Here is a 56,841-nt window from a genome sequence, read left to right as displayed (position 1 = left end):
CCCCGCGAGGGCCATCATCGACTGGATCCGGCGCTGTACGGTACGCCTGCTCAGGCCCAGCTGGCTGGCTATCGCCTTGTCGGCGACCCCCGCGACGAGCAGGGACAGCAACTGGCGGTCCGTCGGGGGCAGTACGCCTCCGCCGGCCGACGCGTCCGTACCACTGACCGTGCCCGACTCGCTGACGTGCAGCGGTACGGCGTCCTCCCAGTAGCGCTCGAACAGGGCGACCAGCGCGTCGAGGAGGCTGCTGCCCCGTACCAGCGCCGTGGTCGGTTCCTCGGAACTCCCGCTCGGGCCGCCGGGGACGAGAGGGAAGATCGCGATGGCCCGGTCGGCGACCGCAAGGCGCAGCGGGAGGTGCGGCACGGCCCGGGCCATCTCCCCCGCGCGTACGCCCTCGACGACGTTGTCGACGGCGCCCGAGTCGTCGAAGAAGGCCTGCTCGTACAGGACGCGGTAGCGCACCCCGCGCGCGAGCGCGTCGAACTCGGCGCTGTTGCTCCCCGACGGCATGGCCACGTGCCCCGCCTTGCAGAACCACAGCATCTCGTGCCGCGTACTGTCCTGGATCTGCCGCAGGTGCTGGCGCAGCGCCTCCGCGCCGGTGATCACTTCGATGAGCTGGTCGGGGTCGCGGCGGCGCCGGGTGCTCCGGTACGTCTCCAGGAGGTCGGTGACGGCCGCGCGGGCCTGCTCCAGGGAGTCCGACTGCCGCTGGAGGTGCGGCAGCAGGGCCACGTCGGGAGGAGTGGCGGCGAAGCTCCGCGGCTCCCGGTCCTGCGGCGCCCGGTCCGTTCCGCTGGCCAGCCCCTTGGCGGCGAGTGCCGTGAGCACCCGCTCCGCCTCTCCCGGGGTCAGTCCGGCGGGCCCGGCGAGCTCGTCCGCCGACGCGGCGGACATCGTGACGAGCAGCCGGTAGACGGTTTCCTCACCGGTGGTGAGACCCGCTGCCTCCAGCATCATGTTCCTCCCGAAGAACGGGGCCGACTCTGGGCAAGCGCACTCTACGCCCAGGTCACGGCCGGTTCCCCGGCGGGAAAAGAGCGGCGGGTACGGAGGCGTCGACCACCTCCGTACCCGCCGTGAATCATGCCCGCCGCTACTTCTCCAGCAGGTACGCCCGGTGCACGGTCTGGGTGACCGTGTCGCCCGCGCGGTCGGCGGCCGTCACCCGCAGGGTCACGAACGCGTCCGCCCGCATCCGGTCCGGCCGTTCGACGGTGGCCGTGAAGCGGTTGCCGCCCCGGTCCTTGACCCGGGAGGCCTTCGTCCAGGTCCGGCCGTCGTCGTAGGAGACGTCGGCCTTCACCGACACCCCGCGCGGCGCCGGCAGGCCGTCCTGGGCGCGGACCGTCAGCCCGATGTCGTGCGTACGCCCGGTGCCGACCGTGCCGCGCGCGTCGACGGGAACGTCGTAGTCGAGCTGGAGGAGCGGGAGGGCGGTTGCGGCAGTGGTGGTGTCCGAGCGGAACTCCCAGGACGTACGGGTGCTCGTGCCGAAGGCCCACTCGCCGGAGACCCGGGAGGTCGTCAGGTCGAGCCGGTAGCCGGCCTTCCCCGGCGCCACCTGGATGTCGCCCCAGGCGTCGGCGCGTTCGGCGACCTTCTTGCCGTCGCGGTAGAGGGTGGCGGCGGCCGAGTCCCCCTGCGGGGCCGGTGTCCTCGTACCGATACCGCCGTCCTCGCCGCCCGCGGACAGCCGTGACCAGTGGCCCGCGGAGTCGGTGAACTCCGGCACGCGCAGGGCGAGTACGTCACCGGTGCGGACGGACGGCGTGTCCGTGCCGCGCGGGATCGAGGGCCGTACGACGGGACCGAACCACGACTCGTCGGAGCGATGGCCGGCGGCGTACGTACGGACCGTGTCCCGCATGCCGGCGTTGAGGGGGGTGTCGATGTCGACGACGGGTGTGTGGTTCACGACGTGCTGCCACGACGTCGTCCCCGAACTGACGTACTCGGTGCGCTCGGTGCCGGTGGGCACGTCGCGGGTGTACTGGTTCCAGGAGGTGTCCTGGTACGGGCGCCAGCCGAAGCGCTGTTCGCCGGCCCACGCCTGGCCGCCGTTGTCGGCGTACGTGGTGTGTATCCGCGCGCTGTTGCGGTCCGAGACGGTGTGGACCACCTGGGCCGGGACCTGCTGTTCCGACACCTGCATCACGTCGTAGAGGTACGGGCTCTTCGCCGTGCCGGAGAATTCGACCGTGGTGGTGTGCCGCTTGAGCCGCTCCAACAGGGCCGCGCCCTGGGCCGCGTTGACGCGCAGTGTGGGTACGGCCGTCCGGTCGCCGTTGGGCGTCCAGCGGGTCCAGGCGTACATGTCGGAGGGGAAGACGAGCAGGAGTCCGGCGGCTCCGGCCTTCGCGGCCTCGGCCGGAAGGTCCAGTTCACCCGACGCGTTGTCCCGTACGACCGCGAGTTTGCCGCGTGCCTTGCGGAAGTCGGGCGCCGCGGTGCTGCCCGCGTCCACCGCCGTGAGCTTGGCGCCCCTGGGGTCGAACAGCGCCGACACGTGCGTGTAGTAGGGGTCGAGGCCGAGTGGGGTGCCCGGGACCTTCGCCCTGAGGAGCGGCGCCACGAGCTGCCAGCGTGAGGCGAACTCGAACGCCCCGTCGGTGACCCGCGCGGTGGGGCTGACATAGAGCCGCTTGGCGATGTCGAAGTACATCACTCCCTGGATCAGCCCGTTGCCCTCGATCTGACGGTACGTCTGGAAGCTGATGACGCCGCGCTGTTCGGCCGGGCGCGGGGTCCGGATCTCCACCTGGGTGGCCTTGCGGGCGTCCAGGGTGACGGTCATGTCCTTGGTGACCTTCACCTCGGGCAGGACGAGTTGGCGCAGCTCCTCACCGTCGGCGGCGCCGTTCACCGAGGCCGAGCTGATCTGGTACGTGCCCTCCTCGACCTGGGCGACGGCGGGTTCGTAGCTGTCGTAGCCGACAAATCCGTCGGCGCCCCAGATGGTCGGCGCGCCGGGGACGCGCTTTCCGTCGCGGTCGATACTGACGACGGTGAGGCGGTGGACCGGGCCGTGGACGCCCATGCTCACCGTGGTGTGCGCGACCGCTTTGCCCTCGGCGGTGGTGGCGGTGACGTAGCCGTAGTAGTCGCCGCGCTCCGCGGCGGACGGCTCCGCGCGCAGCGGGACGCCGACGGTGGCCCCTGCGGGGACCCGCACGGATCCCGAGCCCAACCGCAGCGCACCGGCGGGCAGTTCACGGCCGCCGGAGGTGGCCAGACGCGCCGCGAGAGTGAGGGTGACGTCCGTCTTGGCGGTGTTGGTGTAGCGGATCGTGGCGTCCTGGGAGGGGCCCGGGGTGTCGCCCGTCCGGAAGGGGCCCAGCGCGAGGGTGCCGGTCGCCGTGAGAGTGCCGAGCGCGGCGGCGGCGACGTCGATGCGGCCGCCGCCCTGCTCGGTGACCTTCTGGCCGGGGACGGTACGGGCGGTGCTGATCAGGGCGTCCTTGAGGCGGCCCGCGTCCCAGTCGGGGTGCTCCTGGGCGAGGAGCGCGGCGGCGCCCGCGACATGCGGGGTGGCCATCGAGGTGCCGGACGCGGCGACGTAGTACTGGTCGACGATGTCGCCCATGGTCGTCCCGGCCGCGCGGGCGGCGACGATGCCGACGCCGGGCGCGGTGACGTCGGGCTTGACCGTCTTGTCACCGAGGCGGGGGCCCCGGCTGGAGAAGGAGGCGAGGGAGTCGTCGCGGTCCACTGCGCCCACGGTCAGGGCGGCGTCGGCGGAGCCGGGGGAACCGACGGTCTGGGCGCCCTGCTCGCCCGCGTTGCCCGCGGCGACCACGAACAGCGCGCCGCTGTCCTTCGTGAGGCTGTTGACCGCGAGGCTCATCGGGTCGGTCCCGTCGCTGGGCGCGTCCGACCCGAGGCTCATGCTGACGACGCGGGCGCCCTCGGCGGCGGCCCACTCCATGCCCTCGATGACGGCCGACTCGCTGCCGTAGCCGTCGTCGCCGAGCACCTTGCCGATCAGCAGGTCCGACCGGGGTGCGACGCCCTTGCGGAGTCCGGCGGAGGCCGCTCCCGTACCTCCGACGGTGGAGGCGACGTGGGTGCCGTGGCCGAAGACGTCGTTCGTCCCGCCGCTGCCGGAGAAGTCCTTGGTCTCGGTGGCCCGGCCTGCCAGGTCGGGGTGGGTGAGGTCGGCGCCGGTGTCCAGGACGGCGACCTTGACGCCCTGGCCCTGGTAGCCGGCCTGCCACGCCGCCGGGGCGTTGATCTGGGCCGTACTGCGGTCGAGGGTGGGGCTGACCCGCCCGTCGAGCCACACGGTGGGGGCGGCGGCTGAGGTGGTGAAGCTGTCCCCGGCGGGGGTGAGCTGCTTCCAGAAGCGGCCGAGGTCGGCGTCGGTGACGCGCAGCGACCTGGCGTTGATGCTGCCCAGCTGGTGCGAGGGCGCGGTGGTGTCGTTGAAGGCGGTGAGCGCGTCGAGGGAGGAGACCCGCGCGCCGGGCGCACCGGCGACGATCAGCGGGAGCGCGTCGGTGCGCGCGTCGTCGTATCCCTGCGCGAGCAGGGCCGTCACGTCGAACAGCCGGCGGTCGAGCCGGCCCGCGGCGAGCGCCGCCTCCGCGTCGGAGGGGACCACACTCAGGGCGCCGTCCTGCTCCGCCGTACGGAAGAGGATGCCCTCGCGGCCGGGGCCGGGTGTCACCGACGCGACACGCTTGCCGTCCGTTCCCGTGCCGACCGTGACCCGGTCGCCGGTGACCAGGCGGACGGTGGCGGCGGGTGCCGCGGGGTGGTCGGTGGCGGCCGGCGCCGCCGCTTCCGCCGGTCCTGACCGCGCCGAGACCGGCGTCACGATCCCCCCGGTCACCAGCAAAGCAGTCGACACAGCCGCCGACAGGCGGATCCATCTCATCATCAGGGCCCTTTCGTTCCAGTCGTTCCAGCTCGCCCGACTCCGCTGTCACGCGCTGAACGACAGACTCCGGTAGAGCGGAAAGGGCTGTCACTGCTTCCCGGTGTCGCTGTTGCGACATGTCTCAACAGCGACACCGAGGCGGCCTCCGGCCGTCCACGTGCCGACGGGAGGGTGCGGGCGGCGTGGGGGCGCGTCAGTCTGTGGTGTCCTCCGGCGCGAGATCGGGGCGCAGCCGGTGCCACGACGGTTGGCGCAGGAGGCCGGCCCGGGTGCGGACGCTGTACGTGACCTCGCCGACGAGGCGCGGCAGGACCCAGCGCGCGCCGGCGACGCGGGGCTCCCGGTCGAAGGGGCAGTAATCGATCTGCGCGGTGTGCAACAGCTGGGCGAGGGTGGTCCGTTCGCGGTCGCTCCACCCGGTCCCGACACTCCCCATGTACCGCAGGGCGCCTTCCTCCCGGCGTCCCACGAGCACGGCCCCCGGGAGCCCGCCGAGCTGGCCGCGGCCCGGGACCCAGCCGCCGACGATCGCGTCCACGGTCCGCACGTTACGGATCTTGATCCACGCGCGGGAGCGCACGCCGGGCTCGTACACGGAGGTGAGGCGCTTGCGGATGATGCCCTCCAGGCCGTGCTCGCGCGTCGTTTCCAGCGCCTGGGCGCTGTGTCCGACGATCGCGGCCGGCGTCGACCAGGAGGGACCGAGGAGCCGCAGCCCTTCCAACTCCTGGCGGCGGTCGGCGTACGGGACGTGGGTGAGCGGACGCCCGCCCAGGTGGAGCGCGTCGAAGAGCATGAGGTGGGCGGGGACGGTACGGGCCAGGCTCACGGCCCTCGCGGGTGATCCGGCCAGTCCCATCCGGGCCTGGAGGCGTTCGAAGTCCGGGCGCCCTGCGTCGTCCAGCGCGACGATCTCCCCGTCCAGCACCGCCGCCACCCCGGTGGGGAGAGCGGTGCCCAGCACCCGCAGCTCGGGGTAGGCGGGCGTGATGTCGGCGCCCGACCTGGAACGCAGCACCACGGAACCGTCGCCCGGCAGGTAGACCAGCGCGCGCTGGCCGTCGTGCTTGGTCTCCGCGGACCACAACCGTTCCTCGGCCGCCGGGGGCAGGCCGCCCGGCGTCGCGAGCATGGGGGCAAATCGGGGCAGGGTCATGGCCCTACCCTCGACAGGCCCCCGGGCGTCCACACGCGGGTCGCGGCGATCTCCCCCGAACGGTGGCGCCCCCGCCCCCGCCTCACCGCCGGGCGGCCCTGCCGTCCGCCTTTTCGCTGGTCAGCGGCGTACGCCGATACCCCAGGCCCGTTCCGGCCTCCGGACTACACTGGACAAACCGGAGGTCACATGGAACACGACAGCAACCCGACGCCGGGCCATGCGTCGTCCGACGAACTCGAAGCCGACCTGCGGGCGGAATTGTCGATCGCGCTGGAATTGAACGGCATCGGCGGATTCGCTTGGGACCTCGATTCCGGCCGGATCCTTCTCGATTCCAGTGCGCTTTCCATATTCGGCCTGAAGGCGAATGAGTTCGACGGACTCATGACCACCCTCTACGAACGGATCATGCCGGAAGAACTGGACGAGATAAGGGAGCGGGCGGCCGAGGTCTTCGCGGACTCGCGGCATTCCATGAGCTACGGCAGCTACTTCCGCGTCCGCCACCCGGACGGCACCGTCCGATGGGTCCACACGCAGGCCGCCATCCGGCGCGATCACGCCGGGAAGGCGATCCGCGCGGTCGGTGTGATCCGCACCGAGCTGCAATACGCGGAGCGTAAGGCGATTCTGGAGTCCGACCGGCGGCACCAGGCCGGTGTGGTCCAGGCGACGACAGCCGCGCTGTCCCAGGCGCTCAGCGTGCAGGACGTGCTGGGGGCCCTGACGAGCAACGAAATCCTCGGTCCGGTGGGTGCCGTGGGAATATCACTCACGGTCATGGAACAGAACAGGCTGCGCCGGCTCGCCGCCGCCGGGATGCCCCCCGATTACATCCGCGATCTGGAATTCGGCCGCCTCGACGACGAGCGGCCCATCGCCGCGGTGTTCCAGCACCAGAATCCGCTGTTCATCACGCGGGCGGAGATCGAGTCCTCGTACCCGATGCTGTGGCCGTACATCAAGACCACGGATTTCACCGCGTCCGCGGTTCTGCCTCTCATGGCGCAGGCCAGGCTCACCGGCGTACTGGCGATCCTGTACGAGGGAAAGGAAAGCTTCTCCCCCGAGGAGCAGTATCTGCTGCTGGCCCTGTCGGCCACCGTCGCCCAGTCGCTCCAGCGGGCCCTCCTCTACGACGAGGAGCACGCGATGGCGGTCGGCCTCCAGGAGGCGATGCTTCCCGCCAGGATCGAGGACGTGGCGGGGCTGCGGGTCGCCGCGCGCTACCGCCCGGCGCGCGCCGGTCACCAGGTGGGGGGCGACTGGTACGACGTCCTGCCGCTCCCCGGCGGAAAGGTCGGGCTCGTGGTGGGTGACGTGCAGGGGCACGACATCCAGGCCGCCGCCGTCATGGGGCAGCTGCGGACGGTGTTCCGCGCCTACGCCGCCGAGGGGCACGCGCCGGCGGCGCTGATGTCCCGGACGTCGACGTTCCTGCACGGCCTCGACACCGAGCGCCTCGCCACGTGTCTGTATGTCAGCCTCGACCCCGCGACCGGGGAGGCGGAGGTCGTCCGCGCCGGCCACCCGTCCCCCCACCTCAGGACCGCCCGGGAGAGCACGCGCCTCGACGTGCCGGGCGGACTGCCCCTGGGGCTGTCGGACCTGAGCGACGGGCCGTACCCCACCAGCCGCTTCCGGCTCGGTCCCGAGGAGACGCTCCTGCTCTGCACCGACGGGCTGCTGGAGTTCCACGACACCGACATGGAGTCAGGGGAGCGCCAGATCCAGGCACTTCTGGACACCGGGCCCCTCGACCTGGACGCCATGGCGGAGCACATCGTCGCGAGCATCGAGGACCGCCAGGGCCAGGAGGACGACGTCGCCCTCCTCCTGGCCACGCGGTCAGGCGCGGGACCCGTTCAGTAGGGCAGCGGGCGGCCCGAGGGGGTCCGCAGGTCGAGGGGCGGGGGCTGCTGAGGGCGCGGGGCACGGGGGGTGATTCTGATCCGCGTCATCGGTCGTCTCCTCGTCCGGGAAAGCCTGATGGCGTCCGCACCGCCGGGTGGCGGGGCGTGCCGGTCCACGCTTATTACCCAACGGGCGGACGGACAACCGTCGGAGAGTCCCGCAACAGAGCGTCCCGCCAACCCTCAGAGCGTCCCGCGGCTCCACTCGGGAGCGATACGGTCCCACTCCCGCGACCATCGCAGCATCCGCCGCCGGTACAGCCGGTGCCGGGCCAGGGCGCCGAAGCCCAGGACCGTACCGCCGCTCGCGAGGCCCGCCAGCCCGCCGAGGATCACCGCGTGGAAGGCCGCCTCGTCCCGCGTGGCGGGCGGCGGCGCGGGCCTGCCCCCGGCGTCGACCCAGATCCGTACCGTACTTCCGGCCGGCCGCCCGCCGGGCACGGAGATCCGGCCCGTACGCGCGGCGCCGTCAGGAGCCTTCCACCGGACGGGAGCCAGGACCGCGCCGTTCGGCCGGCCCGCCGACGCGGGCGCGACAGGGGTGTCGGCGAGGAGCACGGCCGGGGTACTGTGCCGCAGCGCCCGGTGCCCGTCGGCCGCCGACCGTACCCCCTGGCCCGCCAGCAGCCCGGCCACCACGGCCACGGTCAGGGCCAGCGCCCACACCGTCGGCAGCATCCACGCCTCCACGGCGTCACTGCGCCGCCGGAGCGGATTGCGTCTCCAGCGCCACCACAGTCCCGGCCGGGGGCGAAGGACTCTCATCATCCGCGCGTACCCACCTCTCCCCATCCCATGGCTCGGCCCGCCGGGGCGTGTTGCCCCGACGCGCGGCGGACCAGGCACGTACGGGCCGTGGGTCCCCCCTCCTTCGTAACACGCGAATGTTGCGCGCACGATCCACCGGGCGGGGGCTTGAAGCAATCTCAATGAACGACATCGGGCACGCCGGCGCGCGATCCGCGCCCCGGGGGCGGTCGGCGCGCGCTCAGCGCAGGAACGCCGCCGTGGTCGCGACAAACCCTTCGGCGTCGTCGAGCCACGGATAGTGGCCCGCCCCCGGCTGCGCGACGTAGGTCGCGTCGGGGAACAGTCCGGCGTACTCCGCCACCGCCGAAGGGGGCGTGTTCAGGTCGAACTCCCCGGCCAGCAGCAGGACGGGGCCCTCATGGGCGGCGATCGCCGTACGCGTGGCCTCCGGGGTGAACGCGCCCTCCGCCCCGAAGAGGGCGACCGCCTCCTGGTTGGCCGGCCTGCTCTCGGCCTGGTGGCGCCGCGCCTCGGCGTCCCACCGGCCGGTGAAGAAGGGAGCGATGGCGTCCCAGTCGCCGCCGGTGCCTCCGGTGATCGCCTCCAGGGCGGCGAACGCCGGGGGGAACCACGGTTCGTCCTTGCGGAGCAGCGCGAGCGCGCGCCGCGTCTCACCCGTGACGGTGATGCCGACAGCGGCGGGGCCGGGGGTGATCAGGGCCAGCCTGCCGGTGTTCTCCGGGTGGCGGGCCGCGTACTGCACCGCGATGTTGGCGCCCGCGGAGTGGCCCAGCAGGTCGGGCCTGGCAAGTCCGAGGTGGTCGCGCAGGGCTTCGACGTCGTCCACGAGGCGGTCGCAGCGGTACGAGGAGGTGTCCTCGGGGACCGCGGACCCGCCGGTGCCCCGGAGGTCAAGGACGATCAGCCGGCGGTGGGCGGCCAGACCGCCGAGGTCGCCGAGGTAGGCGGAGTCCGCGGGGCCTCCCGGGACGCAGACGACCGGGTCGCCTTCTCCGATCGTGCGGTAGGCGAGCTGAGTTCCGTCGGGCGCGGAGAAGGTAGGCATGGCGGGGATCCTGTCAACGAAGTCCGGGCCGGAACAACCGGAATTACGGGGACGGGGAGGCGGGGAGACCGGGGGACGCGCAGACGGCGGGGGCGCCCACGTGCCGCCCCGGCACCGTCACCCCGGGACGGACAGCGGGCGGTGCTCGCGCAGCCAGCTCTCGGCGTAGGCCACCGCGTCCGCCAGCGGGAACAGCCGCACCTCCGCCGCGCCCACCCGGCCCCGTACCACCGCGCGCTCCTCCTCGAAGGCCGCGCCCAGCTCCGCGAAGCCGTCACTGGTGATCGCGACGTCGCGCACGGTGCTCCAGCGGCGGCCACCGGGGGTCATGACCGCGAAGGAGTTGTCGACCCGCGCGGCCGGAACGCGGTATTCGGCGAGGTGGAACGCCGTACAGGTGTCGAAGCCCGAGCCCAGCAGAAGGATCCGCGCCCCGGCGTCCTCCAGCCGCGCGAGCGGGCTGTGCTCGCCCAGTTGGCAGTCCAGGGCGTGGCCGTCCACGATCTCGGGGGCGCGCGGGCCCAGGGCCGCGAACGAGGTCTGCGGGTGGGCGCTGCGGAGGGCGCCGGGCCAGTTCCGTACGGTCTCCGGGATCACCCCGACGCCCCGCGTGGGCGTGACGCGGGGGTCGTACGGGGGCATGCACGCGCGGATCGCCGCCCACCAGGCCTCGGGCACCGGGGGGTTGTGCCAGTCGGCGGGTTCCGAGTTGCCGCCGGAGTGCGCCGGCACCACCAGGGTCCCGCCGTCGCCCAGGGTGTCCAGCAGCGCCCGCACGACCGTCTCCGCGCCGCCGCAGACCCAGCCCAGCGAGCTGAGGGAGGAGTGGACGAGAACGGTCTCGCCGGGGCGAAGACCCAGGTCACGCAGTGCGGCGGTGAGCGAGCCGCGCGTGCACAGGGGACCGGCCTGAGGCGGTGGGGACATAACCCTGAGTGTGCCCCGGCCCACGATCCCGCACCACCTGTTTACCTTTTCAGCACCGGGTCCGTACGGAGCCGGGGGACGCGGCGGCCACGGGTCAGCCGCTCATCATGTCCCGCACCAGCGGCGCCACGCGCGTACCGAAGAGTTCGATGGCGTTCATCAGCCGACCGTGGGGCAGGCCGTTCATCCCGTACTTGAGGTCGAAGCGCGAGGCGTCGAGCACCTTCAGCGTGGCGGTGATCTTGCGCGCCACCGTCTCGGGTGATCCGACATAGAGCGCCCCGCCGGGGCCGACATCCCGTGTGAAGTGCTCGAACGTCGGGGCGCGGAAGCCGCGCTGCTCGGCGACCATCGCCATGGTCGCCCGGTAGTAGGGCCAGAACTCCTCCACGGCCTGCTCGTCCGTCACGGCCACATGCCCGGGCGAGTGCACGCCCACCGGGCGGTCGGGGTGGCCGAACGCGGCGAGTTCGTGACGGAAGAGCCGCGAGAACGGGGCGAACCGCGCCGTCTCCCCGCCGATGATCGCGAGCATCAGGGAGAACCCGTGGCGTGCGGTCCGTACCACCGACTCGGGGCTGCCACCCACCCCGATCCAGGTGGGGATCGCGCCCGACTCGCTGTGCGGATGGACCGGCATCTCCTTGAGCGCCGGGCGCACCGTGCCGGACCAGGTGACCGGCTCCTCCTTGAGCAGCTCGGCGAACAGTTCGACCTTCTCCTCGAACAACCGCTCGTAGTCGGCGAGGTCGTAGCCGAAGAGCGGGAAGGACTCCACGCTCGAACCGCGTCCCAGGATGATCTCGGCACGGCCGCCGGAGAGGCCGTCCAGGGTCGCGAACCGCTGGAAGACCCGGACGGGATCGTCGGAGCTGATGACCGTCACGCCTGATCCCAGGCGGATACGGGACGTACGCGCCGCGATCGCGGCCAGCACCACGTCGGCCGCGGACAACGGCATCCAGTCGGTGTGATGCTCCCCGATCGCGAAGTGGTCGACGCCCGTCCGGTCCGCGAGGACCCCCTCCTCGACCAGTCCGCGGATCGTACGCGCGTGCGACAGCGGTTTCCCCGCGTCGTCGTTCGTCACATCGCCGAACGTGTCGAGACCGAGTGTGACCGGGTGTCCGCCGGTGGGGTTCGCTGAGGTGTCCGCTGAGGTGTTCGCCATGATCGTGCTCCTCGTTTCCTTGCGCTTCGGGACGCTCGCCGCGCCCCCGGGCCACCAGAAGGACCGGTGTCAGGCCGAGGGGGCGATGGCCCGCAGCGCGGCGGTCAGCCGGGTGATGTCGGCACTCTCCAGGTGGTCCAGGACGTGGCGCCGCACGCTGGCCAGGTGGGCCGGCCACGCCTCCTCCAGCCGGGCGAAACCGGCGTCCGTGAGGACGGCGTTCCATCCGCGGGCGTCTCCGTCGCACCTGACCCGCCTGACCAGGTCACGCCCTTCGAGGCGCCCGACCACCCGGGTCATCCCGCTGACCGAGAGGGTGCAGGCCGCCGCCAGCTCGCTCATCCGCAGCAGCCGGTTCGGCGCCTCGGACAGATGCATCAGAGCCGTGTACTCGCTCACAGGCAGCTGACGCTCACGCACCATGTCGGCGTCGACGGCGCGGGGCAGGACCGACATCACCCGGCCCAGCTCTCTGATCAGGGCTTCTTCATCGGCACTCAGGGGCCGGGGCGAGGGTCTCGTCTGGGCGGTCATGTCCCCATCATAGTTGCTTGACGAAGCAAGTATCGAGGTGTTTGCTTGACGAAGCAAGGATCGGTCCCGCACGCCGGAGACCGAGTGGCGCGTTGCCACCCACCGAACGAAGAAGGCAGAGGAACAGCAATGACCAGGATCGGGATCATCCTCGGCAGCACCCGCCCCGGACGTAACGGGGAGGCCGTGGCCCGCTGGGTGCACGAAGTGGCCGCACAGCGCTCCGACGCGGAGTTCGAGCTGGTGGACCTGCTCGACTTCCGGCTCCCCCACCTGGACGAGGCGTATCCGCCGGCGATGGGCCAGTACTCCCAGCCGCACACCCTGGCCTGGGCGGACAAGATCGCTTCGTTCGACGGCTACGTGATGGTGACACCGGAGTACAACCACTCCACGTCCGGCGCCCTGAAGAACGCCATCGACTTCCTCTACCGGGAGTGGAACAACAAGGCGGTCGGCTTCGTCAGCTACGGCTCCGCCGGCGGCACCCGCGCCGTGGAGCACCTGCGTCTGATAGCCGGCGAACTCCAGATGGCCGACGTACGGAGTCAGGTGGCGTTGTCCCTGTTCACCGACTTCGAGAACTTCAGCGTGTTCAAGCCCACCGACCCCCAGCGCGGCGTTCTCACCACCACGCTCGACCAGGTCGTCGCCTGGAGCGAGGCGCTCGCGCCCCTGCGCAAGAGCTGAACGCGGCGGTATCGGCGGGCCGCCGGGCACAGGCGGGAGACATGGTTACGATGCGGCCATGGCTGTCCTCGGACTGGGTTTGGCGGCGCTGGGGCGCCCGGAGTACCTGACGCTCGGTCATGGTGCCTCCCTCGGCGCCGACCGCTCGGTCGACGCGCTCCGCGCGCGCTGCGAGCAGGTCTGCGACGCGGCGTGGGCGGGCGGGATCCGGTGGTTCGACGCCGCCCGCTCGTACGGCCTGGCCGAGCAGTTCCTGTCCGGGTGGCTGACCGGGCGTGACGTGGCCCCCGACGACGTCACCGTGTCGTCCAAGTGGGGCTACACCTACACCGCCAACTGGCAGGCGCACGCCGAGGTCCAGGAGGTCAAGGACCACTCCGCCGCCGCCCTGGCCCGCCAGTGGCCGCAGACGGAGGCGCTGCTCGGGCCCTGGCTGCGGCTCTACCAGGTCCACTCGGCGACGCTGGACACGGGGATTCTCGACGACGACGCCGCGCTGCGGGACCTCGCCGCGCTCGGCGTCCCCGTCGGCCTCAGCCTCAGCGGTCCGGGCCAGACCGACACCCTGCGCCGTGCCCTGGCGGTCCAGGTCGACGGGGCGCCGCTGTTCTCCGCCGTACAGGCCACCTGGAACCTGCTGGAGCCCTCCGCCGGCACCGCGCTCGGTGAGGCCAAGGCCGCGGGGTGGACCGTGATCGTCAAGGAGCCGCTGGCCAACGGCCTGCTCGCGGTGGAGGGGCCGGCGACCCAAGCGCTCGGGGACCACCCGGACGTCACCGCGCTGGCCGCCGCCCTGGCCCAGCCCTGGGCCGACGTCGTCCTCTCCGGCGCCACGACGGTCGGTCAGCTGCGCTCGAACCTGACGGCGACCACCGCCCCGGCCCCCGACCCCGACCGCTTCACGGCGCTCGCGGTCGATCCGGGGACGTACTGGAACCGGCGCTCGGCGCTGCCCTGGACGTAGGCAAACGCTCCTCCCCCACCGGTACGCACAGGGACCACCTGCCACAATTGGCGCAGCGCTGGTGTGTGACAGAGCATGCCGCGGACCACGGAGGATCCTGTGCCGCTGACTTCGGAGCCGCTGCGGAAGCTGGGTTTCCTGACCATCGGGCTCTTCGACGACGCCGATCCCCGCCGGGGCCACGAGTCGACCCTGGAGATCATCGAACTGGGTGAGCGGCTCGGTTTCGACAGCGCGTGGATGCGGCACCGCCACCTCCAGTACGGCATCTCCTCCCCCGTCGCGGTCCTGGCGGCCGCCTCGCAGCGCACCAGCCGTATCGAGCTGGGCACCGCCGTCATCCCCCTGGGCTGGGAGAATCCGCTGCGTCTGGCCGAGGACCTGGCGACGGTCGACATCCTGTCAGGGGGCCGGCTCAACCCGGGTATCAGCGTCGGTCCGCCGATGCACTACGACCAGGTGAAAGAGGCGCTCTACCCGGACACCGCGGACGTCGAGGACTTCAGCTACGCGCGGGTGGAACGGCTCCTGGGCTTCGTACGGGGCGAACCGGCCACCCGTTTCAGCGGCACCGAGGGCTTCGAGGTGTTCTCCGACCGCGTCCAGCCGCACGCCGCCGGTCTGGGCAGCCGTATGTGGTACGGCGGGGGGAGCCTGCGGTCCGCCCGGTGGGCCGGCGAGCACGGGATGAACTACCTGACCAGCAGCGTCGTGAAGGCGGAGGAGTCCGAGGACTTCGCCGAGATCCAGCTGTCGCACGTCCGGGCCTTCCGCGCCCACCACCCCGACGGCGACCGCGCCCGTGTCTCGCAGGGGCTCGTCGTGATCCCCACCGACAGCGCGTCGCCCGGACAGCGGGCGAAGTACGAGGAGTTCGTCGCGAAGCGGACGCCGCGCACGGCCTCACCGCAGGGCCCCGCGCGCCTGCTGTTCGCGCGCGATCTGGTCGGCACCTCGGCGGAGATCGCCGAACAGCTGTACTCCGACGTCGCGTTCCGGGAAATCGACGAGGTCGCGTTCGCGCTCCCCTTCACCTTCGGCCACGAGGACTACGTACAGATCCTCACCGACATCGCCACGAAGCTCGGCCCGGCGCTGGGCTGGCGGGCACCGGACAAGGACTAGAGGGCCAAGGGACCAGAGGGGAAGCAGGATCTTGGGGTCGAAAGAGACAACAGCCGTGTCCCGCCGCCTGATGCTGGCGGCGGGCGCCGGGACCGCGCTGGCGGGCATCGTGCCCCTGGGGACGGCGGCGTACGCCTCCGGTCCGCGCGACCACACACTCACCCGGCAACTGCGCGGCCTCGAAAAGGAACGGTCCACGCGGCTCGGGGTGTTCGCCCAGGACGTGGCGACGGGCCGGACCGTCCTCCACCGGGCGGACGAACGCTTCCCGGTCTGCTCGGTGTTCAAGACGCTCGCCGTCGCGGCCGTGCTGCGGGACCTGGACAGGGAAGGTGAATACCTGTCCAGGCGCGTGCGGTACACCGAGCAGGATGTCGTACGGTCCGGATACGCCCCGATCACCGGCCTGCCGGCCAACCTCGCCGAGGGCATGACGGTCGAGGGCCTGTGCGCCGCGAGCATCACCCACAGCGACAACACCGCGGCGAACCTCCTGCTCGGAAGGCTCGGCGGACCGACGTCGGTCACCCGCTTCTGCCGCTCCCTGGGGGACACCGTGACCCGGCTCGACCGGTGGGAGCCGGAGCTGAACTCGGCGGAACCGGACCGGGCGACCGACACCACCGGCCCGCACGCCGTCGGCCGGACCTACGCCCGGCTGATCCTTGGTCACGCCCTCGACTCCGGGGACCGCGAACGGCTGACCGGCTGGCTGCTGGCCAACACGACGGGCGGCGCGCGGCTGCGCGCGGGGCTCCCCAACGACTGGACCGTCGCCGAGAAGACCGGGACCGGCGACTACGGCACCACGAACGACGTGGGAGTCGCGTGGCCACCCGGCCGGGGTCCCGTCGTCCTGGCCGTCCTGTCCACCAAGCGGGACCCCGACGCACCCGCCGACGACCAACTGATCGCCAGGACGGCCGCGTTGGTGACAGCGGCCCTTTCCTGACGCCCCCTCACCACCCCCGGTCCGGGCCGGGGCCGCGGGCGAGGTCCACCTGGACCCCGCGCTCGTCGAAAGGCATCCAGTCGATACCGCGGTCGCGCAGTCAAGCGCGGACGGCCGGGATGCCGCTTATTCGGCACATGGTTTCCGTGGAGACATTTTCTTTACTTGCAACTTGCCCCGGCCCGGGCTAATTTTACGCCGCGTCACATGGGAGACGCCTCTCCCCACCCCCACATTCGATCGTTAAGGCTGGTATGCGCAGCATGCTGTTTTTTGCGAAGAACTCCGAGAAAACGGCGCCCCACCCGAAACGTTCGAGGAGGCTCCGCCGCCGCTCCGCGCTCGTGAGCGGCCTCAGCGCCGTGGCGCTCGTCGTGGCGCTGCCGGGCAGCGCGAGCGCCGACGTCCTCACGCTTCTCCCGCAGAACGCCAACGGGTTGGAGCAGACGTTCTCCCCCGCGTACGACTACGACAAGGACGGCTGCTACGCCACCGCGGCCATCGGGAGCGACGGCACCCTCAACCCCGGCCTCGCCCTCGGCGGGGACGTGAACGGCCGCTGCCACGACCCCGCGCAGCTGAACAACGCCAACACGTATTCCCGTACGAAGTGCGACAACGGCTGGTGCGCCGTCATGTACGCCAGCTACTTCGAGAAGGACCAGGCCACCCTGGGCCCCGCGGCCATCGGGCACCGCCACGACTGGGAGCACGTCGTGGTGTGGGTCAAGGACAACCAGGCCGAGTACGTCTCGGTGTCGCAGCACTCCAGCTACCAGGTGGCCGCCAGGTCGTCCATACGCTTCGACGGGACCCACCCCAAGATCGTCTACCACAAGGACGGCGCCTCCACCCACGCCTTCCGCTTCGCCGGCACCAACGACGAGCCGGCGGAGAACGCCACCGGCGGCTGGTTCTTCCCGCGCCTCGTCGGCTGGGACGGCTACCCGGCGGGATTCCGCGACAAGCTCCTGAGTGCGAATTTCGGCTCCGCCACGATCAAAATCAAGGACGGCGACTTCAACTACGCCCTTGAGCATTCCATGCCGGCCGGAATTCCCTTCAATCCCAACGCCTGACACCAAAGGCGGCAATTGTTCTCCTGGAATCCCTGAGGGGCCGGTGCGCGCACCGGCCCCTCAGCCCCGCGCCGTTGAGGAAGCACGTCGTGGGAGTCAGGCTCCGGTGGTCGAGCCCGGGCGGACGATCATCAGGATCGTGACCGTCGCCCAGAGCAGATTGAAGATGCCGGTCAGCATCGCCAAGCGGGCGGTCGTGGCGCGCCCGACCGTCAACCGGCCCGTGTCCGCGCCCGTGTCCGCTCCCGCGAGAGTGTCGAGGACAGCCTCCTGGCGGGGCAGGATCAGCAGCCCCAGCACCCCCGCGGCCAGCGCGGTCAGCACGATCGACGTGATCAGCCAGGGACTGCCCAGGACATGCATGGAACGGGCCGTCGCGAACCCGAACACCGGTACGGCGAGGCCCAGTCCCGCGTAGACGCGGCACACGCGGTGCAGCACCCGTACCGTCGCCAGGTCATCCACCGCGTCCGGGGTGGCGGCCGCGCGACGGGCGGCGGCGGGGAACATGCTGGCCGCGACGGTCACCGGACCGATGGCGACGATGGCGGCCAGCACATGGACGATGAGCAGGAACTTGGTCATCGGGAGAGAGTCTCTTTCTGTGGTGTGGTCCGTGATCGTCCGGGCCACCGCGCTCACGCTAGGGTCGTGCGATCGCCTCTCCCATGGGCTGGAACGACAGATGTCAACGGATTCTCGCCACACGCCTGAGCTGGGGCGACGAGAGCTTCGGGCAGGACACCCCTGGTGTCCCGCACGGCGGGAACCCGTCTATCGTCTGTTTCGTGCATACGGTGGCGGTGCTGGCGCTGGACCATGTGGTGGCCTTCGACATGGCCGTCCCGATCGACGTCTTCGGGCGGGTCCGCCTGCCCGACACCCGCCGCCCGTACCGGGTGCGGGTGTGCGGGGTGACCCCGGAGGTGGCGGGCGACGCGTTCTCCCTCAGCGTGCCGTGGGGCCTGGAGGCGCTGGCCGACGCCGACACGATCATCGTCCCGGGCTGCTCCGAGCACGCGGGATCGCCCCCCGAGGAGGCCTTGGAGGCACTGCGGAGCGCGGCCGCCCGGGGCACCCGTATCGCCTCGATCTGCACCGGTACGTTCATCCTCGCCGCGGCCGGACTCCTGGACGGCCTGGGCGCCACCACCCACTGGGTCGCCACCGAGGCGTTGGCGCGCCTGTATCCGGAGGTGGACGTGCGCCCCGACGTGCTCTACGTCGACAACGGGCAGCTGCTGACCTCGGCCGGAGCGGCGGCCGGGCTCGACCTGTGCCTCCATCTGATCCGCCGCGACCTCGGCTCCGCCGTGGCGGCCGACGCCGCGCGGCTGTCGGTGATGCCGCTGGAACGCGAGGGCGGCCAGGCGCAGTTCATCGTCCACGAGCAGCCGCCGGTACCACGGGGGTCGGTGCTCGAACCGGTCCTGTCCTGGATCGAGGACAACCTCGGCCACGACCTCACGCTGGACACGATGGCCGCCCGGTGCGGGATGAGCGAACGGACGTTCAGCCGGCGTTTCCGCGAGCAGACCGGCACCACGCCCCTGCAATGGCTGCTGCGCGCCCGCGTCCGCCGGGCGCAGTACCTGCTGGAGACCACCGACCATTCCGTCGAACGTGTCGCGGACCAGGCCGGTTTCGGCTCGCCCACCGCCTTCCGTGAGCGCTTCAAACGCGTCGCCGGCACCACACCGCAGGCCTACCGCACCTCCTTCCGCAGCCCCGTACGGTCATGATCCGACGGACACGACCTCCGGCGGCAGCGTCACGACGTGGCGGTGGAAGCCGCTGGTCGTCCAGGTGGAGCCGTCGGCGGTGACCGCGAAACCCTCCGTGTCCGGCAGGGCCTCCAGCCAGTCACGGGCCCGGTCGCCCATGGCGTACGCGGCGGTCGCCCGTACGTCCGCGGTGGTCAGCCCGGCCGGGCAGACCACCGTGATCGACGCGAGTCCCCCGGCCGGCGCCTCGCCCGTACGGGGGTCGATGATGTGGCAGCCGCGCTCGGCGGGCCCCGAGGTGGCCACCCCCAGGTCGTCCCCGGCCTCGACCACCGTGGCGAGCACGCCCGGCCGCAGCGGGTCGGCGATGCCCACCCGCCAGGGTCCGCCCAGCAGTTGGACGTCGCCCCCGCCGTTGAGACAGACCGCGCCCGCGCCGGCCTCGGCGACCGTCCTGGCGGCCCGCTCCACCGCCCATCCCTTCACCAGCCCGGTCGGATCGAGCCCGCCCGCGTAGCCGGTCGTGAACCATCCCCCGCTCTCCCGCTCGGCCGCCGCGCACAGGGCCAGCACCTCGGGAACGTCGGCGTCGCAGTCGGCCTCCGCCAGTTCGCCCCGGGCGAAGCGCATGATCTCGCTGTCCTGGCGGTACGTCGAGAAGACCGCGTCGGCGCGGTGGAGCGAGGCGACGGCGGCGCGCAGCCCGGCGCGGACCCGGGTCTCGTCGTGCACGCCCCGGAGGTCGAACGAGAAGACCGTACCCATCGACTCCTCGACGTGACGCAGGCGTTCGCCTTCGGCGGCCATCAGACCCCGGCCTTGTCGAGGGCGCTCTGGAGCGAGTCCTGGTAGCCCTTGCTGGTGTAACTGGCGCCCGAGACGGCGTCGATCCCCGCGCTCTGCGCCGTAAGGGCGGCCTGGTTGAGCTTGGGGACGGCGTTGGCGGTGACCGACTTGCTCTGCGCGTCGGAACCGGGCGCCTGAACTGCCGCCGCCTTGACGATCTTTGTGCCGCTGAGAGTCAACTGCACCTGAACGGGGCCGTACTGGGTGTCGACCGCGTCGCCCAGCACCGTCCGCACGCGCGGCGGCGCGGGCCGGGCCGGCCGGCTCGCGACGGGGGCCTTCGGAGCCGGGGCCCCCGCGTCCTCGGCACCGGCGTCCTGGGCGCCCGCCGACGGAGCACCGGCGGCCGGGGCGTCGGCGGCCGGGGCGCCCGCCGACGGGGCGTCGCCCGCCGCCTGCGGGGCCCCGGCCGGCGGGGCGGCCACGCCGCCCGGCGGCACGGTGGCCACCGCCACCGACGACCCGCCGGGCTGCTTCAGCGCGAGCAGCAGGACAAGGCCCGACGCGGTCGCGGCGACACCGATCATGATCCGCCGCAGCGGATGTCTCCTCTTCACGGGTGTGCCTCACATCTCGAAGGATTCGTGGTGGATGCGGCGGGCGGGCACGCCCGCCGCGCGCAGGGCCTCGTAGGACTGGCGGGCCAGTCCGGTGGGACCGCAGACGTACACGTCGTGGTCGTCGATGTCCGGGAGCAGTTCGCGCAACCGCTGCGGTGTGATCTCGGGCCTGACGCCGTCAGGCCCGTTGACCGCGTACAGGAGTCGCGCGCCGCGTGCGGACGCGATCCGCCGCAACTCACCCCAGAGCGCCAGGTCTTCGGTCTTGCTGGCCCGGTAGAGCAGGGTCAGGTCGCCCGGTTCGCCGGGCAGCGTCTCGAACAGCGCCCGCATCGGGGTGATCCCGGCGCCGCCCGCGATCATCAGCACCTTCTCCTGACTGCGCCGGGCCGCCGTCATCGCTCCGTACGGACCCTCCGCCCAGACCCGGGTCCCGGGCCGCAGCCCGGCCACGGCCTCGCTGTGCTCGCCGTTCGCCTTGACGGTGATGCGCAGCAGGTCGGGACGCGGTGGCGCGGACAGGGAGTACGGGTTGGAGCTCCAGCGCAGTCCGTCCGTGAGGAACCGCCAGCGGAAGAACTGTCCGGGCTGCGCGCCGAGCCGGTGCAGCCGCCGCCCGGTGATCAGTACGGAGACCACGCCGGGTGACTCGTACACGGTCTTCTCGACCCGCATGCGGTGCCGCCGGTTGAGCCGGATCGGCGCGAGGACGCGGTACCAGAGCAGCAGGAGGCCGGCCGCGCCGTACAGCGCGTACCAGGCGGTGCGGGCCATCGGGTTCGCCACGAACTCGGCCCCGGCGGCCAGTTGGTGCCAGAAGGTCAGGTAGACCGCGACATAGGTGAGGAGGTGCAGGTAGTACCAGGTCTCGTAGCGCATCCTGCGCCGTACCGCCCGCGCCGAGACAAAGCCGATCAGCAGGAGGATCGCGGTGCCGATGGTCGCCTCGATCATGCGCGGGAAGTCGAGGACGAGGACGACGGTCTGCTCCACGAAGCCCGTGTTGGCCTGGACGGAGTAGCCGCCGATGGTCAGCAGGAGGTGGGCGAGCACCAGACTGACCGCGTACCGGCCGCTCATCGCGTGCCAGCGGGTCACCCGGTCGGAGCCCACCCGCCGTTCCAGCGCGGGGACCCGGGCCATCAGCAGGATGACGATCGCGATCGTGTAGCCGCCGAGGAGTCCGGTGAGGCGGCCCCCTCCGATCAGCCACTCGGCCATGTCCACATGGACGACCGGGGTGTTCTGCCACCACAGCGCCATGACGGCCACGGCGCCGGCCCAGCACGCCGCCAACAGGGTTCGCGCGCCCGACCGTTGAGGGCGTATCGCGCGCATGGTCTGCCGTCGCGCGGCCCGGCCGTTGTGCATCATCGCCAAGGGAATGCTCCTCGATTCGCCCATGTGCCCGGCCATACGGATTTCGGCGGCGGCGGGTTCAATCGGAGAGCGGTCCGGAGCGGCGACTTCGTACTTTGGTGGTTCCTCCCGGACCACCTGTACGGATTTACGGCTGTACGTTCCCGCCCGGCCGGCGCGCGCCGGCGTCCAGCAACTTCCCGAGGAGGGAGGAGAGTTGCTCGCGCTCCCCGGCGGTGAGGCCGTCGAACGTCTCGTCCAGGAACGCGGGGGTCGCCTCCTCGGCCCGGGCGAGGAGCGCCCGGCCCGACTCGGTGAGGGTGACGGCGTAGGCGCGCCGGTCGCCGGGGGCGGGTTCACGGCGTACGTGCCCGGCGCGCTCCAGGCTGTCGCAGACGCCGACCATCACGGAGCGGTCGATGCGCAGCTCCTCGCCGAGGAGCCGCTGTGAGCTGGGGCCGACGGCCGCCAGCATCTTCAGCACCAGGTGCTGGCCGACACCGATCCCCAGCTCGGCCGCGCGAGTGTCCGCGGCCCGCGCGACGGCGGCCGACGCCCGGCACAGCGCGATGTCGAGTCGCTCCGCCGCGAGCTGCGGGAAGTAGGCCGCGCCCTGGCGGCTCGTGGTGGTCCTGGCCGCCATGGGGCCTCCTTCGTCTCGCCGCGACCGTACCAGAATCGTCTTGGCCCAGATTGTTTGACCGCAAACAGAAGCTCATCGTACGCTCGCCGACAATCTGTCCGCAGATTATCTGTGGACACCCGCCCGCGAGGAGTGCCCCGTGACCCCGAGGACCACCCTGTGACCCTGTCCCTGACCCCGGACGAGCTGCTGTCCACCACCCGGGCGGTACGCAAACGCCTCGACCTGACCCGCCCCGTCCCCCGCACCCTGATCGAGGAGTGCGTGGACCTGGCCACGCAGGCGCCGACCGGGCGCAACCGGCAGCGCTGGCACTTCCTCGTCGTCACCGAGCCGGCGCCGAGGCGGACGGTGGCCGACGTCTACCGCCGGGCGGTGACCACCGGGGGCGGGCGGGCGCCCACCGAGCGGGACATGCGGCGCATGTACACCCACCCGGGCTCCATGGAACGGATCTCCGACGGCTTCCGGCACCTGTACGAGAACATCGACCGCGTCCCCGCCTTTGTCATCCCCGCCGTGGAGGGGCGCACGGACGGGGCCTCCGCGCTCGATCAGTCCATGACCTGGGGGTCGATCCTGCCGGCGGTGTGGAGTTTCATGCTCGCCGCCCGCGCCCGCGGCCTGGGAACGGTGTGGACCACGGCCCACGGCCCCCTCGAACGCGAGCTAGCCGACGTGCTGGGTGTCCCGTACGAGGAGGTGATGCTCGCCGCGTTCCTGCCGCTCGCCTTCACCCTCGGCACGGACTTCGGGCCCGCCCACCGGATCCCTCGCGAGGAGGTCCTGCACTGGGAAGGCTGGTAGGCCGGAGCCGGCGTCCGGCATTCCGGGCGGCGAAAAGCCCCGGACTCGGTGAACGAGTCCGGGGCTTCCCCGCGGAGCGCTGGGCAGGCCTTGCACCTGCATTTCCCCGCAGGAAGCGGGGCGTCTTTCCTTGGACCACCAACGCCGGGCCCGGCAACCGGAGTTCCGGTCGCGAACACATGATCAATACTAGCGTACGAATCGAGCGCGCCATGCCCCGGTCACCCGGGCCGGTGAATACGAAACGGCGGACACGAGACGGCGAGAAGGCCCGCCACCGGCGGTTCCGGAGTTGAGGGCGGGACGCCGAGGCAGCACCCTGGGCGTATGGAGCATGCCGGCGCCGCTGCGATCATCGATCCCCAGGGCACCTTGACCGGGTGGAGCGAGGGGGCGCGGCTGCTGACGGGCTACACCGCCGAGGAGGCGGTGGGGCGGCCCGGCCGGGAGCTGCTCGCCGAGGACGCCCCGGCCGCCGCGGTGGCCGCGCTGACCGGCCAGGTCGTGCTCCGCCACCGCGCCGGCCACGCGCTGCGGCTGACCCTCACCGCGTCCCGGGTGACGGGCGCCGCCGGGGAGCCGCTGGGATACCTGGTCGGAGGTATGCCGGCGGACACCCCGGAGCCCCCGCTGGCCGCGTCCGCCTTCCGGCAGGCGTCGGTCGCGATGTGTGTGTTCGACACCGACCAGCGGTTCCTCCTGGCGAACCGCGCGGCCTGCGAGGTACTGGGCGTCGCCGAGGACGAGGTGGTGGGGCACCTCTCCGCGGACGCCGTACCGGACGACGAGGGCGGCAAGAACCTGCGGGACAACCTCGTCAAGGTCACCCGTACCGGAGTCTCCCTCCGTTACGACGTCGACGCCCCCGCGCCGTCCGACGGCCGGGAACGGGCCTGGAGCGTCGACATGTGGCCGGTCCTGGACCCGGCCGGTGAGGTGTCCGCGGTGGCCATGGTCGCGTTCGACCGCACCGAGCAGCGCGGACTCCGCCGCCGGCTGGCCCTGCTGAACGAGGCGGCGACCCGGATCGGCACCACCCTGGACGTGGTCCGCACCGCCGAGGAGCTGACCGCACTGGTGGTGCCCCGGTTCGCGGACTTCGCCAGCGTCGACCTGCTCGACTGGGTGCTGGGACCGGGCGAGCCGTCGGCCCCGACGGCCGAAGGTGTCACCCTGCGCCGCGCCGCGTACACCTCCGGCGTCAAGGACGCGCCCCCGCCGGGCCTCAAGCTGGGTGCGACGAGCGTGCATCCGCCCTTCTCCCCGACGGCCAGGGCGCTCGCGGAGGGACGGGTGACGCGGGCGAACGCGGGGGATCCGGACTTCGTACGGTGGATCGAGTACAACGACAGGCGTCATCCGGCCGGGCGCACCTTCCGCAACAGGATCAGCTCACTCCTGGTCGTGCCCCTGCGGGCCCGCGGCACCACGCTGGGCGTCGCGATCTTCTCCCGCCTCACCCACCCCGACGCGTACACCGAAGACGACATGGAACTGGCGGAGGAGCTGACCAGCCGGGCGGCGGTGTGCGTGGACAACGCCCGCCGCTACACCCGTGAGCGCTCGACCGCGCTGACCCTCCAGCAGAGCCTGCTCCCCAAGGCCTCGGGCGGTCAGGCGGCGGTCACGGTGGCGCACCGCTATCTGCCCTCCCGGTCGGCGGCCGGCATCGGCGGCGACTGGTTCGACGTCATCCCGCTCTCCGGCAGCCGGGTCGCCCTGGTCGTCGGCGACGTCGTCGGCCACGGCATCCAGTCCTCCGCCACCATGGGACGCCTGCGCACCGCCGTACGGACCCTCGCGGACGTCGATCTGCCACCGGACGAACTGCTCACCCACCTCGACGACCTCGTCACCCACCTGGCCGCCGACGAACACAGCGCCGAGATCGCCGAACTGGGAGCGACCTGCCTGTACGCCGTCTACGACCCCGTCGCCCGCCGTCTGACCCTGGCCTCGGCCGGGCATCCACCGCCCGTCCTCGTACGGCCCGGCCGCGCCGCCCGCCTCGTCCAGGTCACGACGGGCCCGCCCCTCGGCATCGGCGGCCTGCCCTTCGAGTCGACCGAAGTCCTCCTCCCCGAGAACTCGGTCCTCGCCCTGTACACGAACGGGCTCATCGAGGGCCCCGACCGTGACCTCGACGAGGCGACCGCCCAGCTGAGCGCGACGCTGTCGGCCCCCGCCGGCGACCTCGACACTCTCTGCGACACCGTCCTGCGCGAGGTGCTTCCCGAGCAGCCCGGCGACGACGTGGTCCTGCTGCTCGCCAGGACCCAGGTGCTCGGCACCGACCGGGTCGCCACCTGGGAGATCCCCGCCGACCCCGCCAGCGTGGCCACCGCGCGGCAGGCCGCGACCGACCAGCTGGCCGCCTGGGGCCTGACCGCGATCTCCTTCATCACCGAACTGGTCGTCAGCGAACTGGTCACCAACGCCATCCGCTACGGCGAACCCCCCATCCGGCTCCGCCTCATCCGCGACCACGCCCTCATCTGCGAGGTGTCCGACGCCAGTTCCACCTCGCCCCACCTGCGACGCGCCCACGCCTACGACGAGGGGGGCCGCGGGCTGCTGCTCGTCGCGCAGCTGACGCGGCGCTGGGGCAGCCGGCAGACCGGCGGCGGCAAGACGATCTGGGCGGAGCAGACCCTGCCGCCCGACTGACACCGGCTCACCGAGCCATCAACTGACGGCCTCACCCCACCGCCCTCGGGACCGTCAGCGGCCGAGCGGCCGCGTCGAGCCGCGTACCACCAGTTCCGGCTGGAGCACCACGGACCGGTGTGTGTGGTGCTCCCGGTCCGGCTCGGTCTCGTCCAGCAGCATCTCCGCCGCCGTACGGCCCATCCGCTCCGCCGGCTGCCGTACGGAGGTGAGCGGGACCACCGCCGCCGCCGCGAACTCGATGTCGTCGTACCCCACGATCGAGATGTCGCCCGGGACGTTCACACCGGCCCCGTACATCGCCTGGAGCACCCCCAGCGCCAACAGGTCGTTGGCGCAGAACACGGCGGTCGGCCGCACCGCGAGCCCCAGCAGCCTGGCCCCCGCGTCGATCCCCGACGCCACGTCGAGCCGGGCCGTCTCCAAATGGCCCAGGGCGTCCCCGGGGAGGCCCGCCTCGCGCAGGGCCGCCAGCGCGCCGGTGCGGCGGTCCCGGCACTGCGGGAGGTCCATGGGTCCGCTGACGTACGTCACCGAGCGGTGTCCCGCCGCCAGCAGATGGCGGACCGCGAGCGCCCCGCCGGTCACGTCGTCCACGGAGACGGAACAGCCCTCCGCCGTGGGTACGGCACGGTCGACGTGCACGAAGGGGATGTTCTGGCGGGCGAACTCACGCACGTTGCGCCCGGTGGCGTCGGCCGGGGTCAGCAGCACCCCGCGCACCCGCTGCTCGGCGAAGAGCGACAGGTACTCCGCCTCCTCGGAGGCGCTGCCCGCGCTGTTGCAGAGCATCACGCCGAGCCCCGCCTCGCGCGCGGCGCGCTCCGCGCCCCTGGCCATGGCGACAAAGAAGGGGTTGGTCATGTCGAGTACGAGAATCGCCAGTATCCGGCTGGTGCCGACCCTGAGCTGCCGGGCGGACTCGCTGCGGACGAAGCCGAGTTCGCTGATGACGGCCCGTACCCGCACCCGCGTCGGCTCCGACACCTTCTCGGGGCGGTTGAGGACGTTCGACACCGTACCGACCGAGACTCCGGCCCGCCGGGCCACGTCCTTGATACCTACGGTCTGGGCCACGTGTCCTGTCCTGGGTGTCTCGGCGGAACCTCGGCGGAACCTCGGCGGGGCCTCGCATCCTATGTCGAGGGAATGGGCGGCGCCGTGGCGAGGAAGCGCCGTGCGGCGTCCTCCCAGGCCGCCCGGTCGCCGGACGGCTCGTACCGGCGCAGATCCAGGGCGCCGCGCAGCAGGGCGCGCAGGTCGGTGAGGCCGCCGCGCACGGCACCGGCGGCACGGGCCTGCACGAGTACGTTGCCGAGGGCGGCGGCCTCCGCGGGGCCCGCGACGACCGGCAGTCCGCAGGCGTCCGCGGTGAGTTGGCACAGCAGTGTGTTGTGGGCGCCGCCCCCGACGAGGTGCGCCGTGTCCACCGTACGGCCCGAGAGCCGCTGGGCGTCGTCGAGGGCGCGCCGGTGGGCGTAGGCCAGGGAGTCCAGCACGCAGCGGGTGGTCTCGGCCGGGGTCAGGGGCACCGGCGCGCCCGTACGGCGGCAGGCGTCGGCGATACGGCGGGGCATGTCACCGGGGGCGAGGAACGCCGGGTCGCCGGCGTCCACCAGCGTGCGCAGACCGGGGACGTCGGCCGCCTCGCGCAGGAGGCGGTCCAGCCGCTGTGGTGTTCCCTGCGCCTCCCACGCGCGGAGACATTCCTGGAGCAGCCACAGTCCCATGATGTTGCGGAGGTAGCGCACCGTGCCGTCGACGCCCAACTCGTTGGTGAAGTTGGCCTGCCGGCTCTCCTCGGTGAGCACCGGGGCACGCAGCTCCAGGCCCGCCAGCGACCAGGTGCCGGTGGCGAGGTAGGCGAACCGTTCGCCGGACGCCGGGACGGCGACGACGGCGGAGGCGGTGTCGTGCGAGCCGACGGCGGTCACCGGTACGGGCCCCGGCAGGCCGGTCTCGGCCAGGACGTGCGGCAGCAACTCCCCGGCCGGGTCTCCGGGTTCGCGCAGGGGGGCGAAGAGCGTCAGGTCGATCCCGGCCGCGTCGGCGACCTGCCGGGACCAGTCCCGGGTGCGGGGGTCGATGAGCTGGGTGGTGGAGGCGTTGGTGAGTTCGGTGCCGGCCAGGCCGGTGAGCCAGTAGGCGATGAGGTCGGGGACGAGCAGCAGCCGGTGCGCGGCTCCGAGTGCGAAACTGCCCCGGGCGGCGGTGAGTTGGTAAACGGTGTTGAAGGGCAGGTGCTGGAGGCCGGTCGCCGCGTACAGGTCGCGGGGAGGGAGGACGGCCGCGAGCCTGTCCGCCTCGCCTTCCGTACGTGGGTCGCGGTAGTGGACGGGATTGCCGAGCAGCGCGCCCGACGGGTCGAGCAGGCCGTAGTCGACGGCCCAGGAGTCGATGCCGACACTCGCGAGGGGCCCCGGTGTCCGCGCGCCGACCGACCGGAGCCCGTCCAGCACACCGCCGTACAGGGACAGGATGTCCCAGTGCAGTGTGTCCCCCGTCCGCACCGGGCGGTTGGGGAAGCGGTGGACCTCGTGGAGGCGCAGGGTGCCCGCGCCCCGGTCCGAGGCCTGGGCGGCCATGACCCGGCCGCTGGAGGCGCCGAGGTCGACGGCCGCGAAGGTGGGCGGTTCGGGTGCGGGCACGGGCCGGCCTCTCCTGGTACGTCAGCGCAGGAAGGCCGCCGCCACCCCGGCGTCGACCGGGATGTGCAGCCCCGTGGTGTGGCTCAGGTCGCCGCCGGTGAGGGCGAAGACCGCGTTGGCCACGTGCTCGGGCAGGACTTCGCGCTTGAGCAGGGTGCGCTGCGCGTAGAACTCGCCGAGCCTGTCCTCCTCGACGCCGTAGACCGCCGCGCGCTGGGCGCCCCAGCCGTTCGCGAAGATGCCCGAACCGCGCACGACCCCGTCGGGGTTGACGCCGTTGACGCGGACGCCCAGCCCGCCCAGTTCGGCGGCGAGCAGCCGGACCTGGTGGGCCTGGTCGGCCTTGGTCGCGGAGTAGGCGATGTTGTTGGGTCCGGCGAACACCGCGTTCTTGGAGGTGATGTAGACGATGTCACCGCCGAGGCCCTGCTCCGTCATCATCCGGGCCGCCTCGCGGGAGACGAGGAAGGAGCCGCGCGCCATGATGGTGTGCTGGATGTCCCAGTCCCCGGCGGTCGTCTCCAGAAGCGGCTTGGAGATGGAGATGCCGGCGTTGTTGACGACGAGGTCCACGCCGCCGAAGGCGAGCGCGGCGGCGGCGAACGCCGCCTTGATCTGCTCCTCGTCGGTGACGTCGACCGTGACGGCGACGGCCCGGTCGGCGCCGCCCAGTTCCTCGGCGACCGTGACGGCGCCCTCCGCGTTGAGGTCGGCGACCACCACGCAGGCCCCTTCCGCCACCAGCCGGCGGGCGATGGCCCGGCCGATCCCCGACCCCGCGCCGGTGACCAGGGCGACCCGGGTGGCCAGCGGCTTCGGCGCGGGCATCCGGCGCAGCTTGGCCTCCTCCAACTCCCAGTACTCGATACGGAACTTCTCGGACTCCTCGATGGGCGCGTACGAGGACACGGACTCGGCGCCGCGCATCACGTTGATGGCGTTGACGTAGAACTCCCCGGCGACCCGGGCGGTCTGCTTGTCCTTCCCGAAGGAGAACATGCCCACGCCGGGCACCAGGACGATCGCCGGGTCGGCGCCGCGCAGGGGCGGCGAGTCCGGGGTGGCGTGCCGTTCGTAGTACGCCCGGTACTCCTCGCGGTAGGCGGTGTGCAGGGCGGTCAGCCGCTCCTTGACCTGTTCGAGCGGTGTCGCGGCGGGGAGGTCGAGGACGAGCGGGCGGATCTTGGTCCGCAGGAAGTGGTCGGGGCAGGAGGTGCCCAGCGCCGCCAGCCTCGGGTGCTCGGCGCGGGCCAGGAATTCGAGGACGGTGTCCGTCGCCGTGTAGTGGGCGACCTGCGGCCGGTCGGTGGAGGCCAGTCCGCGCAGGTACGGGGCGAGTTCCGCCGCCCGCGCGCGCCGCGCCTCATCGGGCAGCGGCCCGTACCCCTCCCGTACGGGTCCGAAGGGCTCGGGCGTGCCCTGTGCGGCGAGGAAGGCCTCGGCGGTACGGATGAGGTGGAGGGAGTTGTTCTCGCACTCCTCCGAGGTGTCGCCCCAGGCCGTGATCCCGTGGCCGCCGAGGATGCACCCGATCGCCCGCGGGTTGGCCTCCTTGACCGCCGCGATGTCGAGGCCGAGCTGGAAGCCGGGGCGCCGCCAGGGGACCCATACGACGGTGTCGCCGAAACAGGCGGCGGTCAGCTTCTCGCCGTCGGCCGCGCAGGCGAGGGCGATCCCGGAGTCCGGGTGCAGGTGGTCCACGTGTGCGGCGCCGACCAGTCCGTGCATCGCGGTGTCGATGGACGGGGCGGCCCCGCCCTTGCCGTACAGGCAGTGGTCGAGGGCGGCGACCATCTCGTCCTCGCGCTCCACCCCCGGGTAGGCGCCGGCCAGTTGGCGCAGGCGGTCCACCCGCAGCGCGGCGAGTCCCCCGGCGGTGAGGGTGCCCAGGTCGCCGCCGGAGCCCTTGACCCACATCAGCTCGACGGCGTCGCCCGTCACGGGGTCGGGGGCGGAGCCCTTGGCCGAGGTGTTGCCGCCCGCGTAGTTGGTGTTCCTGGGGTCCGCACCGAGGCGGTGCGAGCGGGCAATCAACTCGGCTGCCACGGGGTGGAGTTGGGGCTGGTCGGTCATCATGTCCCTCTGTGGGTGTGCCACTGCGGTGTACGGGGGTCGAGTGCGGCCGGAATCCTCAGGCACCCCAGCCGGCCGCCGTGCCGCCGACCCGCTCGGCGACGATCTTCTCTCCGTACCCGGAGGCGTGGTAGGCGGCCACCGGGTCGGCGTCCGCGCCCAGTTCCGTGCGCACCTCGGCCACCAGCGGCCGTACGTCGGTGTTGAAGGCGTCCATGATCACGGCGTGGGCCGCCAGGACGTCACCGGCGCGCTGGGCCGCCGACAGGGCCTCCGCGTCCACCAACAGCGCCTTGGCGGTGGCCTCCTGGACGTTCATCACCGAGCGGATGACCGCGGGGATCTTCTCCTCAATGTTGTGGCACTGGTCGAGCATGAACGCGGTGTCCGGGGTGAATCCGCCGCCCCGGATGACCTCGTACATGATCCGGAACAGCTGGAAGGGGTCGGCCGCCCCGGCCATCAGGTCGTCGTCCGCGTAGAAGCGGGAGTTGAAGTCGAAGCCGCCGAGCTTCTTCTCGCGGAGGAGGACGGCGACGATGAACTCGATGTTGGTGCCCGGCGCGTGGTGGCCGGTGTCGACCACGACCTGCGCCCGGGGGCCCAGCCGCAGGCAGTGGGCGTACGCGGTGCCCCAGTCGGGGACGTCCATCGTGTAGAAGGACGGCTCGAACAGCTTGTACTCCAGCAGCATCCGCTGGTGGTCGCCGAGCCGCCCGTACACCGCCGACAGGGCCTCGGCGAGGCGCCCCTGGCGTGCCGAGATGTCGTCCTGGCCCGGGTAGTTGGTGCCGTCGGAGAACCAGAGCTTGAGGTCGCGCGAGCCGGTCGCGTCCATGACGTCCACGCACTCCAGCAGGTGCGCCAGCGCCTTGCGGCGCACCGCCGGATCCGGGTGGGTCACGGACCCCAGCTTGTAGTCGTCGTCCTGGAAGACGTTCGAGTTGATCACACCGATCCGGACGCCCAGGTCCCGCGCGTGCGCGCCGAGCGCGGCGTAGTCGTCCACGCGGTCCCACGGGATGTGCAGCGCCACCGTCGGGGCCACGCCCGTGTGCGCGTGCACCCGGGCGGCGTCGGCGAGCTTCTCCTGCGGCGTACGCGGCACCCCCTTCTGCGCGAACACCTTGAACCGCGTGCCGGAGTTCCCGAACGCCCAGGACGGCGTCTCGACGGCCTGGGACTTCAACGCCGCCTTCGCGGCGGACACGGCGGATCGAGCCGTCATCTCTCAGCGCTCCCGTGGTGCGGACGTGAATCGTTTCATCGCGGCGAAGCTATGGGAGCGGTGACGGTGTGTCAACCCTCCTCGCGGCGGGTTGCGCACGTGGGGCGACGACCCGTCAGGCGGCGTGGAAATTGCCGGACGCACGCCCATTGACGCCGCTCCCCCGCGCCGTCTAGCTTCCCAGCAACCTCATTGAAACCTTTCACGGAGGGGTGGCGCGACCAGTCCCCCCACCGCCGAGGAGCCGTCATGAACGAGCCCGCCCAGGGCCCCGTCCCCGTACTGGCGCTCAGGGACGTCAGCAAGTCCTTCGGTGCCGTACGGGCCTTGCAGGACGTGTCCCTACGGCTGTACGCCGGTGAGGCGCACGCGCTCGCCGGTGAGAACGGCGCGGGCAAGTCCACCCTGATCAAGACGCTCGCCGGGGTGCACCGGCCCCACAGCGGCACGGTGCTCCTCGACGGCGAGCCGGTGACCTTCCACGGTCCCGCCGACGCCCGGGACGCCGGGATCGCCGTCATCTACCAGGAACCCACGCTGTTCCCGGACCTGTCGATCGCCGAGAACATCTTCATGGGCCGTCAGCCGAAGCGGTCCCTGTCCCGTATCGACCACAGGGCCGTACGGGAGTCGACGGCCGCCCTGATGCGGCGCCTCGGCGTGGACCTCGACCCCCGCCGGCCGGCCCGCGGGCTGTCCATCGCCGACCAGCAGATCGTGGAGATCGCCAAGGCGCTCTCGTTCGACGCGCGGGTCCTCGTCATGGACGAGCCCACGGCGGCGCTCACCGGCAGCGAGACCGCGCGGCTGTTCGCGGTCGTACGGACCCTGCTGGGCGAAGGGGCCGCGGTGCTGTTCGTCTCGCACCGGCCGGCGGAGATCTTCGAGCTGTGCGGGCGGGTCACCACCCTGCGCGACGGCCGCCGGATCTCCTCGGCGCCGCTGGCCGGCCTCACCGAGGACGACCTGGTCAGGAGCATGGTCGGCCGGGACCTGGGCGACCTCTACCCGAAGCAGGCGGCGGAGGTCGGCGAGGTCGCCCTGTCGGTGCGCCGGCTGACACGGGAGGGGGTGTTCCGGGACGTCTCGTTCGACGTCCGGCGCGGCGAGATCGTGGCGCTGGCCGGCCTGGTCGGCGCGGGGCGCAGCGAGGTGGCGCAGGCGGTGTTCGGGGTGGACCGGGCGGACGCGGGCCGGGTCGAGGTCAACGGCGTCACGCTGAAGGCCGGATCGCCGGCCGCCGCCATGGACGCCGGACTGGCCCTCGTCCCCGAGGACCGGCGTCAGCGGGGACTGGTCATGGAGATGTCCGTCGAACGCAACATCGGCCTCACCGGACTCGGCGACCTCGGCAAGGGGGGCATGGTGCGCCGGGCCCTCGAACGCGGCCGGGCCACCGACTGGGCCGTACGCCTCCAGCTCAGGTACCACCGCCTCACGGACTCCGCCGCTGTGCTGTCCGGCGGCAACCAGCAGAAGGTCGTGCTCGCCAAATGGCTCGCGACGCTCCCTTCCGTACTGATCGTGGACGAGCCCACCCGGGGCATCGACGTCGGCACCAAGGCCGAGGTGCACCGGCTGCTCTCCTCCCTCGCGGGCGAAGGCCTCGCGGTCCTGATGATCTCGTCCGACCTCCCCGAGGTGCTGGGCATGGCCGACCGGGTGCTTGTCATGCACGAGGGGCGGCTCGCCGCCGAGATCCCCCGCGCGGAGGCCACCGAGGAACGGGTGATGGCGGCGGCGACCGGGCGCGGCCGGAAGGCGGCGGCATGACCACCCTGACCGGTGAACCCACCACGACCCGCCCGGCGGACAGCTCCGCCCGCTCCCTCGTCGACGCGGTTTTCCGGGCCAGGGAGATCAGCATCGCCGGCGCCCTGGCGCTGCTGATCCTCGGCACGTGGCTCGCCAACCCGCGCTTCCTCGACAGCCAGGGTGTCAAGGACCTCCTCCTCAACGCCTCCATCCTGGTCCTGCTCGCCGTCGGCCAGTCGGTGGTGGTCCTCACCCGCAACATCGACCTGTCGGTCGGTTCGGTCGTGGGGCTCTCCGCCTTCGCGTGCGGCACGTTCGTGTCCGGCACCGGCCACGGCGTGCTGGTGGTCATGCTGCTGGGGACCGCCATCGGTGTGGTCTGCGGACTGGTCAGCGGCGCGCTCGTCAGCTTCGGCCGGGTCCCCGCGCTCGTGGTCACGCTCGGGATGCTCTACATCATCCAGGGGCTCGACTACTGGTGGGCGCAGGGCGACCAGATCAGCGCCACCGACGTGCCGCGGCCGATCCTCGACCTGGGCAGCGGCAGCGTCCTCGGCATCCCGTACCTGCCGCTGATCACCGTGGTGCTGCTCGCGGGCACGGCGTACTTCCTGCGGAGCTACCGCCCGGGCCGGGAGCTGTACGCCATCGGCTCCAGCCCCGAGGCCGCCCGCCTCGCGGGGGTGCCGATCCGGCGCCGGATCCTCGCCGCGTACGCCTTCTCCGGAGCGGTCGCGGGCTTCGCCGGCGCCCTCTGGCTCGCCCGCTTCGGCACGGTCGTCGCGGACGACGCGCACGGCTGGGAGCTGACCGTGGTCAGCGCGGTGGTCGTCGGCGGGGTCGCCATCACCGGCGGGGTGGGCACGGTGTGGGGCGCCGCGCTCGGCGCGCTGCTCCTCACCACCATCGGGAGCGCCCTGGTCGTGCTGAAGGTCGACGCGTTCTGGCAGGGGGCCATCACCGGCGCGCTGCTGCTCGCGGCGATCAGTGTGGACCGGATCGTGAACCTGCGGATGACCGCCGCACTGAGGAAGAGGAGCGCCCGCCATGGCCATGGCGCCTGAGACCGACACCGCCCCCGGCTCCTCCTCACCTGGACCCGCCGGGGCGTGGGTCAGGTCCGCCGGCCTGCGGTGGGACACGGCGGTCGGTGTGCTGCTGGTGGCGGTGTTCACCGTCGGCCTGGCCGGCACCGACGGGTTCGCGTCCGGCGGCAACCTCGCCTTCGCGTTCAACGACATCGCCGAAGTCGCCCTGATCGCCCTGCCGATGACCCTGCTCGTGGTGGCGGGCCAGATCGACCTGTCCGTGGCCTCCCTGCTCGGTCTGGGCAGCGCGCTGACCGGGGCGCTGTGGAACGCCGGGTGGGCCTTCGAGACCATCGTGCCCGTGGTGCTGCTGGCGGGGGTCGCCGGCGGTCTCCTCAACGGCTGGCTCGTCACCCGCGTCGGACTCCCCTCGCTCGCCGTCACGATCGGGACACTCGCCCTCTACCGGGGCCTCGCCTCCGTCGTGCTCGGCAGCGACGCCGTGACCGGCTTCCCCCACACGTACGCCGGTTGGGCCGTGGACACCACGACGATCCCGGGCACCTTCGTCACGTACCCGATCGCGCTGTTCCTCGTGCTGGCCGTCGTCACGGGCGTGGTGCTGCACTCCACCGCCTTCGGGCGCTCCCTGTTCGCGATCGGCGCGCAGGAGGAGGCGGCGTACTACGCGGGGATCCGCGTGAAGCGCCTCAAGCTGATCCTCTTCGTCGTCACCGGGCTGTTCTCGGCCTTCGCCGGCATCGTCTTCACCCTGCGGTACGGCAGTGCGCGCGCCGACAACGGGATGGGGTTCGAGATGCTCGTGATCGCCTCGGTCCTGCTCGGCGGGATCGACTTCGACGGCGGCAGGGGCACGCTCTTCGGCGCGGTCGCCGGGGTGTTGCTCATCGGCGTCCTCAAGAACCTGCTCACGCTCAACGACGTGGCGAACGAGGTCCAGGTCATCGTGACCGGCCTGCTGCTCGTCGGGTCCGTCCTCACCCCGCGGGTGGTGGCCGCCGCGGTCGAGCGCCGGCACCGGCGTACGGCCGCCGCGAGGGCCGGTCCACCGGAGTCCGCGGCGTCCTCCCCCTCTTCCGCGTCCTGACCCCACCCGGTTTCGCCGAACCCTCCGAAAGGTCCCCTCCCGCCATGATGCTCCGTACCGCCGCCCGACGCCGGACGGCCGCCACCACCGCGGCTGCCTGCGCACTCGCCGTGACCCTCACCGCCTGTTCCGGCACCACCAAGGACAGCGCGGCGAAGGACAACAGCAACGCGGGAGGCGCCGCCACCGCGAAGGCCGACCCGGACGCGCCCCTCAAGAAGGGCCTCAAGCTGGCCTTCCTGCCCAAGCAGGTCAACAACCCGTACGAGAAGATCGTCGACGAGGCCGGGATCGCGGCGGCCGAGGAGTACGGCGGGACCGGCAAGGAGGTCGGCCCCTCGGACGCGAGCGCCTCCTCCCAGGTGTCGTACATCAACACCCTCGTCCAGCAGCGCCAGGACGCGATCCTGATCGCGGCCAACGACCCCAACGCCGTGTGCGGCCCGCTCCGGCAGGCCATGGCCAAGGGCATCAAGGTCGTCGCGTACGACTCCGACACCGCGAAGGACTGCCGGCAGCTCTTCATCAACCAGGCCAGTTCCGAGGAGATCGGTCGCGGTCTGGTGCGGAACCTGGGCAAGCAGCTGGACCACCGGGGGAAGATCGCCATCCTCTCCGCGACCCAGAACGCCACGAACCAGAACACCTGGATCGGTTTCATGAAGGAGGAGCTGAAGCTGCCGGAGTACCGGGACATGAAGCTCGTCAAGGTCGCCTACGGGGACGACGACGACCAGAAGTCCTTCCAGCAGACGCAGGGCCTGCTCCAGGCCTACCCGGATCTCAAGGGCGTCATCTCGCCGACCACCGTGGGCATCGCGGCGGCCGCGCGCTACCTGAGCGACTCCTCGTACAAGGGCAAGGTGGTCCTCAACGGCCTGGGCACCCCGAACCAGATGCGCACGTACGTCAAGGACGGCACGGTCGCGCAGTTCTCGCTGTGGAACCCGGAGGAGCTGGGCTACCTCGGCTCGTACGCGGCCGCCGCGCTGGCCTCCGGGCAGATCACCGGCGCGGAGGGCGAGAGGTTCACGGCGGGCAGGCTCGGCGAGTACAGCGTCGGCAAGGACGGCGAGGTCATCCTCGGCGAGCCGACGGTCTTCGACAAGAACAACATCGACAAGTTCGACTTCTGAGAGCGGCTTCTGAGAGCGGCTTCCGAGCACACCTCCTCGGAGCGACTTCTCAGACCCCGGGGCCCGGAGGCGTGTCGTACCGGCGGTGCGGCGCGTGGTCCCTGCCATCGTCGACGTTCCGGTCCATCACGCCGAAGGAGCCGTCATGACCGTCCGCACCCCCGCCGTCGCCCGCACCCCCCGGATCGGGCTCGTCGCGGGAGGGCTCGGCGCGTACTGGCCGCAGTTCCCCGACCTCCTCCCCCAGCTCCGCCGCTCCGCCGCCCGGGTCACCGAACGCATGCGGGAGTTCGACGCCGAGGTCGTCGACGTCGGCTTCATCTCCGACGCCCAGGAGGGCGCCGAGGCCGCGGAGAGGCTGCGCGCGGCCGACTGCGACCTGATCGTCGGCTTCCTCACGACCTATATGACGGCGAGCATGCTCGTACCCGTCGCCCGGCGCACCGACGCGCCCGTGCTGCTCATCAACCTCCAGCCCACACCGTCCATGGACCACGCCTCCTTCGACACCGGTCAGTGGCTGGCGTACTGCGGCGCCTGCCCGCTCCCCGAGATGGCCAACGCCTTCGAGCGCGTCGGTGTGCCGTTCCGCTCGGTCTCCGGACATCTGGAGGACGAGCGGGCGTGGCAGCGCATCGGCCGGTGGATCCGGGCGGCGGGGGTACGGTCCGTCCTGCGCAACGGGCGGCACGGTCTGATGGGCCATCTGTATCCGGGGATGTACGACGTCTCCACCGACCTCACGATGGTGACCGGCAACCTCGGGGGCCACATGGAGGTCCTGGAGTTCGACGACCTGCGGGTACGGGTGGAGAAGGCCGGCGACCGCGAGCTGGCGGCGAAGCTGGACGAGACCCGCGCGGTCTTCGAGCTGGCCGACTCGGTGGTCGAGGAGGACCTGCGCTGGGCCGCGAAGGTGGCCGTCGGCCTGGACCGGCTGGTCGCGGACTTCGACCTCGACTCGCTCGCGTACTACCACCGAGGCCTGGACGCCGAGGTCCACGAACGGCTCGGCGCGGGGATGATCCTCGGTTCGTCGCTGCTGACGGCGCGCGGTGTCCCGGCGTGCGGCGAGTACGAACTCCGCACCTCACTGGCCATGTTGATCGCCGACCGCCTCGGCGCGGGCGGCTCGTTCACCGAACTCCAGGCGCTCGACTTCACCGCGGGGGTGGTCGAGATGGGCCACGACGGCCCGGGGCACCTGGCGATCAGCGAGCACAAGCCGCTGCTGCGCGGTCTGGGGGTGTACCACGGGAAGCGCGGCTGGGGCGTCTCGGTCGAGTTCGACGTACGGCACGGGCCGGTCACCCTGGTCGGGCTGGGGCAGACACGGGACGGCCGCTACCGGCTGGTCGCGGCCGGGGGCGAGGTGGTGCCGGGACCGCTGCTGGAGATCGGCAACACCACCTCACGGGTCGACTTCGGCTGCGACCCGGGCGAGTGGACCGACGCGTGGAGCGCGAGCGGTGTCGGTCACCACTGGGCGCTGGCGACCGGCGAACTGCTCCCTGACCTGCGGTGCCTGGCCGGGCTGACGGGACTCGAACTGGTCGAGGTCACCGTCTGACGCGGCGCCGGACCTGGCGGATCCGATGACGGGCGGTCAGGGCAGTACGGCCGTGACGGTACGCGCCGTTCGGCGCAGCCGGGCCGCGTCCTGGCTGGGCGGCGCGCCGAACTGGCGCCGGTATTCCCGGCTGAACTGCGAGGAGTTGTCGTAACCGACGCGCTGACCGACCCCGGTGACATCGCCGGGGTGGGTGGCGAGCAGGAGCCGGGCCTCCTGGAGCCGGATCTGCTTCTGGAACTGGATGGGGCTCATCGCGGTCACCACCTGGAAGTGGCGGTAGAAGGCGGAGACGCTCATACCGGCCAGCCGCGCCACGTCCTCGACGCGGAACGGCTGCGCGTAGTGCTCCCGGATCCACCGCACCGCCCGCGCGACATGGCTGAGGCTGCTGTCGGCCAGGCCGAATTGCCGGACGATGCCGCCCTGCTCGCCGGTGATCAGCCGCCACAGGATCTCGCGTTTGACGAGCGGCGCGAGCACCGCCCGGTCGCGGGGCTCGTCGATCAGGCGCAACAGCCGGATGACGGCGTCGAGCAGCTGATCCGGAGCGTCGCTGACGGCGATGCTGGGCAGCGCGCTCCCGCCGCCGCGGGGGACGTCACCGGGGCCGGCCCGCAACAGCAGCTCGGCGACGGCTTCGGGCTCCAGCGTGAGCCCGAAGCCCACGGCCGGGTGCTCCGGGCTCGCGCCGGCGAAGTGACCGGTGACCGGCAGGTCGACGGAGGTGACGAGGTACTGCCCGGCGCGGTAGTCGTAGACCCGCTCACCCAGCGCGAGGCGTTTCTCGCCCTGGGCGATGACCGCCAGGACGGTGCCGGACATCGACAGCGACGGCGGGTCCGACCGCTCGACCTTCGAGATGAGCACGCCGTCGATGGGCGTGGTCCAGTCGGGCCGCGCGTGCCGGAGCAGCAGGGTACGGAGCTGGTCGAGGTACATGCCCCGATTGCAGCACACCATCGGTCACCGGCTCCAGGGGAGGAGAGGATCGTGCAAGGGCCCGGGAGGATCACTCTATCGTTTGCGCAGGTCACAGCGATTCAATGGAGACACGACCTCCCCACTTCTCCTCTCTCTGAAAGAAGGCCCGCATGATCGCCGCCTACGGATTCAACGCCACCCTGACCGCCAGGCCCGGAATGGGCGACGAGCTGGTCGACGTACTGCTGACCGGCCTGGACGAGGGCAACCCCGGCGCGAGCGAGCATTGTGTCGTCTACCTCGTCTGCCGTTCGGCGGCCGACCCCGACGTCGTACACGTCACCGAGGGATGGACCAGCGAGGAGGACCACCACCGGATCTTCGCCGGCGGGGCCGCGCGGGCCATCGTGGCGCGGATCACGGGAATGCTGGCCAAGGAGTCCGCGTACACGGACTACGTACCGGTACGCGGCAAAGCCGCTTTCTGAGTCCGCCGTCCACCTCACCCACCTCCCAGGCAAGGAACCCCATGACACTCGCCCGTCCCGGCATCGATCCCGAACTGCGCACGCTGATGGCGGACATGCCTCTCATGTCCGAGCTCACCCCGGAACTGCTGGCGCGGCTGCGGCAGTTTCCGCCGACCCCGGTCGACACTCTTCTCGAAGGGCGGAAGGCCGGGCGACGCGAGGTCACCGTGTCCGGTGGGGACGGCGCACGAATCCCCTTGTCGGTTTTCAGCCCGGCGGTGACGGACGACTCGACGGCGGCCGGTCCCTCCACCGGGGCGCCGTGTGTCTACTGGGTGCACGGCGGCGGGATGGTCATGGGAGACCGCTTCTCCCAGCTCGACATACCGCTGGAGTGGCTCGACCTGTTCGGCGCGGTTGTCGTCTCCGTGGACTACCGGCTGGCACCGGAGGCCACCGGCACGACCCTGGTCGACGATTGCTACCGGGGCCTGCTCTGGATCGCCGAGCACGCCGGCGAGCTGGGTGTGGATCCCGCCCGGATCGTCGTCGCGGGTGCCAGCGCCGGCGGGGGCCTCGCCGCCGGGCTCACCCTGATGGCGCGGGACCGGGGCGCCCCGGCGATCGCCGCCCAGATGCTGATCTACCCGATGCTCGACCACCGGAACGTCACCACGTCCAGCCGGCAGTACGCGGGCGGGCCCGGCGTCTGGACCCGCGAGATGAACGAATTCGGGTGGCGGTCCGTTCTCGCCGGCCTCGCCGACGAGGACGTGCCGGGTTACGTCTCCCCCGCACGCGCCGACGACCTCTCGCGGCTGCCGACCACGTACATCGACGCCGGCTCGGCCGAGGTCTTCCGCGACGAGGACGTCGACTACGCCACGCGGATCTGGGCGGCGGGCGGCCAGGCGGAACTCCACGTCTGGGCGGGCGGCTTCCATGGATTCGATGCCCTGTACCCCCAGGCCCACGTCTCCGTCACGGCCCGCGAGACCCGCACCGACTGGCTGACCCGCGTCCTGAACCCGGCTTCTGACATGTAACCACCGCCCAGGTCCCTCCTCGTCCCTCCTCGTCCCTGTTCGACGGTCCACGCGAGAGGGTGCTCGCGGCCCACGCGCGTACGGGCTCACCGTGGCCGGGGAACGGACGCGGTGACCGTGGCCCCGCTCGGGCGCGGGTGGCTCAGAGCGAGGGCGGCCACCACCGCCATGGCCAACGCCATTCCGTAGAAGGCCACTTGCGCGGCGTGCGCGTAGTCGCTCCGGAGCGCCTGGAGTACGGCTTCGCGCGCGGCGGACGGCACTCCGCCCGTCTTCGCCCCGCCGTCCGCCGACGTGATGGCGTCGACAACCTGCCGGGTGTCCTGGCTCGTACCACCGACACGCCGGATGGACACCGCCACCTCGCTGGTCAGACGCTGTGTCACCACCGTGGTGAACACGGCGAGCCCCAGCGCCCCGCCGAAGTTCTTCATCGTCTGGGTGAGGGCCGAGACTTCCCCGTACGAGGTCCCGATGGCGCGGTTGACCGCGTCGGTGGACACCGGGCTGAACATGAAGCCGATGCCCGCACCGGCGACCATGATGGGCCACGTCTGCTGGTTGAGGAACGCGCCCGCGTCGAAACTCAGATCCGTCGCCGTCCGGGCCAGCCACACAAAGCCGGCCGCGCCGGTCACACCACCGAGCAGGATGACGGAGCGTGCCCCGACGCGGTCGAACCGTACGGCACCCAGACGCGCGGCCACCGCGAACCCGATGAAGAACTTCAGGAACAGCAGCCCCGTGTCGGTCGCCGACAACCCCAGGGAGACCTGCCCGTACACACTGAGGAAGAAGAACACGGAGATGAACGCGACCGACGCGAAGAACATCGCCAGGGTCGAGACGGTGAATCCCGCGTCACGGAAGACACGCAGGTTCACCAGGGGCGTGTCCGCGCGCAGTTGACGGCGTACGAAGAGGACAAGGAGCAGCACACCCACGGCGAGGAACGCCACCACCGCCGGGCTCGACCATCCCCACGTCCCGGCCTGCTGGAGCGCCGCCACGACAAGCCCCATCCCGGCCGCCGAGACGCCGGCGCCCACCCAGTCGACGGAGTCCGGGCGGCGCGGGGCGGCGGGCGCGGTCCGGAGTATCAGGATCAGCGCGACCAGGGCGATGGGTACGTTGATCCAGAAGATCGACCGCCAGGTCCACTCGGTCAGGAACCCGCCCGCGATCGGCCCGACGGCCGTCATCGCCCCGGTCACCGTGAAGAAGCCGGCCATCGCCCTGCCACGCCGTTCCTGGGGGAAGGCCCGCACCACGATGCCGAGGGCGGCGGGGAACATGACCGCGCCGCTCACTCCCTGGAGCGCACGGGCCGCGATCAACCAGGGGGCGGCCGCGGCGCCTTGGGGCGTGAGCCCGCACAGCAGAGAGGTGATACCGAAGGCGGCCACGCCCACGACGAGCATGCGCCTGTGGCCCAGGACGTCGGCGAGCCGCCCGCCCAGGAGGAAAAACGCCGCGGTTGTCAGCAGGTACACGTTGACCGCCCACTGGAGACTGCCGTGGCTGATCGACAGGTGCTGCTGGATGGACGGGCCGGACAGGGCGACGATCGTCTGGTCGATGGTCGTCATGGATACGGCGAGCACCAGGCCGACAAGAACCGTGTTGCCGGTGCGTGGTCGCACTCCCCGTGTCGGCGTCGAACTCATCGTGGCACTCCCTCACCCAGTGGCTCGCAGTTCACACGTCGAGCCATATTCCAGTCTTGACATGTCAAAACTAGAACCACAGCGCGCGACATGTCAACAGTGGAATATGCGCCGCCCGGGGGCAGAGGTTCGCTTGCACGGGGCAGGGGTGAGGGCTAGCCTGAAATAGTCACTGAAATTGACTATCCATTGCAGTGACCACCGGAAGCGGTGCACGCCTCTCAAGGAGAAGCAGTCATGTCCGACCGATCGAAGTTCCTGGAGTTCCTCACGGCCGACAACGCGGCCGTCGTCCTGGTCGACCACCAGGTCGGCCTGTACAGCGGCGTGCGGGACACCGGGCTCCTGGAGCTGAAGCACAACGTGAGCGCGCTGGCCCGTGCCGCACAGGCGCTCGGAGTCCCGACCGTGGTCACCACCACCGCGGCCGACAGCATGTGGGGACCCCTGATCCCCGAACTCTCCGACGCCCTCCCCCAGGGGACGGACGTCATCGACCGCAGCACGGTCAACGCCTGGCACGACCGCAGGGTCCGTGAGCGGATCGAGGCGACCGGCCGCCGGAAGCTGATCTTCACGGGCATCTCGCTGGAGGTCTGCGCCGCCCTGCCCGCCCTCGCCGCGACCGCCGACGGCTATGACACGTACGTGGCCGTCGACGCGTCCGGCACGTTCTCGCAGACCAAACGGGAGGGCGGGATCGCACGCCTCCAGCAGGCCGGCGTGATCGTCAGCGACTACGCCACCCTGATGGTCGAGATCCTCGCCGACAACGCCTCCCCCGCGGCCGGAGACGTCTACGCCGCACTCGACATGCCCTTCGCCGTGCTCGTCGGCCAGATCTCAGCCGCGTACCGCAAGAACGACTAGTACGACCCACGCCCGGACACGCGGAACGCGCCCCGCCGGTTTACGTGGCGTCGGACCGCGGGCGTCTCTGATGCTCGGTCACATCGACCAGGATCGCCTTGAACCCGGCGAAGGCCTCGCGGCCGACGCGGCGGGCGTGGCGTTCCTGGATGTCGGCCATGATCCGGTCGGCCGCCCGCATCTGGCTCAGTCCGCGCTCGGTGGGACTGATGAGCTTGGCGCGCCGGTCGGCCGGATCGGGACGCCGTTCGACGTAACCCAGCCCTTCGAGCTCGTCGATCATCGTGCCGATCACCTGCTTGTGCTGACCCGACAGACGAGACAACTCAGTGGCACGCACCCCGCCGGCATCCAGATAGGCAAGCACGGCACCGTGCCGGGGGTGCAGATCGGCGAACCCCTGCGCGGCGAGGGTCGCGAAAAGCTCACGCTGGACCGCGAACAGCAGCCGCCCGGCAAGCACCCCGAGGTCCGGGTCCCGCCTGTTTCTCTCCTCGCGCGTGGCCAACAGAAAGTCTCCTCGTCAAGCGTCCGGGCCGCGGCACGCCGCCCTCACCGATCAGTCTATGAAGCGGCCGCGAGTGCGGCGAACGTGTCCACTGACGCGCCGCGTACGGACAGCTCACCGGTGCTCCGACCGGAAGGGTTCGCCGTGCGGGTGGGTGGCTTTGCCTCGATAGGCTGCACGGCATGATCAGCTCGTTCAGCTCGTACGCGGGTTCCCGCGATGTCGATGTGGCGACAGCCGGGGCACGGGCCGGCGCGGACGTGGTCCGTGACATGTACGGCCGGCGGCTCGCCCGCATCGACAAAGGTGGCGGCGACTTCGCCACCACCGCCGATGTGAAGGCCGAGGAGGCGATCCTCGACGTCATCCGTGCCGCACGGCCCGATGACGCGGTGCTCGGCGAGGAGGGCGGACAACAGGGCGCCGCCGACGGCGAGCGCCAGTGGCTGGTGGACCCCCTGTGCGGCACGCTCAACTACGCCGTCGGCACCCTGCTGGTGGCCGTCAACGTGGCGCTTCGCGATGGGGCGGCGGCGGTGGCCGACCCGTTCGGCGGTGAGGTTTTCTCCACCGACGGGGAGACCGCGTGGGTACGGAACGACGGGGCCGACGACGCACGGCTGACGCCGACGCCCGCCACGCGCCTGGTGGACGTCAACCTGGATCCGCCGTTCCCGAGTGCGCCGGGATTCCGGGCCGTGGATCTGCTGGCCCACCCGGAGTTCGCCGAACGTTTCCGGCCGCGCGTCGTATCCACGACCCTCGCGCTGGCCTGGGTCGCCGCCGGCAAGCGCGCCGCGTATGTCACCGATGGAGGCGACCTCTCCGGGAACGTGCACTTCGCCGCAGGCATCGCGCTGTGCCGGGCGGCAGGCTGCGTTGTCAGCGGCGTCGACGGGGCCCCGGTGGGCGAGGGCCGCGGGCTGGTGGCCGCCGCCGACGACGAGACCCACGGACTGCTGATGTCGATGATCCGCGCGGGATCCGCTACGGAGCGTGGAAATCGGTTGCGGTCCCGCGAGGTGGGCCGCTAGCTTCCGCCTGGCCGCAGCGGGGTACGAGACGCGGCCGCGAAGGGAGTCGGGCGTGGAGGTCGGGGGCGTACGGACCGATCGTTTGGGTCTGTTGCTCGGTCAGTTCGACCAGGCCAGGGAGATGGCCCAGGTACGGCTGACGGGGCTCGGCGACGAGGAGCACCTGTGGGAGCCGGTGGACGGCTGCTGGTCGGTCCGGCGCCGGGGCGAGGCGGTGACGCCCCGGGCGTTCGGGCCGGGTGCGTGGGTGCTCGACAAGGGCGACCCGGAGATCCCGGCGAACGAGTACGCGGAGGTGGCCCGGCAGGCCGCCGGCGGTATGCCGGTCGCCAAGATCGCCGAGGACTGGAGCGTGAGTGTGGAGCGGGTCGAGGAGATCCTCGCCCACACCGGTGAGCCGGAGCCCGACAACGTGCCGGTCACCACCATCGCGTGGCGGCTGGCGCATCTGCAGGTCAACTTCGCGGGCCAATGGGAGTGGACCTTCGGTGAACGGCGGCAGGAGCCGAGGCTCCTGGTCGACTTCACCCCCTCCGCCGCCCTGGCACTCGAGCGGTTCTGGGCGCTGATCGACCGCTGGCGCGAGAGTGTCGGCGCCGTCACCGACGAGCAGCTCGACACGGTCGGCTTCTCGCAGTACCCGTACGGCTCCGACCCCGACGACCCGTTCATCACCGTGGTGGCGGGGGCCACCCTCGAATTCATCCACCACATGGCCGAGATCGCGTTGCTCCGCGACCTGTGGAGGGCCCGCCCCGCGGGCTGGAGCGGGGCGGGGTGACGGGCCGGCCCGCGAGGCGGCACCGTCTCCTACGCGGCGTCGGGACCGTCGAGGAAACGGAGCAGCACCGCGGCCTCCGCCCGGAGCCGCGCCGCCCGGTCGGCGTGCGCGGGTGCGGTCAACTGCGTTGCAGCCTCCAGCCGTTCGGCCACCTCCGCACGTACGATCTCCACCACGTCGCGCTCGCTCAACTCTTGCCGCACCGCCTCGGTGACACCGACACCGGACGGGGACTCCTCAAGGGCGACGCCCCGGAGTCGGGCTTCGTCCACCGGCACCGCCTCGGCGTTGTCCAGCGCCCCGAGTGTGGCCCGCAGGGCACTCACCGCGGCCTTGTCACGGGCGCGCATCGCTTCCGGCAGTGCTTGACGCATACGTAGACGTAGAGACATGCCGGTGACCCTATGGCCGCGCCCCCGGACCCACAACGCGATATCCGCGTGACCGGCCACGGACGTCATGCCGTGAAGAGGCTCCAGTTCTCCGCCAGTTGGAACCCCATCGCCTGGTACAGGGGAACGCCCAGCGGACTGGCGTGCAGGAAGGCCGTACGTGCCCCCTCCTCGTACGCGTCACACAGGACAACCTCCGTCGCCGCTCTGCCGTAGCCGCGCCGGCGGAACTCCGGCGGAACCGCGATGTTGAACACACCGACAAAATCGTCCACCAGAACACCGAACGAAGTCGCCACCACGACGCCTTCCAGCTCGGCCACATAACCGCGCATCGCGACGTGATCCATCACGGGGCGGGCCACGAACACGGAGAAGATCTCTTCCGGGCCGCCGTACCCGGCGGCCAACGCCGCCCGGTACAGGCCGGCTTCATCACCCCACACCCTGCGCACCGTCAGCCCGGCGGCCTCGGAATCCCGCACGGACGCCCGCTCGGACTTCCGCTCGGACTTCCGCTCGGACCTCTGCCCGGACTCCTGCTTGCCCTCCGGCAGATCATCTTCGCCGAGTGATTTCAGCATGAACGGCAGCATCGACCGCCGGTCCAGCCCGTGGTCCGCCGCCACTGCCACGATCCGGTCGTCGACCGGCTCGCCCCGTACCTGCACACTCCACGCCACGGACTCCAGCGCCGGCGAAGCGGCGAAAGCCGCGATCTCCTCGGGGTCGGCGTCGCGCCCGATGCCGATGACGCCGTTCAGGAGGGGCATGGGCGCGCCGGTGACCAGCTGCGCGGTGCCGTGGGCGCCGACTCGGCTGGAGCCGTTCGGCTGAGCCGAGGCGAACATGGCGAGCGCTGTCATCCAGGCCCGGGCCGCGGCGTCCGCGGCGTCTTGCGATACAACGTCATGAACCACGAGCCGACCGTACCATCTCGTCGCAAAACGACTCATAATATGCCGCCGCAGTCCGGGCCCGCGCGGACGTCCAGGGCGCCGAGGTAGTCCTCCAGCCGCGCCAGGCTACGGGGGCCGATCACCGGCACGAGCGGGGTCACGGAGCGCTCGGCGCGCTCCCGTACCCAGGCGACGGCGACCTGTGCGGGACGTACCCCGGCCTCCTTGGCCACGGTCAGCACGGCGTCCACCACCGCGGTCTTCTGCCGGCTGTCCTCGGTGTGGACGATGCGCCCCCAGTCGGTCGGCCGCCCCTCGGCGCTGGTGCGGTACTTGCCGGTGAGCAGCCCGCCGCCCAGCGGCGACCACAGCGCTCCGCCCAGCCCGTGGGCCTCGGCCATGGGCAGGATCTCGCGCTCCGCCGTCCGCTCCACCAGGCTGTATTCGAACTGGACGCCGATGACAGGAGCCAGTCCGCGCAGCTCACTCAGGGCGACGGCGTGGGAGGAGCGCCAGGCGGGGAAGTTGGACAGTCCGCCGCGGTCGCGCCTGCCGGTCAGCAGCTCTCCGAGGATCTCCTCGGACTCACCGGCCTGGTACGACTCCGACGTGTCGATGAAGGTGCCGCCGGCGTCCTCGGAACGGTCGAGGATTCGGCGGGCCTCGTCCTGTTCGGTACCGGCGAGGGCGCGGGTACCGAAGGTGCCGGCTCCGAGTGCCACCTCGGACACCCGCAGACCGGTGTTGTGGCCGAAGGTCGTGTAGCAGCCCAGCGGCGGCCGCGGTGCCCGTGAGCGCATCCTGTGGGCGGCGGCCGAGCTCTTCTACGAGGAGGGCATCAACGCCACCGGCATGGAGCGCCTGACCGACACCGCACGGGAGGCCGGCGTCACGGGTCCCGAGGCCCTGGGACGACAGCTGGCGGTCCTGTTCGAGGGGTCGAGGGCACTGACCACCTCCGTCGACAATCCGCGGCCGCTCGCCGACGCCCGCGCGGCCGCCCTCACACTGATCGACACCGCGACCGCCCGTACGGCGTGAACGCGCGCGCCTGAGGTGAGCGCCGGCGAGTGGCCGGTCCGCACCGCCGGCCGTTCGGCCTTTCCCGGCCCCCACTCCTGAATTCCCCGGGCCCCACTTCTGATCGATCGATCACATTCGCCGACCGCACCCCTTGACGCGGAAACCTTCAAAGTTGATAGTTTCATCATTACGGCAATGTTGCTCGGAGGTCGCGATGTTCGAAACTCTCACCCACGGTCGCAGAACCGCCCACCAAGACCTCCACAGCGAGGAGGGGGCCCTGCGCGGCGAGCACCGGGGGCGGGCCCGCAACCCCGTGATCAAGGTCGCCGACCTGGCCTGGCTGGAGTTCCAGAAGCCCGGCCTGGACCGGGCCGAGGTCTTCGCCCGGGATTTCGGGTTCACGATCGCGGCCCGTACGGAACAGGCGTTGTGGCTGCGCGGCACCTTCGCCGGCTCCCCCTGCATGGTGATCCGGCGCGGGCGCGAGTCGCGCTTCATCGGCCCGGTGTTCCGCGCCGCGGAACGCGCGGACCTGGACCGGCTCGCCCGCGTCACAGGCTCCGCCGTACGTGATTCCGACGCGCCGACCGGCGGGCAGTGTGTCGACCTGCTCGATCCCTCCGGGTTCTCGGTCCGGGTGGCGCACTCCGCCGAAACCCTGGCGGACCTGCCAGGTCAGCAGGCGCTCACTCTCAACTTCGGTACGGATCACCGCCGCGTCAACGCCACCCAGCGCCCGCCGCGGGAGCCCTCGCGCATCCAGCGCCTGGGGCACGTGGTCCTGGAGACGCGGGTGTTCGCCCGGGCCCTGAACTGGTATCTCGAAACCCTCGGCATGATCGTCAGCGACTTCCTGTTCCTCGACGGACAGCGCGAGCGGGGTCCGACGATGGCGTTCATCCGCTGCGACCGGGGGAGCGAACCGGCCGATCACCACACGCTGGCCATGCACCTCGGACCCGGTACGGGTTACGTGCACTCCGCCTACCAGGTCACCGACCTGGACACGATCGCGGCCGGGGGCGAGTACCTGGCCGAGCGCGGGTACCGGCGCAGCTGGGGAATCGGGCGGCACGTCCAGGGCAGCCAGATCTTCGACTACTGGCGCGACCCCGACCACTTCATGCTCGAACACTTCGCCGACGGCGATCTGTTCTCCTGCGACGTCGAGCCGGGCTGGGCGCCGATGTCGGCGAGCGGGCTGGCCCAGTGGGGGCCGCCCGCCACCCGGGACTTTCTCGGCACCAGTCCGTCCCCGGCCCGGCTCCGAGACATCTTCGCCGCTCTGCGCGGCGACACCGAAATCGATCCTGCCCGTCTGACGGGTCTGCTGAAAGCGATGAACTCATGAGCACCAACGTCCTGCGCACCGCCGAGGGTTGGTGGATGGTACGAGGCGACCACGCCGTGCCCGTCGCCACCCGGGCCGTCACCACGGCCGAGCTGATCGCGGACCGCGACGCCGTCCGCGAGGCCGCCGCCTCTCCCGAAGCGGGCACGCCCCTCAGCGGTCTGGTGGTGCTGCCGCCGGTCACCGTGCCCTGCCGGGTGGTCGCCCAGATGGTCAACTACCGCAGCCACGCGCGTGATTCGGGCTTCACCGGGGACATCCCGCCCGCCTTCTTCCGCAAGGCGTCGGGCTCCGTCAGCGGCCCTCACGACAGCGTCGTACGGCCCCCGCACGTGAGGCTGCTGGACTACGAGATCGAGCTCGGCCTGGTCATGGGGGCGCGGCTGCCGATCGGCGCCGTCGTGGACGAGAGGGATCTGCCCTCGTACGTCGCGGGAATCGTGCTCACCAACGACGTCAGCGCGCGTGATGTGCAGCTGAGCAAAACGCAGTTCTACGAGAGCAAGTCGTATCCGACGTTCACCCCGACCGGCCCGTACCTGACCCTGCTCGACCCGGACGACTTCGCCCATCTCCTGGACCTGCGGCTGCGGTTGTCGGTCAACGGCGATCTGCGCCAGGACCGCACCCTGGCCGACATGATCGTCCGCCCCGCCGAGGCGCTGACCCTGCTGGCGCGCTTCCAGACCCTGGATCCTGGAGACCTGCTGCTGACCGGCACGCCCGGTGGCACGGCCCTCAAGGCCCCGCCGAAGGCGGTCGAGAAGATCGGCGCGCTGCTGCCGCCGGCCATGAAGTGGAAGGCCTTCTTCAAGAGCCAGGCCCGCAATCCGCGCTATCTGAACGAGGGAGACCTGATCACGGCGACCATCGCGACGGCGAACGGCCGGCTCGACCTCGGGGAGCAGCGCACCTCGGTGGTCGACGCGCGATGACCCTCAACGAGCCGCGCACGGCGGCCGAGGTGACGGACGGCGTGCCGGGCGAGGTCCCCGTGGCAGCGAACGAGGTCCCCGTGGTGATCGTCGGCGCCGGACCCGTCGGCGTCACGGCCGCCCTGCTGCTCGCCCGGCACGGGGTCCGCAGCGTTCTCCTGGAGCGTCACACCGCCGTCTACCCCCTGCCGCGCGCCGTCGCCACGGACGACGAGGTCCGCCGTATCCTCCAGGCCGCCGGTGTGGAGGCCGAGTTCGCCTCGATCGCCCGCCCGGCCAACGGGCTCAGGCTCCTGGACGCCCGCCACCGGGTGATCGCGGAGTTCCCCCGTACCGCGGAGGGGCCGCACGGATTCCCGGAGACCAGCATGTTCGACCAGCCGGAGCTGGAGAGCCTGTTGCGTGACGCGCTCGCCCGCCGCGCCGAATGCGAGCTGCGCGAGGGGGTGGAGGTGCTCGACGTGACGCAGGAGAGCGACGGTGTCGCCCACGTGTCCTACCGGGCCGGGGGCGGTGCGGAGGTCCACTCCCTGCGGGCGGGCGCCGTCCTCGGTTGTGACGGCGCGAACAGTCTCACCCGTCGGGCCATGGGTGCGCGCTGGGAGGACCTGCGCTTCGAGGAGGAGTGGACGGCGATCGATGTGCGTACCAGCGCGCCCGTACGCACCTGGGGCGGCGTGGACCAGGTCTGCGATCCGCACCGGCCCGCCACCTTCATGCGGATCGGCGAGGACCGCTACCGGTGGGAGTTCCGTCTGGGCGAGGACGAGAGCCTGGACGGCGAGGACGGCAGGGAACGGCTCCGCCGCCTGGTCGCCCCCTGGATCGACCTGACCACGACCGACAACTTCGAGATCCACAGGCAGGCGCGCTACACGTTCCGGGCCCGTATCGCGGACCGCTGGCGCCGGGGCCGTCTCTTCCTCCTCGGCGACGCCGCACACCTGACGCCTCCCTTTGTCGGCCAGGGCCTCTGCGCCGGTCTGCGTGACGCCCAGAACCTCGCCTGGAAGCTCGCGCGGGTGCTCAACGACGGCGCGGACGACACACTGCTGGACACCTACCAGCTCGAACGCAAACCCCACGCGAAACACGTGATCCGCCTCGCCGTCGCGACGGGCTGGGCCATGACGGGAGGGCAGGACGCGGCTGCCGCCGCACGCCGCGCCCTGGTCGGCGCCGCCTGCCGTATCCCCGGCCTGACCAAGGCCGCGGGCCGCGACCTCAGCCCGGCCCTCACCTCGGGGCCGCTGATCCACCGGCGTACGCGGGTGCCCGGACGGCGGCGCGATCTCGCGGGCACCCACTGCCCCCAGCCGTGGATCCGGTACGAAGGCCGGCGCACCCGCCTGGACGAGATCCTCGGAACCTCCTGTGTCGTCCTGACCGCCTCGCCACTGTCCCCCGCCGTACAGGCCGTCGCGCAAGGGGTGGGCGCCCGGGTCGTCCACGTCGATGACACCGGTGACGAGGCCGGGGCCCTCGCCGCCTGGCTGCGCGGCGGCCGGGCGGACGCGGCCCTGGTCCGCCCCGACCGGGTGGTCCTGGACACCGTTCCGGCCGGCGGCGGCGGTTTCACCCACTCCCACAGCTGGGCACCCCTGTTGTGCACCACCCGCCGCCCCGAACCATCGGCGCGGCTCTCCGGCGCTCACGACTCCGCGTCCGCCCCACTGATCCCGTTGACTCCGTCCCGCCGATGAGGAAGACGACAGCATGACGACCCCTGACACTCCCGCACCGCCGGAGCCGTTCTGGACTCCGGACCCGGCGGACACCGCGGGCACCCGCATCGTCGACTTCGGCCGCTGGGCCGCCGCCCGGTACCCGGGCCTCGATCAGGCGGGCGACCCCGCCGACTACGACGTGCTGTACCGCTGGTCCGTCACCGAAATCGAGGAGTTCTGGAGCGCGGTGTGGGAGTACTTCGACATCGACTCCGCCACCCCCTACGAGACCGTACTGGCCGAGGAGTTGATGCCCGGCGCGCGCTGGTTCCCGGGCGCGACCCTGAACTACGCGCACCACGCCCTGCGTAACCTGAGGGACGACGAGCCCGCGATCCTCGCGCTGGACGAGACCGGGTCGGCGTACGAAGTCCCGGGCAGCGCGCTCCGCGCCCAGGTCGCCGCGATCGCCGCCACCCTGCGGGATCTTGGCGTCGGCCCCGGGGACACGGTGGCGGGCTATCTGCCCAACACCCCCCACGCCGTCGTCGCGTTCCTCGCGGCCGCCAGTCTCGGCGCCGTGTGGTCGGTGTGCGGCCAGGACTACGCCCCCGAAGCCGCCGCCGATCGTTTCGCCCAGCTCCGGCCCACCGTGCTGTTCGCCGCGGACGGCTATCTCTTCAACGGTACGGTCCATGACCGCCGCGACGCTGCCCTGGAGCTCGCCGGCCACCTGCCCACGCTCAACGCCGTGGTGCTCGTCGACCACGTCGGTCCGGCGTGGTCCGAGGGCCCGCGTTCCTTCCTCACGGTGCGGTGGGACGACGTGGTCTCCCGCACCGAGGAATTGGTCTGCGCACCCGTTCCCTTCGATCACCCCTTGTGGGTGGTGTTCTCCTCGGGAACGACGGGGCTCCCCAAGGGCATCGTCCACGGCCACGGCGGCGTCCTGCTCGAACACCTCAAGACCCTGGGCCTGCACTCCGACCTGGGACCGGCCGACCGTCTCCTGTGGTACACGACCACCCACTGGATGATGTGGAACCTCGTCGTCTCGACACTGCTGACCGGCGCGACCACTTGTACGTACGACGGCAGCCCCGCCCCCTTCGCCCGTCCGGACGTCCTGTGGGACCTCGCCGCCCGCCACCGCGTCACCGTCTTCGGCACCAGTCCCCAATACCTGCTCGGCATGGCCAAGTTCGGCATCGACCCGTCGGTGCACGACCTGTCCGCGATCCGCGCCGTCGGCTGCACCGGCTCCACGCTGCCGGCCTCCGCCTACCCGTGGGTGGGAGAGCATGTCGGCAAGAGCGTCCAACTCGCCTCCACCAGCGGCGGCACCGACGTGGTCTCGGGCTTCGCGGGCAGCGCCGCCACCACCCCGGTCTGGGCCGGCGAACTGTCCGCCCCCCACCTCGGAGTGGCTCTGGCGGCCTACTCCCCCGACGGGAGCCCGGTCGTGGACGAGGTGGGTGAACTGGTGGTGACCCGCCCGATGCCGTCCATGCCGCTGTACTTCTGGAACGACCCCGACGGCGCCCGCTACCAGGACGCGTACTTCTCCACGTATCCCGGCGTCTGGCGGCACGGCGACTGGATCACCCTCACCTCCCGCGGCTCGGTCGTCGTCCACGGCCGCTCCGATTCCACCCTCAACCGCAACGGCGTCCGGCTCGGCAGCGCCGACATCCACGACGCGGTCGAACGACTGCCCGAGATCGCCGAGTCGCTGGTCATCGGCGCGGAGGAGCCGGACGGCGGGTACTGGATGCCGCTGTTCGTGGTCCTCGCCGGGGCCGCCGTCCTCGACGACGCCCTGCGCGACCGCGTCCGGGACGCCATCCGTAACAGCGCGTCGCCCCGTCACGTCCCCGACGAGATCCTCGAAGTCCCCGGGATCCCGCACACCCGCACCGGCAAGAAGCTCGAAGTGCCGGTGAAACGCCTGCTCCAGGGCGCGTCCGCCGAGGACGTGGTCAGCCCGGCGGCCGTGGACAACCCCGAACTCATCGCCTTCTACGCGCAGTTGGGGGCCGACCGCGCGCATGCCCGGACCACCGGAGCAGGTGACGGCCGGTGACACCGACACCTGACGCCGCGCCCGCCCCTCCGCCACTGAACGGTGCTGTCGATGTGCACGCACACTTCATCACCCCGCGGCTGAGGGCGGCGATGGAGGCCGCCGGTCACGGACAGCCCGACGGCATGCCCGCCGTCCCGGACTGGAGCCCCGGGTCGGCGCTCGCCATGATGGACAGCACCGGCATCGCGGCGGCCCTCCTGTCGGTCTCCTCACCGGGAGTCAGCTTCGGAGACCCCACCCGGACCCGCGAGCTGGCGAGAACCGTCAACGAGGAAGGCAGGGCCCTCGTGGACGCCCACCCGGGCAGATTCGGACTGATGGCCTCCCTGCCCCTGCCGGACATCTCCGACGCGCTACGGGAGACACATCACGCCTTCGACACCCTGAACGCCGATGGTGTCATCCTGCAAACCCACTACGAGGGACACCATCTCGGCGATCCCCTGTACGAGCCGCTGATGGCCGAACTCGACCGGCGGGCGGCCGTGGTCCTCCTGCACCCGACGTCACCGCCGCACGCCGGGGCGACCGGCCTGGGGTGGCCCCGGCCCATGCTGGAGTTCCCCTTCGAGACCACGCGCGCGGTGGCCAACCTGATCCTGCGCGGTGTACGGGACCGATTCCCGGCCATCCGGTTCATCGTTCCGCACGCCGGCGCCGTACTGCCCTCGGTCGCGGACCGCCTCTCCGTCTTCGCCCTGGGCGTCGGAGCCGAGTCGACCGACGTCTTCGGAGCCCTGCGAGGGTTCTACTACGACGTCGCGGGCTTCGCTCTCCCCCGGTTGCTCCCCTCGCTGCTCACCCTGACGGACGCCGACCGTCTCCTCTACGGCAGTGACTACCCCTTCACTCCCGACTGGGTCGCGCAGGGCCTGGCCGCCACACTCGCCGGCAGCGGCGTCCTCACGGCGGAACAACAGGCGCTGATGCAGCGTCAGACGGCGGCCGCGCTCTTCCCCCGCCTGGCGTCCTCCTTGCGCGCCCATGACGCTTGATGATGATCTCATCACTTAAGATTGGCTCATCACCAAGGGCCGGTCCGGCACCGTACGCCGGTGATCCGCCCTTCCCGCTTCCTGGAGGCAGCATGACGACGCGTCGTCGGACACTCATCGGCATGGGCGCGCTGGCCGCGAACGCGTTGAGCTTGGGCCAAGCACCTCAGGCGCGAGCCACGGAGGGTGCGGAATCGGGGCCCGCGAACGACGAGTCCCGTACCGCCACCGCGGACTTTCCCCTGGCCCGGGCGATCGACGTGCACGCGCACTACATCACCCCCACGTACCGTCAGGCCCTGATCGACGCGGGCCTGGACCAGCCGGACGGCATGTCCGCCATCCCCGCGTGGAGCGTCGACGGCGCGCTGGAACTCATGGACAGCACCGGCATCGCCGCGGCCCTGCTCTCCGTCTCCTCGCCCGGCTTCGCGGTCGGCGACCACCACACGGCGCGTGCACTCGTCCGGCAGGTCAACGAGGAGGGCGCGGCACTGGTGAAGGCCAACCCGACCCGCTTCGGCCTGCTGGCGTCGCTGCCTCTGCCGGACGCCGACGCCGCCGTCGAGGAGGTGGCTCACGTATTCGACGTCCTCAAGGCCGACGGGATCTCCCTGGAGACCAACTACGAAGGCACGTACCTGGGAGACCCCTCCTTCCGCCCGGTCCTCGCCGAGCTGAACGAGCGACAGGCGGTGGTCCATCTGCACCCGACGTCACCCGCCTGCTGGGAGGCCACGGCGCTGGGCCGTGCGCGACCCATGATCGAGTTCCTCTTCGACACCACACGTACGGTCACCCAGCTGATCCTCGACCGTGTGGTGGAGAACTACCCTGACATTCGTTTCATCGTCCCGCACGCCGGTGCGGCCCTGCCGGTTCTGGCGGACCGGATCGCGGCGTTCGCCCTGACGGAGTCCACCCCGCCGGTCGACGTCATCGGTGCGCTCAAGCGCCTCCACTACGACGTCGCCGGTTTCGCGCTGCCCCGAGCGCTGCCCGCGCTGCTCCATCTGGTGGACACCGAACGGCTGCTCTACGGGAGCGACTACCCGTTCACCGCGGAAGCGGCGGTGAAGGCGCTGGGAGTGCGGCTGGCCGCCACCGATGTCCTCACCGCACAACAGAGACAACGCGTTCTCAGCGGGAACGCCGCCCGTCTCTTCCCGCGCCTCGCCGATGGCGGGAACAGCTGATCCCCCGACGCGAGCCCCCGGCACCGGCCGCATTGTGCCCGCCTTTCTCCCATAAAAACATCCTCTTTTCCGAGGTGTTCCCAGGTGTGGGAGCGACAGGCCCGGGCACTCGCCTTCCTGAGGGGCGGTCACCGAACACGGCGACGCTCCTGCAGGGAATGTACCGTCGATTAAGGAGCCTTTTATGAGTGACAACATGTGGGGATACCAGCCGACGGTCGGTCACACCGCGGGGAACACCCTGACGGGTTACAAGGTCGAGGCGAACGACGGAAGCATCGGTAAGGTCGACAAGCATTCCGACGAGGTCGGCTCGTCGTACCTGGTGGTCGACACCGGTGTCTGGATCTTCGGCAAGCACGTTCTGCTGCCGGCCAGCACCGTCACGCGGATCGACACCGCGGAAGAGACCGTCTACGTCGACCGGACGAAGGCCGAGATCAAGGACGCCCCCGAGTTCGACAAGGACAAGCACCTCGGCGATGCCGATTACCACGAGCAGGTGGGCGGGCACTACGGAAAGCACCGCCGCATCTGACCACCACAGCTCCCGGCGGGGGGGGGCCCCCGGGCCATACAACCACGCGGGGGCCCCCCCCGCGGCGGCCCGGCAGAAAAAAGGAC

The 56,841-nt window shown here is 71.6% G+C and carries 50 protein-coding genes (1 of these 50 running past the window's edge); 27 read left to right on the top strand and 23 right to left on the bottom strand.

Annotated elements, in window-relative coordinates:
* The 3 genes from ACIO1C_RS02810 to ACIO1C_RS02800 all read right to left on the bottom strand — a co-directional run.
* On the bottom strand, positions 1-966 hold the 5' portion of the coding sequence (locus ACIO1C_RS02810) for a LuxR C-terminal-related transcriptional regulator (protein ID WP_401857644.1). 54 nt of this gene lie to the left of the window's left edge; the window shows 966 of its 1,020 coding nt (coding positions 1-966); its start codon is at positions 964-966; its stop codon lies off the left edge, out of view.
* 136 nt (positions 967-1,102) lie between these two features.
* The gene (locus ACIO1C_RS02805; protein WP_401858037.1) at positions 1,103-4,885 is read right to left on the bottom strand and encodes a S8 family peptidase; all 3,783 of its coding nucleotides are present in this window, start codon (positions 4,883-4,885) and stop codon (positions 1,103-1,105) included.
* 196 nt (positions 4,886-5,081) lie between these two features.
* Positions 5,082-6,044, bottom strand: a complete 963-nt coding sequence (locus ACIO1C_RS02800) for an ATP-dependent DNA ligase (RefSeq protein ID WP_401857641.1) — start codon at positions 6,042-6,044, stop codon at positions 5,082-5,084.
* A gap of 189 nt (positions 6,045-6,233) precedes the next feature.
* On the opposite strand from ACIO1C_RS02800, the gene ACIO1C_RS02795 reads away from it, so the two are divergent.
* Positions 6,234-7,919, top strand: a complete 1,686-nt coding sequence (locus ACIO1C_RS02795; protein WP_401857638.1) for a SpoIIE family protein phosphatase — start codon at positions 6,234-6,236, stop codon at positions 7,917-7,919.
* 224 nt (positions 7,920-8,143) lie between these two features.
* On the opposite strand, the gene ACIO1C_RS02790 is transcribed toward ACIO1C_RS02795, so the two are convergent.
* From ACIO1C_RS02790 to ACIO1C_RS02770, 5 genes are all read right to left on the bottom strand, one after another.
* Positions 8,144-8,728: a hypothetical protein gene (locus tag ACIO1C_RS02790; protein WP_401857636.1), complete on the bottom strand. Its 585-nt coding sequence runs from the start codon at positions 8,726-8,728 to the stop codon at positions 8,144-8,146.
* A 220-nt stretch (positions 8,729-8,948) separates the two neighbouring features.
* Positions 8,949-9,776 carry an alpha/beta fold hydrolase gene (locus ACIO1C_RS02785; protein ID WP_401857633.1) on the bottom strand — a complete coding sequence of 276 codons (828 nt, stop codon included), beginning with the start codon at positions 9,774-9,776 and terminating at the stop codon, positions 8,949-8,951.
* A 117-nt stretch (positions 9,777-9,893) separates the two neighbouring features.
* Complete coding sequence (locus ACIO1C_RS02780) at positions 9,894-10,703, bottom strand: aminoglycoside N(3)-acetyltransferase (RefSeq protein WP_401857631.1); 810 nt, start codon at positions 10,701-10,703, stop codon at positions 9,894-9,896.
* Between the two features lie 94 nt (positions 10,704-10,797).
* Positions 10,798-11,874, bottom strand: coding sequence for an LLM class flavin-dependent oxidoreductase (locus ACIO1C_RS02775; protein WP_401857629.1), 1,077 nt, complete (start codon positions 11,872-11,874; stop codon positions 10,798-10,800).
* Positions 11,875-11,943: 69 nt separating this feature from the next.
* Complete coding sequence (locus tag ACIO1C_RS02770; RefSeq protein ID WP_401857626.1) at positions 11,944-12,408, bottom strand: MarR family winged helix-turn-helix transcriptional regulator; 465 nt, start codon at positions 12,406-12,408, stop codon at positions 11,944-11,946.
* A gap of 129 nt (positions 12,409-12,537) precedes the next feature.
* Between ACIO1C_RS02770 and ACIO1C_RS02765 the strand changes: the two genes are divergently transcribed.
* From ACIO1C_RS02765 to ACIO1C_RS02745, 5 genes are all read left to right on the top strand, one after another.
* Positions 12,538-13,098 (top strand): NADPH-dependent FMN reductase, encoded by a 561-nt coding sequence (locus tag ACIO1C_RS02765; protein ID WP_401857623.1) that lies wholly within the window; start codon positions 12,538-12,540, stop codon positions 13,096-13,098.
* Between the two features lie 58 nt (positions 13,099-13,156).
* Positions 13,157-14,062 carry an aldo/keto reductase gene (locus ACIO1C_RS02760; RefSeq protein WP_401857620.1) on the top strand — a complete coding sequence of 302 codons (906 nt, stop codon included), beginning with the start codon at positions 13,157-13,159 and terminating at the stop codon, positions 14,060-14,062.
* A gap of 99 nt (positions 14,063-14,161) precedes the next feature.
* A complete protein-coding gene (locus ACIO1C_RS02755; protein WP_401857617.1) occupies positions 14,162-15,187 on the top strand; it encodes an LLM class flavin-dependent oxidoreductase in 1,026 nt (341 codons plus the stop codon).
* A 70-nt stretch (positions 15,188-15,257) separates the two neighbouring features.
* The gene (gene bla, locus ACIO1C_RS02750) at positions 15,258-16,139 is read left to right on the top strand and encodes a class A beta-lactamase (protein WP_401858034.1); all 882 of its coding nucleotides are present in this window, start codon (positions 15,258-15,260) and stop codon (positions 16,137-16,139) included.
* A 344-nt stretch (positions 16,140-16,483) separates the two neighbouring features.
* A complete protein-coding gene (locus ACIO1C_RS02745; protein ID WP_401857614.1) occupies positions 16,484-17,218 on the top strand; it encodes an NPP1 family protein in 735 nt (244 codons plus the stop codon).
* Between the two features lie 96 nt (positions 17,219-17,314).
* Here ACIO1C_RS02745 and ACIO1C_RS02740 read toward each other — a convergent pair whose 3' ends face one another.
* Positions 17,315-17,803, bottom strand: a complete 489-nt coding sequence (locus tag ACIO1C_RS02740) for a DUF2269 family protein (RefSeq protein ID WP_401857612.1) — start codon at positions 17,801-17,803, stop codon at positions 17,315-17,317.
* 203 nt (positions 17,804-18,006) lie between these two features.
* Here ACIO1C_RS02740 and ACIO1C_RS02735 point away from each other — a divergent pair, with 203 nt between their 5' ends.
* Positions 18,007-18,960: a GlxA family transcriptional regulator gene (locus ACIO1C_RS02735; protein ID WP_401857610.1), complete on the top strand. Its 954-nt coding sequence runs from the start codon at positions 18,007-18,009 to the stop codon at positions 18,958-18,960.
* Here ACIO1C_RS02735 and ACIO1C_RS02730 read toward each other — a convergent pair.
* The 4 genes from ACIO1C_RS02730 to ACIO1C_RS02715 form a co-directional block, all read right to left on the bottom strand.
* The gene (locus ACIO1C_RS02730) at positions 18,955-19,749 is read right to left on the bottom strand and encodes an FAD:protein FMN transferase (protein WP_401857607.1); all 795 of its coding nucleotides are present in this window, start codon (positions 19,747-19,749) and stop codon (positions 18,955-18,957) included. The two genes, ACIO1C_RS02735 and ACIO1C_RS02730, sit on opposite strands and share 6 nt — an antisense overlap.
* Positions 19,749-20,345, bottom strand: coding sequence for an FMN-binding protein (locus tag ACIO1C_RS02725; RefSeq protein ID WP_401857604.1), 597 nt, complete (start codon positions 20,343-20,345; stop codon positions 19,749-19,751). Before ACIO1C_RS02725 ends, ACIO1C_RS02730 begins: the two co-directional genes overlap by 1 nt.
* 9 nt (positions 20,346-20,354) lie before the next feature.
* Positions 20,355-21,722: a ferric reductase-like transmembrane domain-containing protein gene (locus ACIO1C_RS02720; protein ID WP_401858031.1), complete on the bottom strand. Its 1,368-nt coding sequence runs from the start codon at positions 21,720-21,722 to the stop codon at positions 20,355-20,357.
* A 133-nt stretch (positions 21,723-21,855) separates the two neighbouring features.
* Positions 21,856-22,350 carry a MarR family winged helix-turn-helix transcriptional regulator gene (locus tag ACIO1C_RS02715; protein ID WP_401857601.1) on the bottom strand — a complete coding sequence of 165 codons (495 nt, stop codon included), beginning with the start codon at positions 22,348-22,350 and terminating at the stop codon, positions 21,856-21,858.
* A 159-nt stretch (positions 22,351-22,509) separates the two neighbouring features.
* On the opposite strand from ACIO1C_RS02715, the gene ACIO1C_RS02710 reads away from it, so the two are divergent.
* On the top strand, positions 22,510-23,157 hold the full coding sequence (locus tag ACIO1C_RS02710; RefSeq protein ID WP_401857598.1) for a nitroreductase family protein: 648 nt from the start codon (positions 22,510-22,512) through the stop codon (positions 23,155-23,157).
* Between the two features lie 327 nt (positions 23,158-23,484).
* The gene (locus ACIO1C_RS02705; RefSeq protein WP_401857596.1) at positions 23,485-25,824 is read left to right on the top strand and encodes a SpoIIE family protein phosphatase; all 2,340 of its coding nucleotides are present in this window, start codon (positions 23,485-23,487) and stop codon (positions 25,822-25,824) included.
* Positions 25,825-25,878: 54 nt separating this feature from the next.
* On the opposite strand, the gene ACIO1C_RS02700 is transcribed toward ACIO1C_RS02705, so the two are convergent.
* The 4 genes from ACIO1C_RS02700 to rhaI are packed head-to-tail and all read right to left on the bottom strand — an operon-like array spanning position 25,879 to position 31,773.
* Positions 25,879-26,901 carry a LacI family DNA-binding transcriptional regulator gene (locus ACIO1C_RS02700; protein ID WP_401857594.1) on the bottom strand — a complete coding sequence of 341 codons (1,023 nt, stop codon included), beginning with the start codon at positions 26,899-26,901 and terminating at the stop codon, positions 25,879-25,881.
* 59 nt (positions 26,902-26,960) lie between these two features.
* Positions 26,961-28,472: a rhamnulokinase family protein gene (locus ACIO1C_RS02695; RefSeq protein ID WP_401857591.1), complete on the bottom strand. Its 1,512-nt coding sequence runs from the start codon at positions 28,470-28,472 to the stop codon at positions 26,961-26,963.
* Positions 28,473-28,493: 21 nt separating this feature from the next.
* Complete coding sequence (locus ACIO1C_RS02690) at positions 28,494-30,545, bottom strand: bifunctional aldolase/short-chain dehydrogenase (protein WP_401858028.1); 2,052 nt, start codon at positions 30,543-30,545, stop codon at positions 28,494-28,496.
* Between the two features lie 58 nt (positions 30,546-30,603).
* Positions 30,604-31,773: an L-rhamnose isomerase gene (gene rhaI / locus ACIO1C_RS02685; RefSeq protein ID WP_401857588.1), complete on the bottom strand. Its 1,170-nt coding sequence runs from the start codon at positions 31,771-31,773 to the stop codon at positions 30,604-30,606.
* 249 nt (positions 31,774-32,022) lie between these two features.
* Between rhaI and ACIO1C_RS02680 the strand changes: the two genes are divergently transcribed.
* The 5 genes from ACIO1C_RS02680 (at position 32,023) to ACIO1C_RS02660 (ending at position 38,370) form a co-directional block, all read left to right on the top strand.
* The gene (locus tag ACIO1C_RS02680; RefSeq protein WP_401857586.1) at positions 32,023-33,546 is read left to right on the top strand and encodes a sugar ABC transporter ATP-binding protein; all 1,524 of its coding nucleotides are present in this window, start codon (positions 32,023-32,025) and stop codon (positions 33,544-33,546) included.
* The gene (locus tag ACIO1C_RS02675; protein ID WP_401857583.1) at positions 33,543-34,592 is read left to right on the top strand and encodes an ABC transporter permease; all 1,050 of its coding nucleotides are present in this window, start codon (positions 33,543-33,545) and stop codon (positions 34,590-34,592) included. The genes ACIO1C_RS02680 and ACIO1C_RS02675 overlap by 4 nt, the downstream gene beginning before the upstream one ends.
* On the top strand, positions 34,576-35,664 hold the full coding sequence (locus ACIO1C_RS02670; RefSeq protein WP_401857580.1) for an ABC transporter permease: 1,089 nt from the start codon (positions 34,576-34,578) through the stop codon (positions 35,662-35,664). The genes ACIO1C_RS02675 and ACIO1C_RS02670 overlap by 17 nt, the downstream gene beginning before the upstream one ends.
* A 44-nt stretch (positions 35,665-35,708) precedes the next feature.
* Positions 35,709-36,800, top strand: a complete 1,092-nt coding sequence (gene rhaS / locus ACIO1C_RS02665) for a rhamnose ABC transporter substrate-binding protein (RefSeq protein WP_401857577.1) — start codon at positions 35,709-35,711, stop codon at positions 36,798-36,800.
* A 145-nt stretch (positions 36,801-36,945) separates the two neighbouring features.
* Positions 36,946-38,370, top strand: coding sequence for an arabinose isomerase (locus tag ACIO1C_RS02660; protein ID WP_401857575.1), 1,425 nt, complete (start codon positions 36,946-36,948; stop codon positions 38,368-38,370).
* A 36-nt stretch (positions 38,371-38,406) separates the two neighbouring features.
* Here the strand turns inward: ACIO1C_RS02660 and ACIO1C_RS02655 are convergent, their stop codons facing one another.
* Positions 38,407-39,312 carry an AraC family transcriptional regulator N-terminal domain-containing protein gene (locus tag ACIO1C_RS02655; RefSeq protein ID WP_401857572.1) on the bottom strand — a complete coding sequence of 302 codons (906 nt, stop codon included), beginning with the start codon at positions 39,310-39,312 and terminating at the stop codon, positions 38,407-38,409.
* A 152-nt stretch (positions 39,313-39,464) separates the two neighbouring features.
* Between ACIO1C_RS02655 and ACIO1C_RS02650 the strand changes: the two genes are divergently transcribed.
* Both ACIO1C_RS02650 and ACIO1C_RS02645 read left to right on the top strand, forming a co-directional pair.
* Positions 39,465-39,782: a putative quinol monooxygenase gene (locus tag ACIO1C_RS02650; RefSeq protein WP_401857569.1), complete on the top strand. Its 318-nt coding sequence runs from the start codon at positions 39,465-39,467 to the stop codon at positions 39,780-39,782.
* Between the two features lie 41 nt (positions 39,783-39,823).
* Entirely contained in the window at positions 39,824-40,810 is a 987-nt protein-coding gene (locus ACIO1C_RS02645; RefSeq protein WP_401857566.1) for an alpha/beta hydrolase, read from the top strand.
* Positions 40,811-40,896: 86 nt separating this feature from the next.
* Here ACIO1C_RS02645 and ACIO1C_RS02640 read toward each other — a convergent pair whose 3' ends face one another.
* Entirely contained in the window at positions 40,897-42,477 is a 1,581-nt protein-coding gene (locus ACIO1C_RS02640) for an MFS transporter (RefSeq protein ID WP_401857564.1), read from the bottom strand.
* A 237-nt stretch (positions 42,478-42,714) separates the two neighbouring features.
* On the opposite strand from ACIO1C_RS02640, the gene ACIO1C_RS02635 reads away from it, so the two are divergent.
* Positions 42,715-43,347, top strand: a complete 633-nt coding sequence (locus ACIO1C_RS02635) for an isochorismatase family protein (protein ID WP_401857561.1) — start codon at positions 42,715-42,717, stop codon at positions 43,345-43,347.
* 40 nt (positions 43,348-43,387) lie between these two features.
* Here the strand turns inward: ACIO1C_RS02635 and ACIO1C_RS02630 are convergent, their stop codons facing one another.
* Positions 43,388-43,855: a MarR family winged helix-turn-helix transcriptional regulator gene (locus ACIO1C_RS02630; RefSeq protein WP_401857559.1), complete on the bottom strand. Its 468-nt coding sequence runs from the start codon at positions 43,853-43,855 to the stop codon at positions 43,388-43,390.
* A gap of 182 nt (positions 43,856-44,037) precedes the next feature.
* Here ACIO1C_RS02630 and ACIO1C_RS02625 point away from each other — a divergent pair, with 182 nt between their 5' ends.
* Together ACIO1C_RS02625 and ACIO1C_RS02620 are read left to right on the top strand one after the other, a co-directional pair.
* On the top strand, positions 44,038-44,889 hold the full coding sequence (locus tag ACIO1C_RS02625) for an inositol monophosphatase family protein (protein ID WP_401857556.1): 852 nt from the start codon (positions 44,038-44,040) through the stop codon (positions 44,887-44,889).
* A gap of 52 nt (positions 44,890-44,941) precedes the next feature.
* A complete protein-coding gene (locus ACIO1C_RS02620; RefSeq protein ID WP_401857554.1) occupies positions 44,942-45,670 on the top strand; it encodes a DinB family protein in 729 nt (242 codons plus the stop codon).
* 29 nt (positions 45,671-45,699) lie between these two features.
* Here the strand turns inward: ACIO1C_RS02620 and ACIO1C_RS02615 are convergent, their stop codons facing one another.
* The 3 genes from ACIO1C_RS02615 to ACIO1C_RS02605 form a co-directional block, all read right to left on the bottom strand.
* Entirely contained in the window at positions 45,700-46,020 is a 321-nt protein-coding gene (locus tag ACIO1C_RS02615; protein ID WP_401858026.1) for a hypothetical protein, read from the bottom strand.
* 107 nt (positions 46,021-46,127) lie between these two features.
* On the bottom strand, positions 46,128-46,982 hold the full coding sequence (locus ACIO1C_RS02610; RefSeq protein WP_401857551.1) for a GNAT family N-acetyltransferase: 855 nt from the start codon (positions 46,980-46,982) through the stop codon (positions 46,128-46,130).
* A gap of 32 nt (positions 46,983-47,014) precedes the next feature.
* Positions 47,015-47,761, bottom strand: a complete 747-nt coding sequence (locus ACIO1C_RS02605; RefSeq protein ID WP_401857548.1) for an aldo/keto reductase — start codon at positions 47,759-47,761, stop codon at positions 47,015-47,017.
* A 52-nt stretch (positions 47,762-47,813) separates the two neighbouring features.
* Between ACIO1C_RS02605 and ACIO1C_RS02600 the strand changes: the two genes are divergently transcribed.
* The 8 genes from ACIO1C_RS02600 to ACIO1C_RS02565 all read left to right on the top strand — a co-directional run bounded on the left by ACIO1C_RS02600 (position 47,814) and on the right by ACIO1C_RS02565 (position 56,755).
* Positions 47,814-48,002 (top strand): hypothetical protein, encoded by a 189-nt coding sequence (locus ACIO1C_RS02600; RefSeq protein ID WP_401857545.1) that lies wholly within the window; start codon positions 47,814-47,816, stop codon positions 48,000-48,002.
* A 196-nt stretch (positions 48,003-48,198) separates the two neighbouring features.
* Positions 48,199-49,338, top strand: a complete 1,140-nt coding sequence (locus ACIO1C_RS02595) for a VOC family protein (RefSeq protein ID WP_401857543.1) — start codon at positions 48,199-48,201, stop codon at positions 49,336-49,338.
* Positions 49,335-50,273 carry a fumarylacetoacetate hydrolase family protein gene (locus ACIO1C_RS02590; RefSeq protein WP_401857540.1) on the top strand — a complete coding sequence of 313 codons (939 nt, stop codon included), beginning with the start codon at positions 49,335-49,337 and terminating at the stop codon, positions 50,271-50,273. Before ACIO1C_RS02595 ends, ACIO1C_RS02590 begins: the two co-directional genes overlap by 4 nt.
* The gene (locus ACIO1C_RS02585) at positions 50,270-51,976 is read left to right on the top strand and encodes a bifunctional 3-(3-hydroxy-phenyl)propionate/3-hydroxycinnamic acid hydroxylase (protein ID WP_401857538.1); all 1,707 of its coding nucleotides are present in this window, start codon (positions 50,270-50,272) and stop codon (positions 51,974-51,976) included. Before ACIO1C_RS02590 ends, ACIO1C_RS02585 begins: the two co-directional genes overlap by 4 nt.
* Before the next feature lie 13 nt (positions 51,977-51,989).
* Positions 51,990-54,023 (top strand): acetoacetate--CoA ligase, encoded by a 2,034-nt coding sequence (locus tag ACIO1C_RS02580; RefSeq protein WP_401857535.1) that lies wholly within the window; start codon positions 51,990-51,992, stop codon positions 54,021-54,023.
* A gap of 53 nt (positions 54,024-54,076) precedes the next feature.
* Positions 54,077-55,021 carry an amidohydrolase family protein gene (locus ACIO1C_RS02575; protein WP_401857532.1) on the top strand — a complete coding sequence of 315 codons (945 nt, stop codon included), beginning with the start codon at positions 54,077-54,079 and terminating at the stop codon, positions 55,019-55,021.
* Positions 55,022-55,113: 92 nt separating this feature from the next.
* Positions 55,114-56,217 carry an amidohydrolase family protein gene (locus tag ACIO1C_RS02570; protein ID WP_401857529.1) on the top strand — a complete coding sequence of 368 codons (1,104 nt, stop codon included), beginning with the start codon at positions 55,114-55,116 and terminating at the stop codon, positions 56,215-56,217.
* A 184-nt stretch (positions 56,218-56,401) separates the two neighbouring features.
* On the top strand, positions 56,402-56,755 hold the full coding sequence (locus tag ACIO1C_RS02565) for a PRC-barrel domain containing protein (RefSeq protein ID WP_401857526.1): 354 nt from the start codon (positions 56,402-56,404) through the stop codon (positions 56,753-56,755).
* Positions 56,756-56,841 lie beyond the last annotated feature (86 nt).

The sequence above is a fragment of the Streptomyces sp. NPDC087420 genome (genome assembly GCF_044744165.1).
Lineage (GTDB): Bacteria > Actinomycetota > Actinomycetes > Streptomycetales > Streptomycetaceae > Streptomyces.
The sequence above is the reverse complement of the archived record's forward strand: the minus strand, read 5'-3'. Positions and strand labels throughout refer to the sequence as shown.

Coding starts and splice junctions, on each gene's coding strand:
- ACIO1C_RS02650 (WP_401857569.1), top strand. CDS start 39,465: ATGATCGCCGCCTACGGATTCAACGCCACCCTGACCGCCAGGCCCGGA.
- ACIO1C_RS02585 (WP_401857538.1), top strand. CDS start 50,270: ATGACCCTCAACGAGCCGCGCACGGCGGCCGAGGTGACGGACGGCGTG.
- ACIO1C_RS02785 (WP_401857633.1), bottom strand. CDS start 9,776: ATGCCTACCTTCTCCGCGCCCGACGGAACTCAGCTCGCCTACCGCACG.
- ACIO1C_RS02625 (WP_401857556.1), top strand. CDS start 44,038: ATGATCAGCTCGTTCAGCTCGTACGCGGGTTCCCGCGATGTCGATGTG.
- ACIO1C_RS02740 (WP_401857612.1), bottom strand. CDS start 17,803: ATGACCAAGTTCCTGCTCATCGTCCATGTGCTGGCCGCCATCGTCGCC.
- rhaS (WP_401857577.1), top strand. CDS start 35,709: ATGATGCTCCGTACCGCCGCCCGACGCCGGACGGCCGCCACCACCGCG.
- ACIO1C_RS02570 (WP_401857529.1), top strand. CDS start 55,114: ATGACGACGCGTCGTCGGACACTCATCGGCATGGGCGCGCTGGCCGCG.
- ACIO1C_RS02605 (WP_401857548.1), bottom strand. CDS start 47,761: ATGCGCTCACGGGCACCGCGGCCGCCGCTGGGCTGCTACACGACCTTC.
- ACIO1C_RS02565 (WP_401857526.1), top strand. CDS start 56,402: ATGAGTGACAACATGTGGGGATACCAGCCGACGGTCGGTCACACCGCG.
- ACIO1C_RS02705 (WP_401857596.1), top strand. CDS start 23,485: ATGGAGCATGCCGGCGCCGCTGCGATCATCGATCCCCAGGGCACCTTG.
- ACIO1C_RS02675 (WP_401857583.1), top strand. CDS start 33,543: ATGACCACCCTGACCGGTGAACCCACCACGACCCGCCCGGCGGACAGC.
- ACIO1C_RS02730 (WP_401857607.1), bottom strand. CDS start 19,749: ATGGCCGCCGAAGGCGAACGCCTGCGTCACGTCGAGGAGTCGATGGGT.
- ACIO1C_RS02690 (WP_401858028.1), bottom strand. CDS start 30,545: ATGACCGACCAGCCCCAACTCCACCCCGTGGCAGCCGAGTTGATTGCC.
- ACIO1C_RS02760 (WP_401857620.1), top strand. CDS start 13,157: ATGGCTGTCCTCGGACTGGGTTTGGCGGCGCTGGGGCGCCCGGAGTAC.
- ACIO1C_RS02775 (WP_401857629.1), bottom strand. CDS start 11,874: ATGGCGAACACCTCAGCGGACACCTCAGCGAACCCCACCGGCGGACAC.
- ACIO1C_RS02770 (WP_401857626.1), bottom strand. CDS start 12,408: ATGACCGCCCAGACGAGACCCTCGCCCCGGCCCCTGAGTGCCGATGAA.
- ACIO1C_RS02795 (WP_401857638.1), top strand. CDS start 6,234: ATGGAACACGACAGCAACCCGACGCCGGGCCATGCGTCGTCCGACGAA.
- ACIO1C_RS02780 (WP_401857631.1), bottom strand. CDS start 10,703: ATGTCCCCACCGCCTCAGGCCGGTCCCCTGTGCACGCGCGGCTCGCTC.
- ACIO1C_RS02595 (WP_401857543.1), top strand. CDS start 48,199: ATGTTCGAAACTCTCACCCACGGTCGCAGAACCGCCCACCAAGACCTC.
- ACIO1C_RS02655 (WP_401857572.1), bottom strand. CDS start 39,312: ATGTACCTCGACCAGCTCCGTACCCTGCTGCTCCGGCACGCGCGGCCC.
- ACIO1C_RS02800 (WP_401857641.1), bottom strand. CDS start 6,044: ATGACCCTGCCCCGATTTGCCCCCATGCTCGCGACGCCGGGCGGCCTG.
- ACIO1C_RS02765 (WP_401857623.1), top strand. CDS start 12,538: ATGACCAGGATCGGGATCATCCTCGGCAGCACCCGCCCCGGACGTAAC.
- ACIO1C_RS02670 (WP_401857580.1), top strand. CDS start 34,576: ATGGCCATGGCGCCTGAGACCGACACCGCCCCCGGCTCCTCCTCACCT.
- ACIO1C_RS02615 (WP_401858026.1), bottom strand. CDS start 46,020: ATGCGCGCCCGTGACAAGGCCGCGGTGAGTGCCCTGCGGGCCACACTC.
- ACIO1C_RS02790 (WP_401857636.1), bottom strand. CDS start 8,728: ATGATGAGAGTCCTTCGCCCCCGGCCGGGACTGTGGTGGCGCTGGAGA.
- bla (WP_401858034.1), top strand. CDS start 15,258: ATGCTGGCGGCGGGCGCCGGGACCGCGCTGGCGGGCATCGTGCCCCTG.
- ACIO1C_RS02580 (WP_401857535.1), top strand. CDS start 51,990: ATGACGACCCCTGACACTCCCGCACCGCCGGAGCCGTTCTGGACTCCG.
- ACIO1C_RS02645 (WP_401857566.1), top strand. CDS start 39,824: ATGACACTCGCCCGTCCCGGCATCGATCCCGAACTGCGCACGCTGATG.
- ACIO1C_RS02600 (WP_401857545.1), top strand. CDS start 47,814: ATGGAGCGCCTGACCGACACCGCACGGGAGGCCGGCGTCACGGGTCCC.
- ACIO1C_RS02715 (WP_401857601.1), bottom strand. CDS start 22,350: ATGGCGGCCAGGACCACCACGAGCCGCCAGGGCGCGGCCTACTTCCCG.
- ACIO1C_RS02805 (WP_401858037.1), bottom strand. CDS start 4,885: ATGAGATGGATCCGCCTGTCGGCGGCTGTGTCGACTGCTTTGCTGGTG.
- ACIO1C_RS02720 (WP_401858031.1), bottom strand. CDS start 21,722: ATGATGCACAACGGCCGGGCCGCGCGACGGCAGACCATGCGCGCGATA.
- ACIO1C_RS02590 (WP_401857540.1), top strand. CDS start 49,335: ATGAGCACCAACGTCCTGCGCACCGCCGAGGGTTGGTGGATGGTACGA.
- ACIO1C_RS02635 (WP_401857561.1), top strand. CDS start 42,715: ATGTCCGACCGATCGAAGTTCCTGGAGTTCCTCACGGCCGACAACGCG.
- ACIO1C_RS02680 (WP_401857586.1), top strand. CDS start 32,023: ATGAACGAGCCCGCCCAGGGCCCCGTCCCCGTACTGGCGCTCAGGGAC.
- ACIO1C_RS02660 (WP_401857575.1), top strand. CDS start 36,946: ATGACCGTCCGCACCCCCGCCGTCGCCCGCACCCCCCGGATCGGGCTC.
- rhaI (WP_401857588.1), bottom strand. CDS start 31,773: ATGACGGCTCGATCCGCCGTGTCCGCCGCGAAGGCGGCGTTGAAGTCC.
- ACIO1C_RS02640 (WP_401857564.1), bottom strand. CDS start 42,477: ATGAGTTCGACGCCGACACGGGGAGTGCGACCACGCACCGGCAACACG.